The 57,239-nt window shown below is 71.8% G+C and carries 51 protein-coding genes, 4 tRNA genes and 1 other RNA gene (2 of these 56 cut by a window edge); 40 read left to right on the top strand and 16 right to left on the bottom strand.

The features are described from left to right. Positions 1-1,361, bottom strand: the 5' portion of a protein-coding gene (gene clpB, locus IPN03_22810) for an ATP-dependent chaperone ClpB (GenBank protein ID MBK9376471.1). Its footprint begins 1,252 nt before the window's first position; 1,361 of the gene's 2,613 nt are visible here — the first part of the coding sequence; the start codon lies at positions 1,359-1,361; its stop codon lies off the left edge, out of view. Positions 1,362-1,512: 151 nt separating this feature from the next. Between clpB and IPN03_22805 the strand changes: the two genes are divergently transcribed. Next, the gene (locus IPN03_22805) at positions 1,513-1,758 is read left to right on the top strand and encodes a hypothetical protein (GenBank protein MBK9376470.1); all 246 of its coding nucleotides are present in this window, start codon (positions 1,513-1,515) and stop codon (positions 1,756-1,758) included. Positions 1,759-1,768: 10 nt separating this feature from the next. Here IPN03_22805 and IPN03_22800 read toward each other — a convergent pair whose 3' ends face one another. Next, entirely contained in the window at positions 1,769-2,665 is an 897-nt protein-coding gene (locus IPN03_22800; protein MBK9376469.1) for a hypothetical protein, read from the bottom strand. A 51-nt stretch (positions 2,666-2,716) separates the two neighbouring features. On the opposite strand from IPN03_22800, the gene IPN03_22795 reads away from it, so the two are divergent. From IPN03_22795 to rseP, 5 genes are read left to right on the top strand one after another with little or no spacing between them, the layout of a single operon-like run. Next, complete coding sequence (locus IPN03_22795) at positions 2,717-3,508, top strand: tRNA pseudouridine synthase A (protein MBK9376468.1); 792 nt, start codon at positions 2,717-2,719, stop codon at positions 3,506-3,508. A gap of 48 nt (positions 3,509-3,556) precedes the next feature. Further along, complete coding sequence (locus tag IPN03_22790; GenBank protein ID MBK9376467.1) at positions 3,557-4,375, top strand: isoprenyl transferase; 819 nt, start codon at positions 3,557-3,559, stop codon at positions 4,373-4,375. Beyond that, a complete protein-coding gene (locus tag IPN03_22785; protein ID MBK9376466.1) occupies positions 4,372-5,193 on the top strand; it encodes a phosphatidate cytidylyltransferase in 822 nt (273 codons plus the stop codon). The genes IPN03_22790 and IPN03_22785 overlap by 4 nt, the downstream gene beginning before the upstream one ends. Then, positions 5,190-6,389: a 1-deoxy-D-xylulose-5-phosphate reductoisomerase gene (locus IPN03_22780; GenBank protein MBK9376465.1), complete on the top strand. Its 1,200-nt coding sequence runs from the start codon at positions 5,190-5,192 to the stop codon at positions 6,387-6,389. The genes IPN03_22785 and IPN03_22780 overlap by 4 nt, the downstream gene beginning before the upstream one ends. 12 nt (positions 6,390-6,401) lie before the next feature. Further along, complete coding sequence (gene rseP / locus IPN03_22775) at positions 6,402-7,736, top strand: RIP metalloprotease RseP (GenBank protein ID MBK9376464.1); 1,335 nt, start codon at positions 6,402-6,404, stop codon at positions 7,734-7,736. Positions 7,737-7,766: 30 nt separating this feature from the next. Here rseP and IPN03_22770 read toward each other — a convergent pair whose 3' ends face one another. Further along, positions 7,767-8,948, bottom strand: a complete 1,182-nt coding sequence (locus IPN03_22770) for a ribonuclease D (protein MBK9376463.1) — start codon at positions 8,946-8,948, stop codon at positions 7,767-7,769. A gap of 158 nt (positions 8,949-9,106) precedes the next feature. On the opposite strand from IPN03_22770, the gene IPN03_22765 reads away from it, so the two are divergent. From IPN03_22765 to IPN03_22710, 12 genes are all read left to right on the top strand, one after another. Beyond that, positions 9,107-9,550: a division/cell wall cluster transcriptional repressor MraZ gene (locus IPN03_22765; GenBank protein MBK9376462.1), complete on the top strand. Its 444-nt coding sequence runs from the start codon at positions 9,107-9,109 to the stop codon at positions 9,548-9,550. Between the two features lie 12 nt (positions 9,551-9,562). After that, positions 9,563-10,516, top strand: a complete 954-nt coding sequence (gene rsmH / locus IPN03_22760; protein ID MBK9376461.1) for a 16S rRNA (cytosine(1402)-N(4))-methyltransferase RsmH — start codon at positions 9,563-9,565, stop codon at positions 10,514-10,516. A 6-nt stretch (positions 10,517-10,522) separates the two neighbouring features. Beyond that, positions 10,523-10,951, top strand: a complete 429-nt coding sequence (locus IPN03_22755) for a cell division protein FtsL (GenBank protein ID MBK9376460.1) — start codon at positions 10,523-10,525, stop codon at positions 10,949-10,951. A gap of 104 nt (positions 10,952-11,055) precedes the next feature. Then, positions 11,056-13,053, top strand: a complete 1,998-nt coding sequence (locus IPN03_22750; GenBank protein ID MBK9376459.1) for a transpeptidase family protein — start codon at positions 11,056-11,058, stop codon at positions 13,051-13,053. Then, positions 13,050-14,561 (top strand): UDP-N-acetylmuramoyl-L-alanyl-D-glutamate--2,6-diaminopimelate ligase, encoded by a 1,512-nt coding sequence (locus tag IPN03_22745; protein ID MBK9376458.1) that lies wholly within the window; start codon positions 13,050-13,052, stop codon positions 14,559-14,561. Before IPN03_22750 ends, IPN03_22745 begins: the two co-directional genes overlap by 4 nt. Next, entirely contained in the window at positions 14,558-15,955 is a 1,398-nt protein-coding gene (murD, locus tag IPN03_22740) for a UDP-N-acetylmuramoyl-L-alanine--D-glutamate ligase (GenBank protein ID MBK9376457.1), read from the top strand. The genes IPN03_22745 and murD overlap by 4 nt, the downstream gene beginning before the upstream one ends. Before the next feature lies 1 nt (position 15,956). Continuing rightward, positions 15,957-17,060 (top strand): putative lipid II flippase FtsW, encoded by a 1,104-nt coding sequence (gene ftsW, locus IPN03_22735; GenBank protein MBK9376456.1) that lies wholly within the window; start codon positions 15,957-15,959, stop codon positions 17,058-17,060. A 50-nt stretch (positions 17,061-17,110) separates the two neighbouring features. Further along, a complete protein-coding gene (locus tag IPN03_22730; protein ID MBK9376455.1) occupies positions 17,111-18,445 on the top strand; it encodes a UDP-N-acetylmuramate--L-alanine ligase in 1,335 nt (444 codons plus the stop codon). Continuing rightward, a complete protein-coding gene (locus tag IPN03_22725; GenBank protein ID MBK9376454.1) occupies positions 18,442-19,254 on the top strand; it encodes an FtsQ-type POTRA domain-containing protein in 813 nt (270 codons plus the stop codon). Before IPN03_22730 ends, IPN03_22725 begins: the two co-directional genes overlap by 4 nt. 10 nt (positions 19,255-19,264) lie before the next feature. Next, positions 19,265-20,509 carry a cell division protein FtsA gene (gene ftsA / locus IPN03_22720; protein MBK9376453.1) on the top strand — a complete coding sequence of 415 codons (1,245 nt, stop codon included), beginning with the start codon at positions 19,265-19,267 and terminating at the stop codon, positions 20,507-20,509. A gap of 18 nt (positions 20,510-20,527) precedes the next feature. Further along, a complete protein-coding gene (gene ftsZ, locus IPN03_22715; GenBank protein MBK9376452.1) occupies positions 20,528-21,688 on the top strand; it encodes a cell division protein FtsZ in 1,161 nt (386 codons plus the stop codon). Between the two features lie 151 nt (positions 21,689-21,839). Further along, positions 21,840-24,554 (top strand): MASE1 domain-containing protein, encoded by a 2,715-nt coding sequence (locus IPN03_22710; protein ID MBK9376451.1) that lies wholly within the window; start codon positions 21,840-21,842, stop codon positions 24,552-24,554. A gap of 43 nt (positions 24,555-24,597) precedes the next feature. On the opposite strand, the gene IPN03_22705 is transcribed toward IPN03_22710, so the two are convergent. From IPN03_22705 to IPN03_22695, 3 genes are read right to left on the bottom strand one after another with little or no spacing between them, the layout of a single operon-like run. Continuing rightward, entirely contained in the window at positions 24,598-25,740 is a 1,143-nt protein-coding gene (locus IPN03_22705) for a 3'-5' exonuclease (protein ID MBK9376450.1), read from the bottom strand. Continuing rightward, entirely contained in the window at positions 25,737-26,483 is a 747-nt protein-coding gene (locus tag IPN03_22700; GenBank protein ID MBK9376449.1) for an RNA pseudouridine synthase, read from the bottom strand. The genes IPN03_22705 and IPN03_22700 overlap by 4 nt, the downstream gene beginning before the upstream one ends. Next, entirely contained in the window at positions 26,480-26,758 is a 279-nt protein-coding gene (locus IPN03_22695; protein MBK9376448.1) for a hypothetical protein, read from the bottom strand. The genes IPN03_22700 and IPN03_22695 overlap by 4 nt, the downstream gene beginning before the upstream one ends. Positions 26,759-26,804: 46 nt before the next feature. Between IPN03_22695 and IPN03_22690 the strand changes: the two genes are divergently transcribed. The 5 genes from IPN03_22690 (at position 26,805) to IPN03_22670 (ending at position 31,419) form a co-directional block, all read left to right on the top strand. After that, a complete protein-coding gene (locus IPN03_22690) occupies positions 26,805-27,164 on the top strand; it encodes a hypothetical protein (GenBank protein MBK9376447.1) in 360 nt (119 codons plus the stop codon). 63 nt (positions 27,165-27,227) lie between these two features. Further along, a complete protein-coding gene (locus tag IPN03_22685) occupies positions 27,228-28,724 on the top strand; it encodes an Hsp70 family protein (GenBank protein ID MBK9376446.1) in 1,497 nt (498 codons plus the stop codon). A gap of 172 nt (positions 28,725-28,896) precedes the next feature. Further along, positions 28,897-29,613 (top strand): hypothetical protein, encoded by a 717-nt coding sequence (locus IPN03_22680; protein MBK9376445.1) that lies wholly within the window; start codon positions 28,897-28,899, stop codon positions 29,611-29,613. Between the two features lies 1 nt (position 29,614). Beyond that, positions 29,615-30,682: a histidine kinase gene (locus tag IPN03_22675; protein MBK9376444.1), complete on the top strand. Its 1,068-nt coding sequence runs from the start codon at positions 29,615-29,617 to the stop codon at positions 30,680-30,682. Beyond that, positions 30,679-31,419: a response regulator gene (locus IPN03_22670; protein ID MBK9376443.1), complete on the top strand. Its 741-nt coding sequence runs from the start codon at positions 30,679-30,681 to the stop codon at positions 31,417-31,419. The genes IPN03_22675 and IPN03_22670 overlap by 4 nt, the downstream gene beginning before the upstream one ends. On the opposite strand, the gene IPN03_22665 is transcribed toward IPN03_22670, so the two are convergent. Further along, on the bottom strand, positions 31,370-33,394 hold the full coding sequence (locus IPN03_22665) for a SpoIIE family protein phosphatase (protein ID MBK9376442.1): 2,025 nt from the start codon (positions 33,392-33,394) through the stop codon (positions 31,370-31,372). The genes IPN03_22670 and IPN03_22665 overlap by 50 nt on opposite strands. A 104-nt stretch (positions 33,395-33,498) precedes the next feature. Between IPN03_22665 and cls the strand changes: the two genes are divergently transcribed. Together cls and IPN03_22655 are read left to right on the top strand one after the other, a co-directional pair. Next, entirely contained in the window at positions 33,499-34,950 is a 1,452-nt protein-coding gene (gene cls / locus IPN03_22660; protein ID MBK9376441.1) for a cardiolipin synthase, read from the top strand. 12 nt (positions 34,951-34,962) lie between these two features. Then, positions 34,963-36,669 (top strand): hypothetical protein, encoded by a 1,707-nt coding sequence (locus IPN03_22655; GenBank protein MBK9376440.1) that lies wholly within the window; start codon positions 34,963-34,965, stop codon positions 36,667-36,669. Between the two features lie 209 nt (positions 36,670-36,878). Here IPN03_22655 and IPN03_22650 read toward each other — a convergent pair. The 3 genes from IPN03_22650 to IPN03_22640 form a co-directional block, all read right to left on the bottom strand. Next, positions 36,879-36,954, bottom strand: a tRNA-Glu gene (locus tag IPN03_22650). Between the two features lie 161 nt (positions 36,955-37,115). After that, positions 37,116-38,435, bottom strand: a complete 1,320-nt coding sequence (locus IPN03_22645; protein ID MBK9376439.1) for an ABC transporter permease — start codon at positions 38,433-38,435, stop codon at positions 37,116-37,118. Positions 38,436-38,445: 10 nt separating this feature from the next. Beyond that, complete coding sequence (locus IPN03_22640) at positions 38,446-39,231, bottom strand: ATP-binding cassette domain-containing protein (GenBank protein ID MBK9376438.1); 786 nt, start codon at positions 39,229-39,231, stop codon at positions 38,446-38,448. Between the two features lie 111 nt (positions 39,232-39,342). Between IPN03_22640 and IPN03_22635 the strand changes: the two genes are divergently transcribed. From IPN03_22635 to IPN03_22610, 6 genes are all read left to right on the top strand, one after another. Next, positions 39,343-39,420 (top strand) — tRNA-Arg (locus tag IPN03_22635). Between the two features lie 66 nt (positions 39,421-39,486). Then, positions 39,487-39,969, top strand: coding sequence for a hypothetical protein (locus IPN03_22630; protein MBK9376437.1), 483 nt, complete (start codon positions 39,487-39,489; stop codon positions 39,967-39,969). A gap of 147 nt (positions 39,970-40,116) precedes the next feature. After that, on the top strand, positions 40,117-41,154 hold the full coding sequence (locus IPN03_22625; GenBank protein ID MBK9376436.1) for a PTS transporter subunit EIIC: 1,038 nt from the start codon (positions 40,117-40,119) through the stop codon (positions 41,152-41,154). After that, positions 41,151-41,450 (top strand): PTS fructose transporter subunit IIB, encoded by a 300-nt coding sequence (locus tag IPN03_22620; GenBank protein ID MBK9376435.1) that lies wholly within the window; start codon positions 41,151-41,153, stop codon positions 41,448-41,450. The genes IPN03_22625 and IPN03_22620 overlap by 4 nt, the downstream gene beginning before the upstream one ends. A 12-nt stretch (positions 41,451-41,462) precedes the next feature. Continuing rightward, on the top strand, positions 41,463-43,970 hold the full coding sequence (gene ptsP / locus IPN03_22615) for a phosphoenolpyruvate--protein phosphotransferase (protein MBK9376434.1): 2,508 nt from the start codon (positions 41,463-41,465) through the stop codon (positions 43,968-43,970). A gap of 3 nt (positions 43,971-43,973) precedes the next feature. Beyond that, positions 43,974-47,960 carry a chitobiase/beta-hexosaminidase C-terminal domain-containing protein gene (locus IPN03_22610; protein MBK9376433.1) on the top strand — a complete coding sequence of 1,329 codons (3,987 nt, stop codon included), beginning with the start codon at positions 43,974-43,976 and terminating at the stop codon, positions 47,958-47,960. Between the two features lie 21 nt (positions 47,961-47,981). Here IPN03_22610 and IPN03_22605 read toward each other — a convergent pair whose 3' ends face one another. Next, on the bottom strand, positions 47,982-48,638 hold the full coding sequence (locus IPN03_22605) for a 1-acyl-sn-glycerol-3-phosphate acyltransferase (GenBank protein ID MBK9376432.1): 657 nt from the start codon (positions 48,636-48,638) through the stop codon (positions 47,982-47,984). A gap of 116 nt (positions 48,639-48,754) precedes the next feature. On the opposite strand from IPN03_22605, the gene IPN03_22600 reads away from it, so the two are divergent. Both IPN03_22600 and IPN03_22595 read left to right on the top strand, forming a co-directional pair. Continuing rightward, a complete protein-coding gene (locus IPN03_22600; GenBank protein ID MBK9376431.1) occupies positions 48,755-49,198 on the top strand; it encodes a nucleoside deaminase in 444 nt (147 codons plus the stop codon). After that, positions 49,170-49,988 (top strand): zinc ribbon domain-containing protein, encoded by an 819-nt coding sequence (locus IPN03_22595; GenBank protein MBK9376430.1) that lies wholly within the window; start codon positions 49,170-49,172, stop codon positions 49,986-49,988. The genes IPN03_22600 and IPN03_22595 overlap by 29 nt, the downstream gene beginning before the upstream one ends. A 53-nt stretch (positions 49,989-50,041) precedes the next feature. On the opposite strand, the gene IPN03_22590 is transcribed toward IPN03_22595, so the two are convergent. Continuing rightward, positions 50,042-50,131, bottom strand: a tRNA-Ser gene (locus tag IPN03_22590). A gap of 60 nt (positions 50,132-50,191) precedes the next feature. Further along, on the bottom strand, positions 50,192-50,662 hold the full coding sequence (locus tag IPN03_22585; GenBank protein MBK9376429.1) for a hypothetical protein: 471 nt from the start codon (positions 50,660-50,662) through the stop codon (positions 50,192-50,194). 128 nt (positions 50,663-50,790) lie between these two features. On the opposite strand from IPN03_22585, the gene IPN03_22580 reads away from it, so the two are divergent. From IPN03_22580 to IPN03_22555, 6 genes are all read left to right on the top strand, one after another. Next, positions 50,791-50,880, top strand: a tRNA-Ser gene (locus IPN03_22580). 84 nt (positions 50,881-50,964) lie between these two features. Next, positions 50,965-51,063: signal recognition particle sRNA small type (ffs, locus tag IPN03_22575), an RNA gene on the top strand. Positions 51,064-51,084: 21 nt separating this feature from the next. After that, positions 51,085-52,857, top strand: a complete 1,773-nt coding sequence (gene dnaX, locus IPN03_22570) for a DNA polymerase III subunit gamma/tau (GenBank protein ID MBK9376428.1) — start codon at positions 51,085-51,087, stop codon at positions 52,855-52,857. Beyond that, on the top strand, positions 52,854-53,447 hold the full coding sequence (gene recR / locus IPN03_22565) for a recombination protein RecR (protein MBK9376427.1): 594 nt from the start codon (positions 52,854-52,856) through the stop codon (positions 53,445-53,447). The genes dnaX and recR overlap by 4 nt, the downstream gene beginning before the upstream one ends. A gap of 49 nt (positions 53,448-53,496) precedes the next feature. Then, positions 53,497-53,991 carry a roadblock/LC7 domain-containing protein gene (locus IPN03_22560; protein MBK9376426.1) on the top strand — a complete coding sequence of 165 codons (495 nt, stop codon included), beginning with the start codon at positions 53,497-53,499 and terminating at the stop codon, positions 53,989-53,991. Between the two features lie 76 nt (positions 53,992-54,067). Further along, positions 54,068-54,652 carry a GTPase domain-containing protein gene (locus tag IPN03_22555; protein MBK9376425.1) on the top strand — a complete coding sequence of 195 codons (585 nt, stop codon included), beginning with the start codon at positions 54,068-54,070 and terminating at the stop codon, positions 54,650-54,652. Positions 54,653-54,682: 30 nt separating this feature from the next. On the opposite strand, the gene IPN03_22550 is transcribed toward IPN03_22555, so the two are convergent. The 3 genes from IPN03_22550 to IPN03_22540 all read right to left on the bottom strand — a co-directional run bounded on the left by IPN03_22550 (position 54,683) and on the right by IPN03_22540 (position 56,738). Beyond that, positions 54,683-55,093 carry a hypothetical protein gene (locus tag IPN03_22550; GenBank protein ID MBK9376424.1) on the bottom strand — a complete coding sequence of 137 codons (411 nt, stop codon included), beginning with the start codon at positions 55,091-55,093 and terminating at the stop codon, positions 54,683-54,685. 107 nt (positions 55,094-55,200) lie between these two features. Next, positions 55,201-55,884: a ribonuclease H-like domain-containing protein gene (locus tag IPN03_22545; GenBank protein MBK9376423.1), complete on the bottom strand. Its 684-nt coding sequence runs from the start codon at positions 55,882-55,884 to the stop codon at positions 55,201-55,203. Beyond that, complete coding sequence (locus tag IPN03_22540; GenBank protein ID MBK9376422.1) at positions 55,881-56,738, bottom strand: alpha/beta fold hydrolase; 858 nt, start codon at positions 56,736-56,738, stop codon at positions 55,881-55,883. Before IPN03_22540 ends, IPN03_22545 begins: the two co-directional genes overlap by 4 nt. A 99-nt stretch (positions 56,739-56,837) precedes the next feature. On the opposite strand from IPN03_22540, the gene nadA reads away from it, so the two are divergent. Next, a protein-coding gene (nadA, locus tag IPN03_22535; GenBank protein ID MBK9376421.1) for a quinolinate synthase NadA crosses the window boundary here: on the top strand, positions 56,838-57,239 show its 5' end (the start). Its footprint extends 591 nt past the window's final position; only the first 402 of its 993 coding nucleotides appear in the window; the start codon lies at positions 56,838-56,840; its stop codon lies off the right edge, out of view.

The following is a 57,239-nucleotide window of genomic DNA, read 5'->3' as shown; positions in this document are numbered from 1 at the left end:
TTCTCGCGCAGCTCGGAGAGCGACCTCTCGATGACGGCGAGGCGCTCGCGGGCCCGGACGGAGTCGTCCTTCTCGAGCGCCTTCTTCTCGATCTCGGCCTGGAGCGTCCTGCGCTCCACCTCGTCGATCTCCGTCGGGAGCGAGTCGATCTCCATCTTCAGGCGCGAGGCCGCCTCGTCGACGAGGTCGATCGCCTTGTCGGGGAGGAAACGGTCGGCGATGTAGCGGTTCGAGAGGACGGCGGCGGCGACGAGCGCGGCGTCGGTGATCTTCACGCCGTGGTGGACCTCGTAGCGCTCCTGCAGGCCGCGCAGGATCGAGATCGTGTCCTCGACCGAAGGCTCGCCGACGAGGACCGGCTGGAAGCGGCGCTCGAGGGCGGGGTCCTTCTCGACGTGCTTGCGGTACTCGCCGAGCGTCGTGGCGCCGATGGCCCGCAGCTCGCCGCGCGCCAGGGCCGGCTTGAGCATGTTCCCGGCGTCCATCGCCCCTTCGGCGGCGCCGGCGCCGACGAGCGTGTGGAGCTCGTCGATGAAGAGGATGACCTTCCCCTCCGACTCCTCCACCTCCTTGATGACGGCCTTCAGCCGCTCCTCGAACTCCCCGCGGAACTTCGCCCCGGCCACCATCGCGCCGAGGTCGAGCGCGACGACCTGCTTGTCCCTGAGGCTCTCCGGCACGTCGCCCGAGGCGATGCGCCGCGCGAGCCCTTCGACGACGGCCGTCTTGCCGACGCCGGGGTCGCCGATGAGGACCGGGTTGTTCTTCGTCCGTCGCGTCAGGACCTGCATGACGCGGCGGATCTCGTCGTCGCGTCCGATGACCGGATCGAGCTTCCCGCGGCGGGCGAGCTCGGTCAGGTCCCGCGCGTAGCGCTTCAGCGCCTGGTACTTCTCTTCGGCGTTCGGGTCGTCGACGCGAGCGCTCCCGCGGACCTCCTTGAGGGCGGCCAGGAGGGACGCCTCGGACACGCCATTGCGCTTCAGGACCTCGGCCGCCCTCGACGTCCCGTCGCGCAGGAGGGCGAGGAGGAGGTGCTCCAGGGCGACGTACTCGTCGCGGAACTCCCGGGCCGTTTCGTCCGCCCGGTCGAGCACCTTGACGAGCGTCGCGGAATAGCGCGTCTCGGAACCGGCTCCCTGGGCCTTCGGGAGGCGCGAGAGGAGGGCGGCCAGCTCGGTCGAGACGAGGCCGATGGGAACGCCGACACGCGTCAGGAGCGGAACGCCGACCGAGGGCTCGGCGACGAGCGCGGCCGCCAGGTGCTCCGGCGTCACTTCCGGGTGCCCGGACGACCGTGCCCCGCGTGCCACCGCCTGGAGCAGCTCCTGGACCTTGAGAGTGAGCCGATCGGGGTTCATGACGACATCCTCCGACGCGGAATCGTGATATCTGCGTGTTGCGTTGTCAAGTCAAATCTTACATGGATGATGTAGGCAAAGCTGCTCATTAGTCGGCCTCACCCGTTCGGGGGATGCGGAGCAGCTGAGGGAACGGCTACCTTTCGTCCAGATGATTCTCGTCCGGAATCGAAACGGCACTCTCTACTTCCTCGCCCGGGAGGGAGTCGATGCGCTCGACGCCCTTCGGAAGGCATACCCGGGGCGGCCGCTGGCCGTTCTCAAGAACGGGGACGGCCTCTCGATCCTCCGCGTCGGCGACCCGAAGCCAACGGCCGCTGGCGAGGCTGGCGAGGCGCTCGCCATCGTGAACCTCGTGCTCCCCCCGGCCCCGGTGGCCTTCTCCTTTCGCGGCTAGCAGGAGGGCGTCACTCTCCTCCAGACAGAAGCCCGCGAAGCCGGGCGTGCTCGGCCTTGAGGCTTTCGTCGAGGATCGAGGGGAGCCGCCAGTCGCGGCGGGCCCGGACGATGCCTTTCCGGGCGGTTGCGACGTCCCGGCCGGAGAGGGTTGAGCGGACGGCGAGGGGTCGGACCGCCTCCTCGAGCCCTCCGAGGTACTCGGACATCCGGTCGATGAGCGCCGCCGTTCCGGGTTCTCCGTAGCCGGGATAGACGACGCGCGGACCGAGCCGTTTCAGGGAGGCGAGTGCCCTTCTCCAGGCGCCCAGATCCGAGCCACCGGTGACCGGGTGAACACGGTTCCAGACGAGCCCGCCGGCGAACAGCTCGCCCGTCTCGAGAACGAACACCACCGTGCCCGGAGGAGTCCCGGCCGCGCCCGCCTCGAAGAGACGGAGGGTGTACCCCTCGAACCCGAGGTTGAGGCTGCCGGTGAACGTGTTCGTGACGCGGGGGGGCGTCCGCGGCAGAGCGGCGAAAGGGATGCCGGCCCTGAGCAGCCGTTCCCGAACGCGGGGGAACGACGTCTCGAGCGTGGACGCCGTCGACCGCGCGCCCCAGACGCGGGTTCCGGGGGCGACGAGGGGAACGAGGCCCCAGCTCCGCTCTGCCTGCCCGCTGGTCAGGATGGCCGCGCCGAGGGGCAGCGCCCCCGCCGCACCCATCGCGGCCTTGAGCGCCTCGGCCTCTGACGCGAGGAAGGGGGCGTCGACGAGAACGCTTCCTCGGTCGGTCCGGAACCAGTAAGAGCTCGCAAACCGGGACGCCTCGCCGCTCGCGAAGGCTCGCACCGTCGGTCCGGCCCCGAACGCGAGGGGAGACGACGCGGCCGCCGCGAGGAAGAGAAGGATGCGAGCAAGGCGCATTCGGTTACCGTCGTCCAAGAATACCGCGAGGCGGCCTTCTATGATCGGGACGTGACGAGCGACACGAGCCCGCGGGGACGGCCGAATGCGACCGGCAGGAGGCTGCGGCTCGATCTCGCCTACCTCGGAACGTTCTACGAGGGCTGGCAGGCCCAGGACGTCGTCCGGGACGGAGGCTCGGCGCCCCGAACCCTGCAGGCGACGGTGGAGGAGGTCCTGACCCGTATGCACGGCCTGCCGATGCGGGTCCACGCCGCGAGCCGGACCGACTCCGGCGTTCACGCGGACGGGCAGGTGGCTCACGTCGACATCCCTCCAGGCGCGCCGGTCATCCCGGCCGAGGGCCTCCGGCGCGGCCTGAACGCGCTTCTTCCGTGGGACGTCCGCGTGGTCGCGACCGCGGAGATGGACGCCTGCTGGCACGCGCGGTTCGACGCCCTCGGCAAGCGCTACGTCTATCGCCTGCGGCGCGGGACCTACCTCCCCCCGTTCGAAGGCCTCCGCGAGACGCTCGCCTCGCCCCGGCTCGACGTGCGGGCCATGCGCACGGCGGCGGAGCGCCTCGTCGGCCGGAACGACTTCGCGCCTTTCGGTCTCGCGGGCTCGCCCCGAAAGACCACGGTCCGAACGCTCGTCCGGCTCGACGTCGAGGAAGAGGGGCCGCTCCTGGTCGTGACGGCCGTGGGCAACGGCTTCCTCCGCGGGATGGTGCGGCGTCTCGTGGGCACCCTTCTCGAAGCCGGGCTGGGCCGGATGGACCCGCGCGACGCGCGGGAGCAGCCGGGCCCGACGGCGCCGGCCCGTGGGCTCACCCTTGCCAACGTGTTCTATCCGGCAGGGTAAGATCGGAAATTCAGCCGGTCCGGGCGACGCCCGGCCGGACCTCTGCGCATGATCGACAAGAACCTCGTCGCCGCGCCCGGCTCTCCCGACCGCGCCCTCCTGGACGCGCTGGACCTGGCCCGGCTGCCCCGGCACGTCGCCGTCATCATGGACGGGAACGGACGGTGGGCGAAGCAGCGCCACCTCCCTCGCGTGGAAGGGCACCGCGCGGGAGCGGCAGCCGTGCGGGACACGGTCGAGACGGCCGCGCGCCTCGGACTCGACGCCCTCACCCTGTACGCCTTCTCGACCGAGAACTGGAAGAGGCCCAAGACCGAGGTTTCGACCCTCTTCACGCTCCTGAAGGAGTACCTGCGCAGGGAGCTGCGGACCCTGGCCGAGAACGACATCCGCTTCCGCGTCGTGGGGCGTGCCGAGGGCCTCGACGGCTCCGTCCGGTCGGCGCTCGACCTGGCGCTGGAGGCGACGGCCGGATGCCGGGGCATGGTCTTCAGCGTCGCCCTGAACTACTCGGGGCGCGCGGAGATCGCCGACGCCGCCAGAAGCCTGGCACGTGACGCCGTCGCGGGCCGCCTCGATCCCGAGTCGATCGACGAGGACGCCGTCTCCCGGCGGCTCTACACCTCCGACCTCCCCGACCCCGACCTCCTGATCCGGACCAGCGGCGAGATGCGGATCTCGAACTTCCTCCTCTGGCAGATCGCCTACGCCGAGATCCACGTCACCCCCGTCCTCTGGCCCGATTTCCGGTGCCGCCACTTCCTGGAGGCCCTCGTCGACTACCAGCGTCGCGAGCGGCGCTACGGCGGCGTGTCCGAGGCCGACGAGGCAGGAGCCCCGCCGGCTCCGGCGGCGCTCGAAGCGTGAAGCGGACCCGCGAGCTGACGGCGGCGGTTCTCATGCCGCTCGTCCTCTCCCTTCTCGTGTGGGGTCCGTTCTGGAGCTGGGCCCTCCTGGTCGGCCTCGCCTGTGGCGCGGCCCTCTGGGAGTTCCAAGGGCTGGTGGCCGCGTCGGGCTGGATGGCGCCGCGCGCCCTGAGCCTCGTCCTTTTCGCCGCGATCCTCGCCGGCGCCTTTCTCGGCTCGGCGCCTCTCCTCGTCGCGGCGGCGGGCGCGGTTCTCGTCGCCCTGCCCACGGCCGTCCTGTTCGCCGCGCCGAAGGAGCCCATCTGGCTCGGCTCGGCCGCAGCGACGTCGTTCGCGACGCTCTACGTCGGGGCCGGGGGTGCGGCGATCGTGGCGCTGAGGGGTATCGGCTGGGAGACGGTCGTCTTCCTCCTCGGCATCGTCTGGGCCGGTGACTCGGCGGCCTACTACGTCGGGACGAAGCTCGGACGCCGGAGGCTCGCCCCCGTCGTCAGCCCGAAGAAGAGCTGGGAAGGGTTCTGGGGGCAGGTCGTCGCCGGGGCCGTCTTCGGGGCGGTTCTCGCGCTCGCCCTGCCGCGGGTTCCGGGCACGCCGGCAGTCGCCGCGGCGGCAGGCGCCCTCCTCGGCGCCGTCATGTCCGTCGTCGCCGTGGTCGGCGACCTCGTGGAGTCGACCTTCAAGAGGAGCTGCGCCGTGAAGGACTCCGGAGGCCTGCTTCCGGGCCACGGCGGACTCCTCGACCGGCTCGATTCCCTCCTCTACGCCTCACCCGTTCTCTACGGGATCCTCCATCTCCTCCCGGAGCTTCGCCCCAGATGAACGCCCCGCGCAACGTCGCCCTTCTCGGCGCCACCGGTTCCATCGGCCGGTCGGCGCTCTCCGTGTTCGAGGCTTTCCCCGACCGCTTCCGCGTCGTCTCGATGTCGGCCGGCACGAATCTCGACGTGCTTCTGCCGGCCATCGCCCGCTTCCGCCCGGCGGTCGTCTCCGTGAAGGAACGCGTCGACGCGGACCGCGTCCGCAGGGAGTTCCCCGGCGTGCGCGTGGGCTGGGGCCAGCAGGGGATCGTCGACGTCGCGACCCTTCCGGAGGTGGACGTCGTCCTGGGCGGCGTCGTCGGCGCGGCGGGGCTGCCGCCGGCCTACGAGGCGGTGAAGCTCGGCAAGACGCTCGCGCTCGCGAACAAGGAGGTCCTCGTCGTCGCGGGCGAGGCGGTGATGGCCGCGGCGGCCGCCTCCGGCGCGGCGGTCCTCCCGGTCGACTCGGAGCACTGCGCTCTCCACCAGGCGCTGCGCTGCGGGCGCCCCTCCGAGGTCGAGCGGCTCGTCCTGACGGCCTCCGGCGGCCCGTTCCGTACGCGGGCGCTCGAGACCTTCGACGCGATCACGATCGAAGACGCCCTCGCGCACCCGACCTGGAAGATGGGGCCGAAGATCACGATCGACTCGGCCACCATGATGAACAAGGGCCTCGAGGTCATCGAAGCGCGCTGGCTCTTCGACGTGCCGCCCGAGCGCCTCGGCGTCGTCATCCACCCGCAGTCGATCATCCACTCGATGGTGGAGTGGGTGGACGGATCGGTCATCGCGCAGATCTCGCCGAACGACATGCGCTTCCCGATCCTCTACGCGCTCACGTATCCCGAGCGTGTCCCGACACCGCTCCCGAAGCTCGACCTCGCCGCACTCGGGAAGCTCGAGCTCGAGCCGCTCGACGAGAGGCGCTACCCGGCGGTGCCGCTCGCCTACGCCGCGCTGCGCGCCGGAGGGACGGCCCCGGCCGTCCTGAACGCCGCCAACGAGGTCGCGGTCGCCGCGTTCCTCGAGGGGCGCATTCCCTACCGCTCCCTCGTCGCCGTCGTGGAGAAGGTGCTCGCGGGGCACCGGCCTTCTCCGGCCACGTCCCTCGACGCCGTCCTCGACGCCGATCGCGAGGCGCGCCTCAGGGCCGCCGAGCTCGTCTCTCCTGGCGCGCCTCTTGCTCTTACGGGAACCGTCGCGCCGTCTCCGGCGTAGTTAAAGGGCCGCATGCAGATCTCTACGAACATCCTCGCCTTCATCTTCGTCCTCTCGTTCCTGATCTTCTTCCACGAGTTCGGGCACTTCCTGGTGGCGAAGTTCTTCAAGTTCCCGATCGAGGTCTTCTCGATCGGTTTCGGCAAGCGTCTCTTCGGCTTCAAGCGGAACGGAACGGACTACCGGATCTCGCTCGTCCCGCTCGGCGGCTACGTGAAGATCGTCGGCCTCGGGCCCGACGAGAGCGACGTCGTGGCGGGCGAAGACGCCCCTCCCGCGATGCGCGGAACGCGGTGGCAGCGGTTCCTCGTCATGCTCGCGGGACCGATGGTGAACCTGGTCCTCGCCCTCCTCCTGACCGCGGGGGCGTTCGCGATCGGCATCACGGTGCCGAGGTATGCCGACGAGAAGCCGGTCGTCAAGCACGTCGACACGGGCAGTCCGGCCGAGAAGGCGGGCGTGCGGGTCGACGACGTCGTCGTCGCGCTCTCCGGCAAGCCGGTGACGACCTGGCGCGAGGTGGAGACGCACCTGGGCATGGCACCGCGGGCCGAGATCCCGGTCGTCCTCGAGAGGGCGGGGGAGAAGGTCGACGTCGTCATCCGCCCGGAGCCGCAGACGAAATACGACATCGGCTACACCGGCCTCAATCCCTTCCTCGCCCCGGTGATCGGGAGCCTCGTCAAGGGTTATCCCGGCGAGAAGGCGGGCCTCCAGGTCGGCGACCGGATCGTCTCGATCGGCGGTGTCGCGATCGAGGGCTACTTCGAGGTCGTCCGCCGCGTCCGGGAAGCCTCGGCGGCGTTCGGCACGGACGGCGCGAAGCCGATTCCGTTCGTCATCGAAAGGGGCGGCCAGCGCCTCGCTTTCGAGGTGACGCCGCGGCTCGAGGGGGGCTCGTGGAGGATCGGCTTCACGCCGAAGTACGAGCTCGTGAAGCGGAAGCTGCCCTTCCTCGCGGCGATCGGCGCCTCGTGGACGGAGAACCTGCGGCAGACGGCCGCCGTCGGGCAGACGGTCAAGCGGATGGTCTCGGGCTCCGGCTCGATCCGCCAGCTTTCCGGCCCGGTCGACATCGCGAAGTTCTCCGGGGAGGCCGTTCGCACCGGCCTGGCGGCCCTGCTCGGGTTCATGGGCCTCCTCTCCCTCCAGCTCGGCCTCCTGAACCTCCTGCCGATCCCGCTCCTGGACGGAGGGCAGCTCTTCCTCCTGACGCTCGAGGGAATCGTCCGCCGGGACTTCTCCATCAAGCTGAAGGAGCGGCTCCTCCAGGCGGGCTTCGTCTTCCTCGTCCTCCTGATGGTCTCGGTCCTCGCCTTCGACATCGCGAAGAACCTGGGCTTCTAGAAGAACGAGGGGTCAGGTCTTGATTATCTATTATAGCGAATAGCTATAATAGAAAATCAAGACCTGACCCCGGCCAGGAGCTCGGCCTTCCAGCGCGAGAGGCGCGTGGTGGCGACGAGGTCGGCGGGGGCCGAGGGACGCCCGCGCGGCGAGCTCGGCGCGGGCGATGTCGACGAGCGTGGCCCGCGAGGCGAGGACGCCGGGATCGAGGCCGAGTCGCGCGGCGACGGCGTCCCGGCGGCCCTTCAGGGCGTAGACGGCCTTCTCGAGCTCCGGTTCCGGACGGACGACCTCGCCGCGCCGCGCGGGAGGCCAGGCCGTCGGCGGAAGAGCGCTGGCCGTCTCGAGCGCCTCCCGAAGCCGGCCCGCGAAGCCCGCGGGCACCGGGCGGGGGAAGAGCGTCGCGACGTCCTGCTCTCCCGCTGCGGCCTTGCGCGCGAGGGAGAGCAGCGTCTCGTTGTGGAGAACACGGAACGGAGGAAGGTCGAGAGCGCGGGCGCGTTCCTCGCGGGCACTCCAGAGCTCCCTGAGGAAGGCGCGCTCCTTCGCGGAGAGCGCGTTCGATCCCTTGATGCGCCAGTCGGTCTCGGGGTCCTCCGGGGCGGGCGAGAGGTCCTGCGAGAGGAGTCGTGCGCACTCTTCGGCGTGCCATTCGAGGCGGCCCCGCGCCGAGAGGTCGGCCTCGAGGAGCGCCACGAGCGCGTGGAGGTGGAGGACGTCGGCCGCGGCGTAGGTCAGGAGCGTCGGCGTGAGGGGCCGGCGGCTCCAGTCGGCGCGCTGGCTCGTCTTGTCGAGCGTCACGCCGAGGCGCCCGGAGAGGAGCGCGGCCAGGCCGATCTCCTTCTGCCCGAGGAGCTGCGCGGCGAGCATCGTGTCGAAGATCTCCCGCGGGGAGAAGCCGTACCCGCGCGAGAGGAGCCTCAGGTCGTAGTCGGCCCCGTGCAGCAGGAGGCGTCGGGCGGACAGGAGGCCGAGGAGCGGCCCGAGGTCGAGGCCGGCGAGCGGATCGACGAGCCACGCCCTCCCGGAGCGCGCGAGCTGCAGCAGGCAGACTTTCTCGAAGTAGTGGTGGAAGGAGTCGGCTTCGGTGTCGAGCGCGACGTCGTCGTCGGGGTGCGCGGAGAGATCCTCGACGAGCCGCGCGAGGGAGTCGGCGTCTGCGACGAGGACGGGCGTTTGTTCAGCGTAAGTCTTGTCGTTGCTGGAGGACACAGGTCGACGCAAGGGTAGCACCGAGCGGACCTTTCTCCTTGACGCGCAAAGAAACGGAGGCAGATACTCCGCGTGGGAAAAAGTGGATAAGAGTGGTTGATCGTGGGCGTAAACGATGCCGCGGTCGCCGCCCCCTCCCCTGATTCCCGGAACGAGCGATGGAACGTCTCCGCGGCAGTGCCGAGTCGACAGTCGACGAGAAGGGCCGGTTCAAGGTCCCTGCGAAGTTCCGCGAGACGATCGAGTCTGCGGGCGGCGGAGAGTTCTTCGTCACGTCGGTCACCGGCATCGAGATTCTCGTCTATCCGCTGCCGGTCTGGGCGGCCATCGAAGAGAAGCTCGCGGCCCTTCCGTTCGTCCACCGGGGACGGACGAAGTTCCTCGAGCGTTACAACACGTTCGGCCAGACGGTCCAGATGGACGGACAGGGGCGCCTCCTGATCCCCGCCCTGCTGCGCGAGACGTCGGGTATCGGCAGCGAGGTCCTCGTCCTCGCGCAGCCCGACTCGCTCAAGGTCGTCGACAAGGCGCGGCACTTCGCCGCCCTCGCAGCCGCGCCGATCACCGATGAGGACTACGACGATCTGGCCCGCAATCTCTGACGTCGAGGCGCCGTGGAGCTGCCCGTGCACGTCCCCGTCCTCCTCCGAGAGGTCCTCGAGGCGCTCCGGCCGGAACGCGGGGGCGTCTACGTCGACGCGACCCTCGGGCTCGGCGGCCACGCGGAGGCGATCCTCGCCGCGGGCGACGGGGTCCGTCTCGTCGGGATCGATCGGGATCCGGACGCCCTCGCTTTCTCGCGCGAACGCCTCGGGCGGTTCGGCGACCGTTTCGTCGCGGTGGAGGGGCGCCACGAGGAGCTCGCTCTCCACCTCGACCGGCTGGGCCTCCACGAAGTGGACGGCGTCCTGGCCGACCTCGGCGTCTCCTCGATGCAGCTCGACAGGGCCGAGCGGGGGTTCTCTTTCATGAAGGACGGACCTCTCGACATGCGAATGGGCGCATCGGGCCCGACGGCAGCCGACCTCGTGGCCGAGCTTCCCGCCGAGGAGCTCGCGAAGATCTTCTTCGAGTACGGGGAGGAGCCCCGGTCCCGGGCCGTCGCCCGGGCCATCGTGCAGGCCCGCGAGACGGCGCCGATCCGCACGACGGGCGAGCTTCGGACCCTCGTCGCGAAGGCGATCGGCGGCCGGCGGGAAGAGGGCCGCGACCCGGCCACGCGCGTCTTCCAGGCGCTGCGCATCGCCACGAACCGCGAGCTCGTCGAGCTGGGTCGGTTCCTCGACGACGCGATCGCGCGCCTTTCCCTCGGCGCGCGCCTCGCCGTCCTCTCCTACCACTCGCTCGAGGACCGAATCGTCAAGGACAGCTTCCGCGACCGCTCCGCCGGCTGCAGCTGCCCGCCGTCCTTCCCGGTCTGCGTCTGCTCGCGTCGCCGGGTCCTCGCCCTCGTCACGAGGAAGCCGGTCCGGCCGTCGCCCGAAGAGGTGTTCGACAACAGGCGCGCGAGGTCAGCGCGGATGCGCGTGGCGGAGCGGGTCGTACCGGGGCCACCGAGGTCCGGCTGAGGGGCCGTGTACACCGTCCGCCGCCCCGTCGATAACGTCTACCTCGTCCGCGAGCCCGACCGACGGCGGACCCGGGAGCTCCTCGCCCTCCTCCTCTCCCCGCTGCCGCCGATGGCGGTCCTGTTCGCCGCCATCTGGACGAACCTCGAGACCTTCCGGCTCGGCTACCAGATCGAGCGCCTGCAGAAGCAGAAGGAGACCCTCGAGGAGCGCCAGCGCCAGCTCGAGATGGAGAAGGCGCGGGTCTCGGCCCTCTCCCGGGTGGAGGACGTGGCTCGGGAGCGCCTCGGCCTCGTGACGCCCGGCCAGGACCAGGTCGTGTTCGTGAAGGACGGCGCGTTCGGGGTCGCGGCGCGCCGGCCCGTGTCCGGGAGCGTCGCGGTTCCCGAGACGCAGGGCCCGCCCGCCCCGGTGCGGACGGAGGAAGGCTTCTGAACGCCTCGCCCGGGCGGTCGGCCGCCCGCCGCGCCTACGTCCTCGTCGGATGCGCCGGCCTCTGGATCCTCGTCCTCCTCGCCCGGCTCGGCGAGCTGCAGGTCGTGAGGCACGACGAGTTCGTGAAGAGGGCGAAGAGGCAGCAGGTACGGACGGTGGAGCTGGCGCCGAGGCGCGGGGCGATCGTCGACCGCGAAGGACGGCCCCTCGCCGTCACGACGGCAGTGGAGTCGGTCTTCGCCATTCCGTCCGACATCGACGACCCCGGCGCGGTCGCCCGGGTCCTCGCGCCGATCGTCGGGCAGTCCGTCGGCGAGCTGCGGCACAAGCTCTCCGACCGCGAGCGGGACTTCGTCTGGGTCGCGCGGCGCGTGAGCGCTCAGACCGCCCTCGGCGTCAGGCGGCGGTCCCTGCCGGGCGTGAGGCTCCTGAAGGAGTCGGCGCGCCGCTACCCCGAGGGGTCGCTCGCGGCCTCCGTCGTCGGTTACGTCGGGACCGACAGCCAGGGGCTCGGCGGGCTGGAGCACCGTTGGGACGGCGAGGTGAGAGGCCGGCCGGCGCGCGTCACGGTCCTGCGCGACGGGGGTCAGCGGTCGTACGCGGTCCAGCGCGGCACGCCGGGAGGCGCGGGCCGAAGGTCGACGGACGAGGTCGAGGGCGCCTCTCTCCGGCTGACGCTCCACGCGGGCCTGCAGCACGTCGCCGAGCGCGAGCTGGCGAAGGCGCGGCAGGAGACGAACGCCCGGGCGGCCTCCGCCGTCGTCCTCGATCCGCAGACGGGGGAGATCCTCGCGATGGCCTCGGTCCCCACGTTCGACCCGAACGCCTGGTCGGACGCGAGCGCCGAGGCGCGCCGGTGCCGCCCGATCGCCGACGCCTACGAGCCGGGCTCCACGTTCAAGGTGATCACCGCCGCGGCCGCGATCGAAGCCGGGACGATCGGTCCCGACGACATCATCGACTGCGGCGGCGGCTCGCTGACGATCGGGCGCAAGACGATCCGCGAGCACGGACGGGCCGCCTGGGGAGCCCTTCCCCTCGTCGACGTCCTGGCCCACTCCTCCAACGTCGGCGCGGCTCACATCGGCCTCGGCCTCGGCAAGGCGGGGTTCCACCGCGCGGTGCGCGCCTTCGGATTCGGGAGCAGGACGGGCGTCGATCTCGAAGGGGAGAACGGCGGCCTGCTGCGCGACCCGGCGTCCTGGAGCGCGCTCTCGCTTCCGACGATCTCCTTCGGCCAGGAGATCGGCGTCAACGCCCTGCAGCTCGCGCGGGCCTTCGCCGCCCTCGCGAACGGCGGCGTCCTCCCGACGCCCTACCTCGTCGCCGAGATCACACGGCCCGGCGCGGCGCCCGAGCTCCGAAGGCCTCCCGCCGGGACGCGGGTGGTCTCCGAGAAGACGGCCGCGGCGATGCGCCGCCTCCTCGTGAAGGTCGTCGAGGAAGGGACCGGGCGCAAGGCGGCCGTGCCCGGCTTCACCGTTGCGGGGAAGACGGGGACGGCCCAGAAGGCCATCCCGGGGGCCGGCTACTCGCACGACCGCTACGTCGCGTCGTTCTACGGCTTCCTTCCGGCCGACCGCCCCCGCGTCGTCATCGGCGTGCTCGTCGACGAGCCCCGGGGGCGGACGTACGGGGGAGACGTCGCGGCGCCGGTCTTCGCGGTGATCGCGGCCGAGGCGATGCGCGTCCTTGGAGAGCCGGGCCTTCCGGCGGAAGACCGCGTGACGCCGTCGATCCTGACGGCCGACCTCACGCGGGGGGCTGCGCCGTCCACCGGGGCGCTTCCTCCCGGGCTCGTCCCTGCGGCGCTGCGGCCGCCGGTCGCGCCCGAGGACCTCGACCGCCTCGCCGCGGGAGAGCGGTACGTCCCTGACCTCGCCGGCCGGGCCGCGCGCGAGGCCGTGCAGGAGCTTTCGCAGCGAGGTTTCACCGTCAAGCTCGCGGGACACGGATTCGTCGTCGCCCAGGAGCCGCCGGCCGGGACACCGCTTCCGCGGGGCAGCGCAGTCCGCCTCACCCTCTCGTTCGAACCGCCGGTGACCGACGTCTCCCTCGGCCCGCTCCCGCTCGCCCTCCCGGCGGAGGCGCCCGAGCCGTGAAGCTGTCCTCGCTCGCCGAGGGGCTTGCCTGCCGGCAGGTGGGGCCGCCGGGCAATCCGGAAGTGCGCGGCATCACGCACGATTCGCGCCGCGCCGGGGCCGGGATCCTCTTCGCGGCCCTTCCGGGCAAGCAGCTCGACGGGCGGACCTTCGTGGCGGAGGCCGTTCTGTCCGGTGCCCCGGCGGCGCTCGGCCCCGCTCCCGCCCCGCACGAAATCGAGGTGCCGTACCTCGAGGTCGAGAACCCCCGGCTCGCCGCGGGACTCCTCGCCGCGCGCCTCGCGGGGGAGCCGAGCAAGAGGCTCGTGATGGCGGGGGTGACGGGGACGAGCGGCAAGACGACCACGACGCTCCTCGTCGACGAGGTCCTCGGAGCCGCGCACCCGAAGCGCGGCCTCTTCGGGACCCTCGTCTACCGCTGGGGAGAGGGGACGGCCGGAACGCTCGACGCGTCGCGGACGACGCCCGAGGCGACGGAGCTCCAGCCGATGCTCGCGGCCCTCGCGGAGGGCGGCGGGACGGCGGCGACGCTCGAGTGCTCCTCGCACGCGCTCTGGCTCGAGAGGCTCGCCGGCTGCGCCTTCGACGTGGCGGTCTTCCTGAACCTGACGCGCGACCACCTCGACGATCACGGGACGATGGAGGCCTACTTCGAGGAGAAGGCGAAGCTGTTCGGGCTCCTCAAGCCCGGCGGGTGGGCGGTCGTGAACGCCGACGACGCCTGGGGCCGCAAGCTCCTCGACCGGCTCCCGAAAGAGCGGACGCTCGCGTTCTCGCTCTCGCCCGCCACCGGCGCGGACGTCACCGGCGAGGTGCGGCCCTCCGCCGAGGGAATCTCGCTCAGGGTCGTCCGTCGCGCCACGGGAGACGTCGTCGAGATCGCCTCGCCCCTCCTCGGCGCCCCGAACGCGGAGAACCTGCTCGCGGCCGCCTCGGCGGCGCTCGCTCTCGGGCTCCCCGCCGCCCAGATCGGCGCGCGGCTCGGCGCCGTCTCGGTGGTCCCCGGCCGGCTGGAACGGGTTCCGAACGGCGTCGGTCTTCTCGTCCTCGTGGACTACGCCCACAAGCCGGCCGCGCTCGAAGGCGTCCTGAGAACGACCCGCGCGCTCGCCACCGCGCGCGGCGGGGCGCTCCACGTCGTCTTCGGCTGCGGCGGCGACCGCGATCGCGGCAAGCGCCCCGAGATGGGGCGGATCGCCGCGGAGCTGGCCGACCGCGTCGTCGTCACGTCCGACAACCCCCGATCGGAAGAGCCGTCGGCGATCGCCGACGAGGTCGCCGCGGGGGCCCGGGCGGCCGGCCGCGAACCGGTCGTCGTCCTCGACCGGCGCGAGGCGATCGTCCGGGCGCTCGAGACGGCCAGGCCGGGCGACGTCGTCGTCCTGGCCGGGAAAGGACACGAGACGTACCAGGTCACGGCCGGGCGGAAGGAGCCCTTCGACGACCGGCTCGTCGCCCGCGAAGCGCTCGCCGGGCTGGAACGTGCGCGGGGAGAGGCGAAGGAATGAGCCTCTCTCTCGGACCGGACCTCCCCGAGGTCTCCCGCGCGGCCGTCTTCGGTCTCGCGAAGTCGGGCCTCGCCACGGTCCGGGCGCTCCTGTCGCGCGGCGTATCGGTCGTCGCGACCGACGCGGCGCCGGCGGAAAAGCTGGGCGCGCTTCCCGCGGACGAACGCCTCGAGCTCGTCCTCGGAGGGCACCCGCCGTCGCTCCTTTCGGGCGTCGACCTCTGCGTCGTCTCGCCCGGGGTTCCGACGTCGCTTCCGGCCCTCGACGTGGCGAGGGCCTCGGGCATCCCCGTGATCGCGGAAGTCGAGCTCGCCTCGCGCCTCGTCCCGGGGCTCGTCGTCGGTATCACCGGGACGAACGGGAAGTCGACGACGACGGCCCTGGCGGCGGCTCTCCTGCGCGACGCCGGCCGCGAAGCGGTCGCCTGCGGGAACTTCGGGACGCCGTGGATCCACTTCGCGGCGGACGGCGCCGCGCCCGCGGGCGAGCTGCCCCCTCCGAGCCGGGTCTGGGTCGTCGAGCTGTCGTCCTTCCAGCTCGAGGGGCTCCGGCGGTTCGCGCCCGACGTCGCGGTCCACCTGAACCTGACGCCCGACCACCTCGACCGTTACCGCTCCGTCGACGACTACGGCGCCGCCAAGGCCCGGATCTTCGAGAACCAGGGCGAGGCGCAGGTCGCCGTCCTCAACGCCGACGACCCGCTCGTGCAGCGGATCCGGACGCGGGCCCGAAGGCTCGCCTTCAGCCGGACGCGCGACCTCCCGCTCGGCGCGTGGCTGAAGGACGGCGTCTTCCTCGCCGACGCCACGGGAAAGGGCCCGCGCGTCTACGCCCGGCGCGAGGACCTGCAGCTCCCCGGCTCGCACAACGCCGAGAACGCCCTCGCCGCGCTCGCCGCGACGATTCCCCTCGGGGTCACGCCCGAGACGGCCGTCCGGACGTTCCGCACGTTCCGGGGCCTTCCGCACCGGACGGTCCTCGTGAGGGCGCGTGGCGGCGTCTCCTTCTACAACGACTCGAAGGGGACGAACATCGACGCGACGCTGAAAAGCCTCGAGGGGTTCCCCGACGGGAGCGTCTTCCTGATCCTCGGCGGGAAAGACAAGGGGGACGACTTCCGCCGTCTCCTCCCGCTCGTCGCCAGGAAAGCGCGCAAGGTCCTCGCCGTCGGTGCCGCAGGGCCCGCGGTGATGCGCGCCCTCGAGGACGGGGCGCCGTGCGAGGAGAGCGGGACGATCGCGCGCGCGGTCGAGACGGCCGCCGCCGAGGGCCGGGCGGGAGACGTCGTCCTCCTCTCTCCCGCCTGCGCCTCCTACGACCAGTTCCGCAACTACGAGCACCGCGGCGAGGCCTTCGAGGCCCTCGTCCGCGCCCTTCCCGAGGCGGGAGGCTGACGTGGCGCGCAAGCTCGCCATCGACCGTCTCCTCTTCGCCCCGGTCGTCGCCCTCGTCGCGATGGGCCTCCTGATGATCTACAGCGCCTCGGCGATGCAGATCTACTCCCCGTCGGCCGGAGGCCCGTCGCAGCCGCTCTACTTCGTCTTCAAGCAGGGCATCGCCGTCCTCCTCGGCGGGCTGCTCACGATCGGCCTGATGAAGCTCGACTACCGCAGGCTGAACGACCCCCGTCTCGTCGCGATGGGGCTCTCCCTCCTCGCGGCGGCTCTCGTGGCCGCGCTCCTGAGCGCGCCGATCAACGGCACGCGGCGCTGGATCAGCCTCGGCGTGATGACCGTCCAGCCCTCCGAGTTCGCCAAGATCGGTCTCGTCGTCGCCCTCGCGGCGCTGCTCTCGCGCCGGGAAGGCGAGCTCGACGACGTGAAGCGGACGCTCCTGCCGGTGGCGGGCCTGCTGGCCGTCCTCGGCGGGCTCGTCCTCCTCCAGCCCGATTTCGGGACGGCGCTCTCCTACTTCGCCATCGCCGCCGCGATGCTCTTCTACGCGGGCCTGCGGCTCGGGTGGTTCGCGGCCGGGGCCCTCCTCGCGCTTCCCGCCCTCGTCGCCTACGCCTGGTCGGCGCCCTACCGCCGGGCCCGGATCCTCTCCTTCCTCCACCCCGAATCGGACCCGCAGGGGAGCGGCTACCAGGCGCTGCAGTCGCTGATCGCCGTGGGCACCGGGGGCGTCACGGGCCTCGGCCTCGGTGACGGCAAGCAGAAGCTCTTCTTCCTCCCCTACCCCTACACCGACTTCATCTACGCGATCGTGGGCGAGGAGCTCGGCCTCATCGGCTGCGTCATCGTCCTGGGGCTCTTCGGGCTCCTCTTCGCCCGCGGCATGCGCGCCGCGGTGAACGCTCCCGACGCGTTCGGCCGGCTCCTCGGCGTCGGCCTCGCGGTGATGATCGTCGTGCAGGCCCTCGTCAACATCTCCGTCGTCCTCGCCCTCCTGCCCACCAAGGGAATCCCGCTGCCGTTCCTCTCCTACGGCGGCTCCGCCCTCTGGGCGGACCTCATCGCGGTCGGGATCCTCCTCAACGTCTCGCAGCACGCGCCGTGAACTTCCTCCGCGTCCGCCGTGTCCACTTCGTCGGGATCGGGGGGGTCGGGATGTCCGGCCTCGCCGAGATCCTCTCGAGCGTCGGCCTGACCGTCACCGGGTCGGACCTGCGCGAGGGGGAGGAGACCCTCAGGCTCAGGGCTCTCGGCATCCCGGTCTTCGCGGCGGGGCACCGCGCCGAGCACGTGGCCGGGGCCGACGTCGTCGTCTACTCCTCCGCCGTCGCCGAGGACAACCCCGAGCTCGTCGCGGCACGGATCGCCGGAGTCCCCGTCATCAAGCGGGCCGAGATGCTCGCCGAGGTGATGAGGGTGAAGACCGGCATCGCCATCGCCGGCTCGCACGGAAAGACGACGACGACCTCGATGACGGGTTCGATCCTCCAGGCGGCCGGCCTCGACCCGACGATCGTCGTCGGCGGGCGGGTCCGCGCGATGGGAACGAACGCCTGCCTCGGCAAGGGTGAGTACCTCGTGGCCGAGGCCGACGAGTTCGACCGCTCGTTCCTCAGGCTCCGGCCGATCGTGGCGGTCGTCAACAACATCGACCTCGAGCACCTCGACACCTACCGCGACCTGGCCGACCTGAAGGCCTCCTTCACCGAGTTCGCCTCGACCGTTCCCTTCTTCGGCGCGGCGCTCCTCGGCCTCGACGACCCGAACGTCCAGGAGATACGGCCGCTGCTGGCGAGCCGCGTGCGCGTCGGGACGTTCGGCCTGACGCCCCAGGCCGACGTGACGGCCCGCGACCTGGCCCTCGAGAGGACTGGCTCGCGCTTCACGGCCGTCGCGGAGGGCGAGGTGATCGGTCCCGTCGAGGTCTCTCTCCCGGGCCTGCACAACGTGAAGAACGCGCTGGCGGCGATCGCCATCGCGCGCGAGCTCGACGTGCCGTTCGAGGCGTGCGTCAAGGCGCTCTCGACCTTCGCGGGCGTGGCCCGCCGCTTCGAGCGGAAGGGCGAGCGGGACGGCGTCCTCGTCGTCGACGACTACGCCCACCACCCGACGGAGGTCTCGGCGACGCTCGGCGCCGCGCGGCAGGCGTACCCGGAGCGGCGCCTCGTCGTCCTCTTCCAGCCGCACCTCTTCACGCGGACGCGCGACCAGGCGGCCGGCTTCGGCGCGGCCCTCCTGGCGGCCGACGCCGTCTACGTCCTCCCCGTCTACCCGTCGCGCGAGGCGCCGATCCCCGGTGTCACGGCCCGCCTCGTCTCGGACGCGGCGCGCACGCGCGGCCACCGCAGCGTCGTCGATCTGGACGTCCGCTCCGAGGTCGTCGCCCGCCTCCGGGACGACCTGAAGGAGGGCGACCTCCTCGTGACGATGGGCGCGGGCGACGTCAACCGCCTCGGCGAAGAGTTCCTCGGGACGGGGGGGCCGGCGTGAACGGCGCGTTCTACCGTCCCGGAACGATCCGGCCCCCGCGCCCCTCGCGCCGCCGCGAGACGGCGCGCCGGGCCGTCCTCGGCCTCCTCCTCGTCGTCGTGCTCGGCGGGAGCGCGGCGGCGGCCTGGGCGGCCGTCCACCGGCACCCGCGCTTCCTCGTGAGGCGCGTCGTCCTGACCGGCGTGCCCGAGCCGCACCGCAACGAGGTCGAGGCTGTTTCGGACCCCTGGATCGGCCGCCCGCTCCTCTCCGTCGACCTGGACGCGGCGATCGCCAGCCTCTCGTCGCGCCCGTGGGTCGCCCGCGTCTCCGCCCGGCGCGTCGTCCCGGACACGATCTCGGTGCAGATCGAGCCGCGGGCGCCCGTGGCGCTCGCCCGGCGGGGGGACGAGCTCTGGACCGTCGACCAGGACGGGCTCTGGCTCACGGCGTACACCGGAGGGGCTGGCTCGCCCCGCTTCGTCGTCCTCGACCCCTCGGGCGCTCCGTCGCCCGAGGAGGCCGTGATCCGCGGGGCCCGCCTCCTCGACCGCCTGCGGACCGAGGACCCCGACCTCCTGTCGCGCATCTCCGAGGTGGAAGTCCTCGCCGAGGGCTTCGCGGTCGTCGACGCGCCCGCCCGCCTGAAGCTGCGCCTCGGCGACGACGCCCTCGCGCCCGGCCGCGCCTTCGCCCGCTGGCGCGCGTTCCTCGCCCTCGCACCCGAGCTGTCGCGTCTCGGCCTCCTCCCGCGGGAGGTCGACCTGCGATTCGAGAACCGCATCGTCCTGAAGGCTCCGGGGACCGAAGCCCCCCGCAGCGAGACCTGAGGAAGGACCCGTGCCGAAGACCACCCCGTACCTCGTCAGCCTCGACATCGGCTCCTCGAAGGTCTGCGCCCTCATCGCGGAGACCGGAAGCGAGGGGCGCATCGACGTCGTCGGCAAGGGAGTCGCCACCCACAAGGGGACCCGCAAGGGGGCGATCATCGACGTCCCCGCCACCGTGGAGGCGATCAAGCGCGCCACCGAGGAGGCCGAGATCATGGCGGGGGTCCAGATCGAACGGGCCGTCGTCGGCGTCTCGGGCCCCGTCGTCAGGTCTTTCAACAGCCGGCAGGTCGTCGCCGTCGCGGCGAGGAGCCGCGAGATCTCGCGCGAGGACATCGGCCGCGCGCTCGACGCCGCCCGCTCCTGCCCGATTCCCTCCGACTACGAGATCCTCACCGTCCTGCAGCGGCAGTTCGTCGTCGACGGGCAGGACGGCGTCGCCGACCCGCTCGGGATGGTCGGCAGCCGCCTCGAGGCCGACGTCCACGTCGTCACCGTCCCGGTCGCCACGACCCAGAACCTCCTGAAGTGCGTGAATGGTGCCGGCGTCTCGGTGACCGAGATGATCCTCGAGCCGCTCGCGGCGAGCGAGGCGATCCTGACGCCCGACGAGAAGGACCACGGGGTCGTCCTCGCCGACATCGGCGGCGGGACGACGGAGATCGCCGTCTGGCGGCAGGGCGCGCTCGCCCACACCGCCGTCATCCCGATCGGCGGCGACCTCTTCACGAGCGACCTCGCCGTCCTCCTGAAGACCCCCGTTCCCGACGCCGAGAGGCTGAAGAAGAAGTTCGGAGCGGCGATCACCGGGCTCGTGAGCAGCGAGGAGACGATCGACGTACCGCGCACGGGCGGGCAGGGAGTCCACCCGGTGAGCCGCGCCTACATGGCGGAGATCCTCGAGGCGCGCGCCCGGGAGCTCTTCGAGGTCCTCTGGCGCGAGGCGACGGCGGACGTCCCGGCGCGCGAGCTGCGCGCCGGCCTCGTCCTCACCGGCGGGGGCGCCTCGCTCGACGGGATGGCCGACGAGGCCGAGCAGGTCCTCGGCATCCCGGTGCGGATCGGGTCGCCCCGGGGCCTCTCGGGGCTCACCGACATCGTCAACGGGCCGGAGTGGGCCTGCGCGGCGGGGCTGCTCCTCATCGGTCGCGGCGGCGCGGCCTCTCCCAAGAACCAGCCGAAGGCGTCGGGCGGCCTTCTCACGAAACTGAAGAACTCGCTGGGGCGGATGTTCACCCCGGCGTCGGCCATCTGAAGGGACCTGGAGGAAGAGATGATTCTGTTCGAGGACGAGTCGAGCGCGATTCCGGCGATCACCATCGGAGAAGACGTCGTTTCCCCGGCGCGGATCAAGGTCGTCGGCGTCGGCGGCGGCGGCGGAAACGCGGTGAACCGGATGATCCAGTCGGGCATACGCGGCGTGGAGTTCATCGCCGCGAATACCGACCTGCAGGTCCTGAAGGTCAACCGGGCCGCGCAGAAGATCCAGCTCGGCCTCGCGACCTCCAAGGGGATGGGGGCCGGCTCGAACCCCGAGATCGGCCGCACCGCCGCGCTCGAGGACGCCGAGCGGATCGCCGAGGCGCTCTCCGGGTCCGACATGGTCTTCGTCACCGCCGGCATGGGAGGCGGGACGGGGACCGGCGCGGCGCCCGTCGTCGCCAAGATCGCCTCCGAGGCGGGGGCGCTCGTCGTGGCGATCGTCTCCAAGCCGTTCGCGTTCGAGGGGCGGCGCAAGCTCCGCTTCGCCGAGGACGGGATCGCCGAGCTGCGCGAGTACGTCGACACGCTCATCACGATCCCGAACGAGCGGCTCTACGCCTTCGTCGACCGGAACATCACGGCGTGGGAGGCGTTCAAGATCGCCGACGACGTCCTCCGGCAGGCGGTGCAGGGGATCAGCGACCTGATCACCGTCCCCGGCTACGTGAACGTCGACTTCGCCGACGTGAAGACCGTCATGGAGAACATGGGGATGGCGCTGATGGGGACCGGCACGGCGACGGGCGAGCACCGCGCCGTCGAGGCGGCCCAGAAGGCGATCTCGAACCCGCTCCTGGAGGAGCAGTCGATCCAGGGCGCGCGGGCGATCCTGATCAACGTCTCGGGCGGCGAGGACCTGACGCTGGCCGAGTTCAACGAGGCGTGCCAGATCGTCCAGGCGGCCGCCGACGACGACGCGAACATCATCTTCGGCCTCGTCCAGGACGCCGCGATGAAGGACCAGGTGAAGGTCAGCGTCATCGCCACGGGCTTCGACGCCCCCGTCGCCGCGCGCCGCGTCGCCGCGCAGCCGAGCGAGCGGGTGCGGCTGCCGCTCACCGAGGAGATCCTCCCGGAGGACTCGGGCTACGGCGTCAACCTCGTCAACGCCCGGAGCGCGAAGGACGACATGTTCGACATCCCGACGTTCCTCCGGCGGCAGATGGACTGAGCCCGTCTCGTCCCGCCCTGTCCGTCCGGATCGAGCGCCGCCGGGGCTAAGATCCGCGGTTGGTTCCGGTGCGACAGCGGACGCTGGCGAAGGGGGACGGGTGGTCTTCTCGGGCCGTGGGTCTCTGCTGGCGAAGAGAGCCCTCTTCGCCGTGGCGCTTCTCTCCTCGGCCTATGTTCGGGAGGGGACGGGGCTCTCGGTCGACCAGGCCGTCATCTGGTTCCCGTCCGGAGTGGCCGTGGCCGGGCTGTGGCTGCTCGGGGCCGGGGAATGGTGGGTGGTGGCGGCCTGCGTGGCGGGGCAGCGCCTTCTGGCCGGGAACGGCATCGGGTACACGATGACCGCGTCGGCGGGGAGCGCGGCAGAGGCGCTCCTCGGCGCGTATCTCCTCGGGAGGCTCGGGTTCGATGCCCGCCTGTCGCGGCCGAAGGACATCCTCGCCCTCGTGGCGGCGGCGGGCGCGGCCCCCGTGGCGAGCATCGCCGCCTCCTGGTGCGGACGGGTTCTTCTCTCGGCTGATCCGGGCGTGTCCCTCTACTATTTCGGCTGGTGGCGGATGAACGCCCTCGGCATCTTCGCCATCGTCCCGCCGGCAGCGATCTGGTTCGCCTCATCCGCGGAGCGTCCCGGCGGACGCAGGGCGGTCCGCGCGGTGCTGATGGCCGCCGGAACGGCCGCCGGGATTCTCCTGCTGATGCGACTGCTTCCCGTCAGCGTGACGGGCGTCCTGCTCCTCGTCGCCGTCCTTCCGATCTCGCTCTTCGCGGGGGTTCGGTTCGGGCCCATCGGGGCCGCGAGCGCGGGAGCGCTGGCGGCGATCGTCGTCGCGCTGGGGACCGGCTACGGATGGGGGCCCTTCCTTTCGATCGCGCGAAGCGACCGTCACTCCGCCGTCCAGGTCTTCGAGCTGCTGCTCATCACGATGCCCCTGGCCCTCGGAGTCCTGGTGGCCGAGCGAATGGCGGCGGAGAGGACGACGGCGTTCGAGGCCCGGGTCCTGGGGCTCGTCGCCGCCGGGCGTCCGGTGGCGGAGGTCTTCGAGGGAATCGTCGCGGGGATGGAGGAGCTCACCAAGGGGCTCTGCTCGATCCTGACGCTCGAGGACGGCCGGATGAATGCCGTCTTGCCGCCGGCGCTGCACCATGGCCTCACGCTCTGCTGGTCGACGCCGATCCGGGATTCCGGCGGTGACGTGCTCGGCGTCTTCGCCATCTACACGCGCGAACGGCGGGGGCCGGACGGCGGCGAGCTGGCTCTCGCCGAACGGGCGGCCGCGCTCGCCGGCATCGCCGTGGAGAGGGCGCGTCGCGTCGAGGCCCTTCGCCGGAGCGAGGACCTTCTCGCGTCGATCAACCGCAACGTGAGTGAAGGGCTCTACCGCAGGGCCTCCGGAGGGGGACTGGTCTACGTCAACCCCGCCTTCGCCCGGATGTTCGGGTACGACGCGCCGGAGGCCGTTCTCGCGGACCCCGACGGGATGCGATACGTCGACCCCGAGCGGCGCGACGACGTGAGAAGAGCGCTCGCCGAGCACGGTCGCGTCCAGAACGAGGAGGTCCAGTTCCGGCGCCGGGATGGCTCGGACTTCTGGGGGCTCGTCTCGATCACGGGAGTCCACGGCGACGGGGAGGCCGTCGTCCACGAGGACGGCGTGATCGCCGACGTCACGGCGCGGAAGGCGCTCGAGGAGCAGCTCCGGCAGTCGCAGAAGCTGGAGGCCGTGGGAAAGCTCGCCGGGGGGGTCGCGCACGACTTCAACAATCTCCTGACGGTGGTCCTCGGCCACGCCGAGGAGATCGGCGCCGCGTCCCCGCCCGGCGAATCCGCGGCCGGCCACGCCCGCGAGATCGAGAGCGCCGCCCGGCGAGGGGCCGGGCTCACGCGGCAGCTCCTCGCGTACAGCCGTCAGCAGGTGCTCCGTCCCCAGGTCCTCGACCTGACCGAGGTCGTGGACGAGCTCGGAGGGATGCTGCGGCGGCTCATCGGAGAGGATGTCCTGCTCGTCACGCAGCACACCTCGGGCCCCCTGTGGGTCCGGGTCGACAGGAGCCAGCTCGAGCAGGTGATCGTCAACCTCGCCGTCAACGCGCGAGAGGCGATGCCTTCGGGCGGAAAGCTCTGCGTGGAGACGTCGGCCATCGAGGTCGGGGCGGCGGAGGCGGGCGCGCACGCCGACCTGCAGCCCGGGTCCTACGCGGCCGTATCGGTACGCGACACCGGGGTCGGCATGTCGGCCCAGACGCGGGGGCGGGCGTTCGACCCGTTCTTCACGACGAAGGGGCCGGGGCAGGGCTCGGGCCTCGGGCTCTCGACGGTCCTCGGCATCGTGAAGCAGAGCGGCGGCACCGTGTTCCTCGAGAGCACCCAGGGACGCGGAACCGTCGCGTGGGTCCATCTCCCGCGGGTCGGGGAGCCCGTCGCCGCGGTGAAAGAGGTGGCCGGAGAGATGTCGACCGCGCCGGTCGGGGGGACCATCCTCCTGGCCGAAGACGAGCCCGCGCTCCGCATGCTGGTGCAGGAAGTGCTGGGGCGGGCGGGCTACCGCGTGCTCGCGGCCGAGGACGGAGAGGAAGCCCTCGCCGTGAGCAGGGGCCATGGAGGGACCGTCGATCTCCTCGTCACCGACATCGTGATGCCCAACCTCGGCGGGCGCGAGCTCGCGGCGCGCCTCCTGGCGGAGCGACCCGGAGTGCGCGTCCTCTTCATGTCGGGCTACCCGAACGACGCGCGGGGCTTCGGAGAGTTCGCCGGCGCGACCGGGGACCTCCTCCGGAAGCCGTTCTCCCTGCGGGAGCTCGTCGAGCGTGTCCGGGAGGCTTTGCCGCAGCAGACTGCGGAGACGCGCGCCGATTCCTCGGCTGGCTGAGGAGGTGCCGTACCCGCCCGGCGAGGGCGAGGAGGGCGCCCCGTCAGGCGGCGTCGTCGGGCGGCGAGGCGGGAGCGGCGCCCGGGCGCGGCTTCTTGCGCCGGTTCCGCCAGCCCTTCAGCTTCAGCCAGGCGCGCTCCACGCGCGGGTGGCGCTGCCGCCAGCGGCGGACCTTCCGCTGGAACCAGCGGCTCTCGATGTAGAGGATCACCGCCCCGGCGACGCCGAACGGCCAGCCCTGGACGAACGGGATGAGGCCGCCCAGGAGACCCGCCACGAGGAGGGTCCAGCCGAGCGTGAGGAGGGCGAGCCTCACGAGGTGGTGGCGGGTCCGGGCGAGCCCTCGGCCGCTCGGAGGGGGCGGGTCCGTCACCTGCGGACCGGGAAGCGTCCTTCCCGGGCCTCCCGGACGATCCTCTTGGCCTCGTCCGGGAAGTCGGCGTCGAGCATCCAGTCGAGGTACTCGGGGGTTCTTCGCCGCGACGTCGGCGAGCGACTGGCCCCGCTTGCCGCCGAAGTTGAAGACCGCGGCGCCGTCCCGCCACACGAAGCGCTTGTCGGCGTCGACCCAGCGCCCCTCCAGGGGGGCGGTGAACGCCGCGAGGGCCTCGATCCCGCGCGGAAGGTCCTCGTAGCGTTTCAGCTGCCCCGCCAGGACCTCGGCGGCGGCGATCGAGTCGGCGAGGGCCGAGTGGGCCCCGGCGTGCTCGCGTCCGACGAAGGTGCGGACGGCGGCCGAGAGGTCGCGCGGCTCCTTGCGGAAGTAGATGACCTGGGCGTCGACGACACGCCGTCCGTCGAAGGAGAAGGGGATCTTCACCCGGTCGAGCTCGCGGCCGAGGAGCGGGATGTCGAAGCCGCGCAGGTTGTACCCCGCGAGGTCGCACCCCTCGAGGAAGGCGGCGAGACCGGGGGCGACGGCGGCGAAGGAGGGGGCGTCCGCCACGTCGGCGTCGGAGATCCCGTGGACGGCCGTGGCCTCGGACGGGATCTTCACGCCGGGGTTCACGCGCTGCTCGAAGACCGCGACGCTGCCGTCCGGGGAGACCTTCAGGGCCGCCACCTCGACGATCCGGTCGGTGAGGCGGTCGGGGCCCGTCGTCTCGAGGTCGAAGATGACGAGCGGGGCGCCGTCGCAGAGGTTCCTGAGGAGCTCGAGGGTCTCGGGGGGGAGGGATACGGTCACGCGGGGATCATCTCAGACGCCGGCGCCTCGAACGCCCAGGCCGTCCCGGCCGGGGCGCCAGGCGGATCCTCCCAGACGATGCGGACGGCGCGGAGGAAGGGTGTGGGCCCGGTACCCGGGTCTGACGAAGCCGCCTGCGGGTCGTAGAGCGGGTCGCCGAGGAGCGGGTGTCCGACCGCTGCGAGGTGGACGCGCAGCTGGTGCATCCGTCCCGTCTCCGGGGAAAGCTCCAGCAGCGCGTCGTCGCCGCGGGTCTCGAGCAGCCTCCAGCGGGTGACCGCGGGCCGGCCCGCGGGGTGGACGGCGGAGCGTGCGGGGGGCGGGAGCGGCGGAATGAAGGAGAGGCCCTCGCCGCGCAGGAGGCGCGCGGCGCGGTCGGGACCGTACGCCGCCCGGACGGCGCGTGCCATGAGCCACGGCCTCCCCGAGCGGTGCTCGAGGACGGGGTCTTCGATGGTCCCCTCGGGCTGGGCGGGTATGCCCCGGACGAGCGCAACGTAGGTCTTGGAGACGCGCGTCGCCCAGGCGTCGTGGGCGACCCGCAGGGCCTTCTCGCCCCGGGCCAGGAGCAGGAGGCCGGACGTGATCCGGTCGAGGCGGTGGACGAGCTGGAGGTCGTCTCCCAGGGCGCGCCGGGCCTCCTCGAGGAGGCCGCCGAAGCCGTGCGCGTTCTGCCCCGCCTCCTTGTCGAAGGCGAGGTACTCCTCGGCGCCCGGCGGGACGGGGAGCGGCCGGAGCGTCACGCGGCGCGGCTGCGGAAGCGGAACGCCGCGAGGATGACGGCGAGGTTTCCGGCGAGGTTCGCCGACATCCCGAGGACGATCTCGAGGAGGCCGAAGCGGATGCCGTAGGTCAGCCAGATGACCTGGCCGAGGAGGAAGAGCAGGTAGGTGACGACGGAAACGTCGTCGCTCGAACGCCTCTTCCAGATCCTCACCGCCTGGGGGATGTAGGCCGCGCCGCTGGCGACGCCGACGGCGCCGACGAGAGCTTTGAGGACGGAGTCGAAGGTCTCCATGCGGCGGGGAGCCTACCCCGCGGGCGCAGGGGCCTACAATGGACGCGTGAGGCTTCGCCTGATCGCCGCCGCGTTCGTCCTGGCCGGGCTGGCCCTGTCGGCCCCGGGGGCGGAGCTCTACGGAAAGCCGCTGCGGGGGCTGACGCCCGTCTCCATCGCCGACCTGCACCGGCAGTCCGCCACCTACGAAGGAAAGACCGTCCGGGTGCGCGGCGAGGTCCTGAACGAAGCGGGGTCCTTCCGCATCATGGAGGGGGCCGCTTCGCTCCTCGTGACGATGCGGGGAGGGTCGGCGCTCCCTGCCGACGCCACGGGCGCCGCCGCGACGGCCGAGGGGACCTTCCGCTCGAAGGGCCCGGACGGCACCCCGTCTCTCGAAGCGACGGGTCTCGAGCTGACGCGCTGAGCCCGGGGGCCGCGACCCGGCCTGTCTTCGAATTCCCCGAAAGTCCGTAAACTCCACGTCAGCATGCGCCTCGGCGTCGACTTCGGGACGACCCACACGGTGGTGACGATGGTCGACCGCGGGAACTACCCCGTGGTCGCCTTCGAGGGGGGAGACCCCTACCCGTCGCTCGCCGCCCTCCTCCCGTCGGGCGAGCTGCGGTACGGCTTCGACGCGGCCACGGTGAGGCACGAGCCGGGCGTCCGTCTCGTGCGGTCGTTCAAGAGGCTCCTCGCCGACGCCGGCCCCCGGGCGGCGATCGAGGCCGGCGGGCGCACCATCCTTCTGCTCGACCTCCTCACCGGCTTCCTTTCCAAGGTGAGAGAGGACCTCCTCACCCGCTCGAACGCCGGTGTCGAGGACGGGGAGCCGCTCGAGGCGGCGATCTCGGTCCCGGCCAATTCCTCGAGCGCCCAGCGCTTCCTCACGCTGGAAGCGTTCCGGTCGGCGGGCTTCACTCCCGTGGCGCTCCTGAACGAGCCGTCGGCCGCCGGCTTCGAGTACGCACACCGCTTCCGGTCCACGATCACGTCCCGGCGCGAGCACGTCCTGGTCTACGACCTCGGCGGCGGCACGTTCGACGCGTCGCTCCTCCGGATGACGGGGAAGACGAACGAGGTCGTCACGAGCGAAGGGGTCCGGCGCCTCGGCGGGGACGACTTCGACGAGGCGATCCTGGCGGCCGTCCTGGCGCAGACGGGAGCGCCCGAGCCCGACTCCGACGCGCGCGAGCTCCTCCTGGAAGAGTGCGCGCGGCAGAAAGAGGCGGTGGGGCCGAACACCCGGAGGCTCGTCCTCGACCTCTCGCCGCTCGACCTCCCGCCGATCGCCCTTCCGATCGAAGACGTGTGGGAGGCCTGCGCGCTCCTCGTCGAGCGGACGATCGCGGCGACCGAGCCGGTCCTTCGGGCGGGCGAGGTCGAAGAGGGGGAGCTGGCGGGCGTCTACGTCGTCGGCGGGGCGGGGGCCTTCCCGCTCGTCGGCCGGCGGCTGCGCGAGAGGTTCGGGGAGAAGAGGGTGAAGCGCTCGCCCCACCCCTTCGCCGCCACCGCGGTCGGCCTCGCCCTTTTCCTCGACGGCGACGCGGGCTTCGCCCTCGCCGACCGGCTCACGCGGCACTTCGGCGTCTTCCGCGAGGCGGAGGCGGGGGAGGAGGTCGTCTTCGACCCGATCTTCCCCAAGGACGTCCCGCTCCCGGCGGCGGGCCAGGCGCCGCTGACGGCCGTACGGCGCTACCGCGCCGCGCACGACCTGGGGCACTTCCGGTTCGTCGAGTGCAGCCGCCTCGTGGAGGGGCGTCCCGACGGCGACGTCACGCCGTGGCAGGACGTGAGGTTCCCCTTCCAGGCGTCGCTGCGGGGGATGCCGCTCGACGGGGCCACCGTCCGGAGGCTCTCCGCGCCGGGACCGGAAGTGGAGGAGGTCTATGCCTGCACCGACGCCGGGGCGGTGGAGGTGACGATCCGCGTCCCTTCCGACGGCTTTTCGACGACGTTCCGTCTCGGCCGGTCCGGCCTCTGACGTGGCCAGGCGCCTGGAGAACGGCGAGCGGACGGAGCCCCGGGCCACAGCCCGCTCCAGGACGGCCGCTCGCCGACGCCCGTCGTCGATTCGCCGAATCGGGGAAGCGGCAGTCACCCCGGGTGCGTAACTTCAGGCAGAGGCTCCCACCCGGGGAGCGCGGAGGCAGGCCATGAAGAACAACCCGAAATTCCCGGCGGCGGCGGGCGCGGTCCGGCTCGTGTTCGGCATCCTCGTCATCCTCGTGGGCCTCCTCTTCACGCTCGACAACTTCGGTCTCGTCTCGGCGCGGTTCCTCCTGCGCCTCTGGCCGGTCGGTCTCGTGGCGATCGGGCTGACGAAGGCGCTCCAGCGGCGCGGCTTCTGGAACGGCTTCTGGGGCTGGGTCGTCGCCCTCGCCGGGACGCTCCTGCTCCTCGACAACCTCGACGTCCTCCGCTTCCCGGTCTGGAAGCTCATGCCGCTCGTCCTCGTGGCGCTCGGCATTCGCCTCGTGCAGAAGGCAGGGGGGCGGACCTTCCCCGACCGGACGATCGAGAGCCGGACGGCGGCGACGCTCGACGAGACGGCGATCTTCGGCGGGTGGGACCGCTCGATCACGACGACCGAGTTCCTCGGCGGCGAGATCAACGCGCTCTTCGGGGGCTTCGAGCTCGACCTGACGAACTGCCGGATCCCCGACGACCAGGCGTCGATCACCGTCTTCATCGCGTTCGGCGGCGGCGACATCCGCGTCCCGCGCGACTGGGCCGTCGACGTGAAGGCCTTCGCGATCTTCGGCGGCACCGACGACAAGAGCGCCCACCCTCCCCTCGACGGAGACGTCCCGCCGAAGAGGCTCGTCATCGACGGCTTCGTCGTCTTCGGCGGCCTCGACATCAAGAACTGACGTGCATCCCATCCTGGCTCGCCGGGAGAGGCTGCTGGCCTACCTCCTCGCCTGGGTTCCCCTGGCGGCGATACAGGCCTACCTGCTCGCGCTCCCGGGGAGCCTTTCGATCGGCGAGGCGGCGGCGCTCGCCGCGCCGCTGTCGCTCGTCTACGCCTTCCTCTGCCTCTCCTCCTTCTATGCCTGCCGCAGCGCGCCGCTGACCCGGGCCCGGACCGGCTCGGTCCTCGGGGTCCACGTCGTCGGGGCGCTCATCGCCGCATCGCTGCTGACGCTCGCCGGCTCGACTCTGGCGAGCATGCTCGGGACCCTTCCCGAGTTCGCAACGCTCCCCGAGCGGTTCGGCCTGGCCGTTCCCCCGCTCTTCGTCCTCGGGGTCCTCCTCTACCTCCTCTCCGTCACTTTCCACTACATCCTCCTCTCCCTCGAGTCTTCGCAGGCGGCCGAGAGGCGGGCGATGGAGGCCCGCGTCCTGGCGCGCGAAGCCGAGCTCGAGGCCCTGAAGGCGCAGCTGAACCCGCACTTCCTCTTCAACGCGCTCAACTCGGTGAGCGCCCTGACGACGACCGCCCCGGCACGCGCCCGCGAGATGTGCATCCTCCTGTCGGACTTCCTCCGGCGGAGCCTCTCGTCGGGCGAGAGGTCGCTCATTCCTCTGCGCGAGGAGCTGGCGCTGGCGCAGCAGTTCCTCGCCATCGAGAGGGTCCGCTACGGTCGCCGTCTCGAGGTCGAGGAGCTGGTCGACGAGACGCTCCTGGCCACGGCCATCCCGCCGCTCCTCCTGCAGCCCCTCGTCGAGAACGCCGTCCGCCACGGCATCGCGACCCTCATCGAAGGGGGGACGGTGACGCTCCGCGTGGAACGGGCGGGAGACGGGGTGCGCGTCGCCATCGAGAACCCCTACGACCCCGAGACGCCGGCCACCCCCGGGAGCGGCCTCGGTCTCTCCATCGTGAGGCGCCGGCTCGCCGCGGCGTGGGGACGCGCCGCCGAGATCGAGGAGCGGGGGGAAGGAAAGCGCTTCTCGGTCGTCCTCGTCGTTCCGGGGGCGCCGCCGGAGGAGGGGTGAAACCGCTCCGCGTCGTCGTCGTCGACGACGAGGAGCTTGCCCGGGCCGTCGTCCGCGAGCACCTCGCCGCGCACCCCGGTATCGAGATCGTGGCGGAGTGCGCGAACGGGATCGAGGCGATCGAGGCGGTCGCCGCCCTCGCCCCCGACCTCCTCTTTCTCGACGTCCAGATGCCGCGCCTCACCGGGTTCGAGACGCTCGAGCTGCTCGACCCGCGCCCCGCCGTCGTCTTCGTCACCGCCTACGACCGGCACGCCGTGAAGGCGTTCGAGGTGAGCGCCGTCGACTATCTCCTGAAGCCGTTCTCGAAGGAGCGCTTCGACGCCGCGCTCGCGAAGGCGCGGGCCCTCCTCGGCTCCGGGGCGAAAGGACCCGATCCGGCCACCCTCGCCGCCGCCGCGCGGCCGGAGGGTGTGCCCCTCGAGCGGATCGCGGTGCGCGAGGGGACGCGCGTGACGCTCCTCGCCGTCGAGACGGTCGCGTGGGTGAAGGCCGAGGACGACTACGTCCTGATCCGCTCGGGAGGAAAGAACCACCTGAAGCACCAGACGCTCTCCGACCTCGCCACACGGCTTCCCGCCGCGCGCTTCGTCCGCGTCCACCGCTCGTGGGTCGTCAACGTCGGAAAGCTCGCCTCCCTCGAGGAAGGGAAGACGGCGGTGATGGCGGACGGCGAACGGGTCCCGGTCAGCCGGGCGGGTGCGGCCCGGCTGAGGGAGCGGATGCCGAGGGGCTGAGGACCTTCACGACGACGACCGTCCGGTCGTCCTCCGGGTCGTCGCCCCCGGTGTGCGCCCTCCAGGCGTCGAGGACCGACTCGAGGACGTCGCGCGGGCCCTTTCCCCCGCAGCGGGCGAGAGCGCTCTCCAGGCGCTCGAAGCCGAACGCCTCGCTCCCGTCGGGCGCCATCGCCTCGACGACGCCGTCGGAGAGCAGGACCCAGGTCTCGCCGTCGACGAGCGGGACGGTCACCGTCACCCGCTCGACCGGCCGGCCCGCGCCGAGGGGCTTCGACGGGTTCTCGACGGAGGAGACGGTGCCGTCCGGAGCGACGCGGTAGGGATAGATGTGCCCCGCGTTCGTGAACTCGGCGGCCCGGCCCGCGAGGTCGAAACGCACGTGGGCGAGCGTGACGAACGCGCGGCGCTCCGTCGTCCGGCGGACCTCGTCGTCGAGGTGGGCGAGGAGGGTGGGCGTGTCGGTGCCACCGCGCGAGAGGGCCGCGAGGCTCGCGAGGGCGGACGCCATGACGATCCCGGCCGGCAGGCCGTGGCCCGCCACGTCGGCGATGACGACCGTCAGGCGCGTCTCGCCCTCGCCGAGGAAATGGTAGAAGTCGCCACCGATCGCGGCGGCAGGGCGGAAGTCGGCGGCGAGCTCGACGCCGGGAAAGGCGAAGTCGGGCGAGGGGAGGAGGCGCCGCTGGAGGTCGCGAGCGATCGCCAGCTCGCGCCCGAGCGCCTCGGCCTCGGCCCGGGCCGCCATGCTCGCCTCGAGGTGCCCGGCCATCTCGTTGAAGCTGTCGATCAGCCCCGCGAGCTGGTCGCGGCCGCGGAGCTTCTCCCGGACGCCGAAGTTCCCCTTTTCGATCTGGGCGAAGCCGTTCGAGAGGCGCCGGGCGGCGCGGGCGATCCGGATGACGAGGAGCGCGGCCACGAGGAGGGCGAGGAAGTAGACGACCCCGGTCGAGATGCCGAGGGCCTTGAGGACCGCGAGCGCGATGGCGCCTGCCCCGGCCCCGGAGCTCGAGAGCTCCGCGCCCCCGAAGAGGCTCCGGAACTCCGCCGTCATCGACGTCCTCACGAGGAGGGCAGCCCCTTCGTCCCTGATCGGCGCCCCGGTCGTCGCGTCGAGGACCGGGAGGTCGAGCGGCAGGAACCAGTGGACCAGGCCCTCGTCCCCCGGGCCGGGCGCCTTCACGGCGCGCGCCTTGCGCTCTTCCCTGTTGAGCGACGAGACCCGCGTCGTCTTCCCGGAAGCGCTGATCGTCACGCCTCCCCTCGTTCCCTCCGCCTGCGAGGTCGCGGCATCGGCCGTCGCCTCGGTCCTGCCGAGCCCGAACCGGACGTTCAACCCCGCTTCCGCCGAGAGCTCGTCCTCGAGGACGGCGTCGGCGCCGCGGTAGAGGAAGAGGGTGCCAGCCTTCGTTCGCCGCGCCGCGACGAGGAACGACTTCCCCCCGTCCTGGACGAAGGCGCGAAGCCCCTCCTCGGGGACGGCGATCTTTCCGAGATGCGTGCCGAGCGGGCCGTCGCCTTCCGCGGCGCCGGTCGTGGGGAGGAGGGCCCAGCCGTCGAACGAGCCGCTCCCGGTGGCGGCCTCGGGACGGCGCGCCCGCTCGCGCCCCGCGAACTCGGACGCCTTGGCCTCCAGGGAGTCGAGGCGCGCGAGGAGGCGGGTCTCGGCCCGCCGGGCCCCGGACTGTCCCGAGAGGATGAAGAGCGCGGCCGACACGAGCCCCGCGACGAGCAGGAGAGGCAGGACGCCGATGAGGAGATAGGAGACGAAGAGCCGGCTGCCGACCCTCCAGAGGAGACCGCGCATGAGGTGGCGGAGGGCGCTGACGGCGAAGACCGGCGCGGCGACGACGATGGTCAGGACCCCGACGACCTTCACGAGCTCGGCGAATCCGTCTTCGCCGCCGAGGTTGGCGAGGAGGATCCCGGCGAGGAGCGCGAGGCCCGAGACCTTGAACGTTCGTGTGACGGTCAACGAACAACTCCCGCGGCCGAGGGCCGCCCGACACGAGATCCCTCAAGATTACCTCGCCTCGCCCGTCGCGTGCCGCGGCCTAAGATGCCGGGGGACGCCGCGGCATGAACCTCATCGAGATCCTCGCACTCGTCGCTCTCGCGCTCGACGTCGTGGCGCTCGTCCACGCGGTGACGCGGCACCTCGGCGTCACCTCGACCCTCGCGTGGATCTTCTTCATCCTCTTCCTCCCGGGCGTCGGCCCGCTCGCCTACTTCCTTCTCGCGAGTCCCCGCATCCGGACGACGCGACGGCGCAGGCGGCTCGCGGGGCAGGCGGTGCGCGACGCCATCCGCAGGAGCCTCGGGAGCGAGCCTCTTCCGGCGGAGGTGGACCACGCGTCGCCGCTGGCGCGTTCGGTTCTCTTCCTCGGGATGCGCCTGACGGGCCTCCCGCCCCGGGCGGGGAACCGCGTCGAGCTCCTCCTCGACAACGAGCTCGCCTTCCGCTCGAAGTCCGAGGCCATCCGGGGGGCCGAGCGTTCGGTGTGGGCCGAGTACTACATCGTCGAGGACGACGCGACGGGAACGGGCTTCCTCGCCGATCTCGCCGAGCGGGCGCGCGCGGGGTGCGACGTGCGGCTCCTCTACGACGCCGTCGGCTCTTCCGACATCCCCGAGGAGAGCCTCGGGAAGCTGCGCGAGGCGGGCGGGAAGACCGAGGCCTTCCTTCCGATCAACCCTCTTCGTCGGCGCTGGTCGATGCACCTGCGGAACCACCGCAAGCTCCTCGTCGTCGACGAGCGGATCGGCTTCACCGGCGGCATGAACGTCGGAGACGACTATTCGGCCGGGAGCTTCATCGTGTCCGGGTCCGGGCGCGGCCGCCGGAACCACCCCTGGCACGATGCGCACCTCCGGGTCGAAGGGCCCGCCGTCTTCGACCTGGCCACCGTCTTCGCCGAGGACTGGACCTTCGCCGCCGGCGAGCGGCTCGTCCCGTCGAGCATCCCGCTTCCAACGGACGGCGGGTCCGTCGTCGCCGTCCTGCCGAGCGGCCCGGACCAGGCCGCCAACGCGAATGCGCACGTGTACTTCTCGGCCCTTTCCGGCGCTCTCGAACGATGCTGGCTGACGACACCCTACTTCGTACCGGACGAGCCGACGGTCCGCGCCCTCTGCAACGCGGCCTACCGTGGAATCGACGTGAGGGTCCTCGTGCCGGCCGAGAGCGACGTTCCCGTGGCCCAGGCCGCCGGCCGCTTCTTCTACGGCCCGCTCCTGCGCTCCGGGGTGCGGATCTACGAGTACCTGCCCCGTGTCCTCCACGCCAAGACCGTCGTCGTCGACGGCTCCTGGGCGCTCGTCGGGTCTGCGAACCTGGACTTCCGGAGCTTCTCCCTGAACTTCGAGCTCGGCGCCCTCGTCTTCGACCGCGCCTTCGCCACGCTCCTCGAGGAGCGCTTCACGAGCGACCTCGCCCAGAGCCGCGAGGTGACACTCGCGTCGGTCGAGCGGCGCGGCTTCGCCGATCGCGCCCGGCTCGGCCTCGCCCGTCTCCTCGCGCCGCTGCTCTGAAGAGGAATCGCCATGAGACGTCGACCCGAAGGCCCCTCCGACCTCCCGTCCCGCCTCGAATCGCTCCGGAAGGCCAGGCCGGCCGCCGCCGAGGCCGAGGCTGCGCTCGAAGCGGCCGCCTCGCATGCGCCGGGCGATGCCGGAACCCTGGCCCGCCTCCACGAGGCGCTCCTCTTCCTCCGCGCCTACCCGCACTCGCCGCGCGTCCTCTCCCTCGCGGACGAGGCGCTCGGAAGCATCGGCGGGCACGTCGCTCGCCTCGCGGACGGGGGCGAAGACCTCTCGCCGCTCGACGACCCTGCCGTCTCCGGCCTCGTCGGCGTCCCCATCGCGATGCCCTTCTCGTGGGCGGCGGCCTCGTGGCTCGCGCGCCGCGACCCGGACCGTCTCCGCGTCGACTGGGACGCCGAGGACCTCCCCGACCGCCTCGCCGCGTTCCTGCCGCGCCTCGTCCCCGGCCTCGAGGAGCAGGCGCGGGTCGACGCGAACGTCCCGTTCCGCGACTACGTCGACGCGGCCCGCGGCACCGAGCCCGACGCCGCCTGGCTCGTCGGGAGCCTCGACGCGCTCTCGTACCCCTTCTCCGTCAAGGCGGAGCTTTGGGAAGCGACCGGTCTCCAGCTCTCCTGGCGACCTCGCCCCACCGACTCGCGCGGCCTCGCGCGATTCCCCTCTCCCGCCCCCTTCTGTTCCGACGCGCCCCTTCTCTCGCGACGCGACGTCTCCGTCGCCGCCGAGCTGGCCGCAGCCCCTCCGCCCCTCGTCCGCCTCTCCCCCCGGCAAGGTGCGGCCGTCCTCGATTCCGCCCGTGCAGCGATGGCCGTCCGCTACCGCGAGCTGCCAGCCTTTTCTTCCGGCGATCCGTCGGCCGTCTTCCGCGCCGACGTCGGCCGGGGCGTCTCGATCTTCGTCACCGGTCTCTGGTGCTCCGAACGTCTTCCGCTGCGCGCCGGCTTCGGGACCCTCTTCGCCCGCAACGGAGTGCCCGTCGGCTACGGCGACCTCCACGCCGCCTTCTCGCGCGCCGACGTCAGCTTCAACGTCTTCTACGCCTTCCGCGACGGCGAGTCGGCCTGGCTCTACGCCCGCCTCCTCGCCGTCTGCCGCGCCGTCACCGGCGCCGCCCAGCTCTCCGTCGACCCCTACCAGGTCGGCCTCGGCAACGAAGAGGCGATCTCTTCCGGCGCGTTCTGGTTCTACAGAAAGCTCGGCTTCCGCTCTTCCGACCCTTCCCTCGAACGCCTCGCGGCCCGCGAAGAAGCCCATCTCGCCGCCTCTCCCGGCCGTCGGACGTCCTCCGCCACGCTCCGCCGTCTCACTACCGCCCCCCTCCTCTACGACGTCCCCGGCGAGACCTGCGCCCTCCCCGATACCTTCCACCTCCGCGACCTCGTCCTGACCGCCGCCCGCCGCATGGCCGCCTCGGGCCTCTCCCCCGACGCCTTCCGCGAGCGCGCCACCCGCCGCGTCGCGAGAGCGCTCGGCCTTCACCCGCTCTCTCCCGGCGAGAGCGAAGCGCTTCGCCGCCTCGCCCCCCTCCTCGCCCTCCTGGACGACCTCACCACCTGGTCCCCAACCGACAAGAAGTCCCTGGCGGCCCTCCTCCACGCGAAATCAGGCCGCGACGAGCGCGCCTACCTCCGCCGCCTCCGCGCCCACAAGCGCCTCGAAGCCGCCCTCCTCCACGCCGCGACCGCACCTTCACCCGCGATCGCCTGACGGACTGCCCCATCTCCCGTTCCGAGCCCCAGGCGAGCGCAATGCCGTGCGGACATCCGAGGTAGCGCATACGGGATTTGAACCCGTGTTACCGCCGTGCGGGGGGGTGCGGGGGGTCTCCCCCCGCCGTCAAAGACAGCCCGGCCCGCCGCCCTCTCACGGCGGTAACGGCAACGATCTCTGAAGCCGGTGGAACCTCGGATCAGGGTTGGTAGCGCATACGGGATTTGAACCCGTGTTACCGCCGTGAGAGGGCGGCGTCCTGGACCCCTAGACGAATGCGCCGTTCCGGTCCCGATCGGCGGAAGGCTCTCCGCGCGAGGGCGGAGTTTGTACCACGGGTCCGCCGGGCTCCGCAAGCGCACCCCCGGCAGCGCACCCCCGGCCTCCGGCTCACCGGGGGGCCGCCGGCCCCGGGGAGCCCCCGGGGCCGGCGCAGAGCCAGGTCAGTCGGCGGCCCGCGCCCAGCGGAGGATCTCGGGCAGCGTCGGCTTCTTGCCGTACATCAGGATCCCGACGCGGTAGACCCGCCCGGCGAACCAGGCGACGCCCCAGATCGACAGGAGGAGGATTCCGATCGACAGGGCGATCTCCCAGGCCGGCGGCGGCTGCACCGAGATCCGCATGAACATCAGGAGCGGGGCCGTGAAGGGGAAGAGCGAGAGGACCCGCGCCAGCGTCCCGTCGGGCGAGTTGAAGGCGAAGAACCACATCGTCGACGCCAGGATGAGCATCATCCCGGGGATCATCACGAGCTGCTGCGCCTCCTGCTCCGTGTTGAACGGCGCGGCGAGGGCGGCGTAGAGCCCGGCGTAGAGGAAGTACCCGAGGAGGAAGAAGACGACGAACGCGAGGATCGTCGCCCCGGGGATGCTCGGGATCGTCCCGCCCGCGACGCCCATGAGGCCGACGATGCCGGGAAGGGTCAGGGTGAAGGCGAAGAGCCCCCACACCGCGTACTGCGTCAGGCCGACGAAGCCGATGCCGATGATCTTCCCGAGCATCAGGGTCGTCGGCTTCACCGACGAGATGATGACCTCGACGATCCGGTTGTTCTTCTCCTCGAGGACGCCGCGCATGATGAAGGCGCCGTAGATGAAGATGGAGATGTAGATCAGGAAGAAGAGGACGCCGGAGACCGCGAGGTTCACGCCGACGTTCTTGGCGTCTTCCGAGGTCTCCTTCTCCGTCGCCTCGTGCGGGTCGAGCTTCACCGTGAGGCGGGCCCTCTCGTAGACGGCCGGGTCCACCCCCTGGTCCTTCATGCGCTCCTTGGTCCCGGCGCGCGCGAGAGCGCGCTCGACCGACTCGCGGAGGATCATGTCGGCCTTCACCGACCGCGCCCGCCACTCCACCTTCCCCGTCTCGAGGCCGTCGGCGGGAATCACGATGTAGGCCTTGATCTCCTTCTTCTGGACCCGTTCGTTCAGCGCCGTACGGACGGCGGGGAGCGTCTCGGCCGTTCCCGCCACGTCGAAGAACGTGATCCTCGCCGGCATCCTGCGGGACTTCTCCTCGACCTTGCCGTCCTTCTCGTCGACGTCCGAGACCGCCTTCTGCTCGAGGACCAGCGGCTCGTAGAGGCGGCCCGTCAGGTCGACGACGCCGATCTTCCCTTCCGGGATGAGGGTCGAGGCGAGGATCACCTGGAGGTAGACGAAGACGAGGCCGAGCAGCGGGATGAGGATCGTCCCGATCCAGAACCCCTTCGTCTTGATCTGCTGGAGGTACTCGCGGCGGATGACGTGAAGGAGCTTCCTGTTCATCGCCGTCTCCCTACCGCAGCTCTTCCGTCGTTGGGGCCGCCAGGCCCGACTCCTCGACGGCCTTGATGAAGATCTTCTCCAGCTCCGGCTCCGGCTCCACGGGCGGCGGGAGCGGCACCCGGTCGCGGTAGGCGTGCTTGATCTCCTTCACCGTCCCGTCGAGGAGCTTCCTCCCGCGGTAGATGAGGGCGATGCGGTCGCAGAGCTTCTCGGCCTGCTCCATGACGTGGGTGGAGAAGACGATCGTCTTGCCCTGCTTCTTGAAGTCGGCGAGGAAGTCCTTCACGAGGACGACGTTGATCGGGTCGAGGCCGGAGAACGGCTCGTCCAGGATGAGGACCTCCGGGTCGTGGATGATCGTCCCGAGGAACTGCACCTTCTGCTGCATCCCCTTCGAGAGCTCCTCGGTCTTCTTGCCGAGCCAGGGGCGCAGGTCCATCACGTCGATCCACTTCTCGAGGCGCGCGAGGGCGGTTTTCTTCTCGACGCTCTTGATCGCGGCGAAGAAGAGGAGCTGGTCGATGACGGTCATCTTCCGGTAGAGCCCGCGTTCCTCGGGGAGGTAGCCGATCCGCTCCTGCATCTCGTCGGCGAGGGGCTCGCCGAGGACCCGGATCGTCCCCTCGTCGGCCTTCGTGATGTTCATCGTCATCCGGATCGTGGTCGTCTTCCCGGCCCCGTTCGGCCCGAGGAGACCGAACGTGAGCCCGACCGGGATCTCGAGGTCGAGCCGGTCGACGGCGGTGTACTTCCCGAAGCGCTTGGTCACACCCGAGATCGAGATCGCAGAGGCCATCCTGGGTTCCCCTCCCCGCCCTTTGTTACGTTGCGGCAGCCGGGGAGTTTACGTGCGGTCCCCGGGGGCTTGCATTTCTCCACGCGCCGGGTTACCTTTCTTGGCCCGCGTGCGCCCATAGCTCAACTGGATTAGAGCGTTTGACTACGGATCAAGAGGTTGGGGGTTCAAGTCCTCCTGGGCGCACCACCTCTTCCCCCTCCTCCGGCGAAGCCCGGCCGTAGACTCGGCCCGCCGGCCCGCCCTGGAGGCTCCATGAACATCGACGCGGCGCTCAGGAAGCTCGGCGACCTCGAAAGGTCGCTGGCGGACCTCTATCTCTGGTATTCGGAGGTCTTTTCCTCCGATCCCGAGGCCGCCTTCGCCTTCTTCAAGATGGCCTCGGAAGAGAAGGGGCACGCCAGCCTCGTGGAGTACCAGCGGCGGATGGTCCAGAAGACCTCGGCCCACTCGTTCGACCTGGACATCGACCTGGGGAGCATCGAGGCGGCGCTGGAAAAGGTGAAGGTGCTGCGCGCGAGCCCCGGAATCCCGACGGTGGACGACGCGCTCCGGGAGACGCTCCTGATGGAGCGGTCCGCGGCCGAAAGCCACTACCGCAACGCGCTGAAGTCGGCCAACCCGGAGATCGGCCGCCTCCTCGACGCCCTCGGCGGGGAAGACAGGCTGCACGTGACGCGCGTCAGCGAGCTGGCGCGGCGGCGGGGCATCACGCTCCCGGAGCCGGCTGCGGCCTGAGGAAGGGGAGTCCCGGCCGCGCCAGGCCGGGACCCGGCGCCGAGGTCCGTCACGAGGGCCTGGGATTTCAGCAGGGCGAGGACCGCTTGCTAGACTGCCGGGTCGTCTTCCGACACGGCGGCGCCCGCAGGGCGGCAGGGGGTGTGGATGAGCGGACACCTCTCCCGGGCACGGCAGTTCCTGCTGTCGGGAGTCTCGTACGCGATTCCGTTCGTGGCGGCCGGGGGGATCCTGATCGCCGCGGCGATCGCCTTCGTCCCGATGACGCCGACCGGGCCGGACTTCTCGAACGCTCCGCTCCTGAAGACGCTCCTCGACATCGGCTCCGCAGCGTTCGGGCTGCTCGTGCCGGTCCTGGCGGGGTACATCGCGTTCGGCATGGCCGACCGGCCCGGCCTCGCCCCGGGCTTCGTCGGAGGGGCGATCGCGGCACAGGTCGGCGCGGGGTTCCTCGGCGGCATCGTCGCAGGGCTCCTCGCGGGGTTCGTCGTCCTGGGGGTGAAGAAACTGCGCGTGCCGGCGTTCGTACGGCCCGTGATGCCGATCCTCGTCATCCCGGTCGCCGGTTCGGTCGTCGTCGGCTTCCTCATGTACCGCGTCGTCGGCGTGCCGATCCAGCAGCTCATGGCGTCGCTCACGGCGTGGCTCCGGGCGATGAGCACCGGCTCGGGCGTCGTCCTCGCGCTCGTCCTCGGGGCGATGATCGCGTTCGACATGGGCGGCCCCGTCAACAAGGTCGCGTTCTTCTTCGGCGCGGCGATGATCAAGGAAGGGAACGTCGCCGTGATGGGCGCCTGCGCCGCGGCGATCTGCGTCCCGCCGCTCGGCCTCGGGCTCGCGACGCTCCTCGGGCGGAAGCTCTGGACCGACGAGGAGCGCGACGCCGGGTGGGCGGGCCTCGCCATGGGGATGATCGGGATCACCGAGGGAGCGATCCCCTTCGCGGCATCCGACCCGGTGAGGGTCATCCCGACGATCATGGCCGGGTCGGCGGTGGCGGCCGTCGTCGCGACGCTCGGCGGCGTGGGCGATCACGCGCCCCACGGCGGACCGATCGTCCTGCCGGTCGTCGACAACCGGCTCGCGTACGTCGTGGCCATCGTGGCCGGCTCGCTGACGGTCGCCCTCGTCATCAACGCGCTGAAGAAGCTCGCGGCGGCCCGGAAGGGCCGGGAGGCGGAATGAAGATCGTCGCGGTGACGGCCTGCCCCACCGGGATCGCCCACACCTACATGGCCGCCGAGCGGCTCGAGAAAGCCGCGAAGAAGCTCGGGCACGCGATCAAGGTCGAGACGCAGGGGGCCATGGGAATCGAGAATGCGCTGACGGGAGCGGACGTGAAGGGAGCCGACGTCGTGATCCTCGCCGCGGGGATCGCGATTCGCGACGCCGGCCGCTTCGAAGGGAAGCGCGTCGTGGAAGTCGCGGTCCAGGAGGCGATCCGGAACCCGGAGGGGATACTGGCCTCTCTCGGAAGCTGAGGACGCGCGGACGTGGCCGTCGAGATCGCCTTCTCGTTCCCGCTCGCGGGCGGCCTCCACGCGCGGCCCGCGAGCCGGCTGCAGGAAGAGGTGGTCCGATTCCGGGCCGCGGTGACCTTCCTGAACCGCGCGAGCGGCGCCTCGGCGAGCGCGCGCAGCGTCCTCGCGCTCGTGGCGACGCGGACGGGGCACGCAGAGCCGTGCGTGCTCCACGTCCAGGGCGACGACGAGGCCGCCGCGGCGGAGGCCCTCCGGCGCTTCGTGAAGAAGGTGCTCCCGGGGCTCGACGAGGCGCCGGCGGCGAGGGTGCCGACCGGCGGCCCGCTCCCCCGGGCGCTCGCGGTGTCGGGGGCTCGCGTCCACCGTGGCACGCCGGCAAGCGGAGGCGTCTTCCGGGGCCACGCCGTCGTCGTCGCGGCCCGGGCGAGAGGTGCCGCTGACGAGCGGACGGGAACGGCAGAGGACGAGCTCGGGCGGCTCGAGACGGCGTTCGACCGGGCGGCGTCCGGGCTCCGCGCGCGGCGCGACGCCGCCGAGTACGACACGGAGAGGGAGGTCCTCGGGGCCCATCTCTCGATCGCGGAGGACCCGGGCCTCCGGACCAGGGCCGCGGCCGCGGTCTCGGCCGGGGCGGGGGCCGCCGCGGCCGTCTTCTCCGCGGCGGAGCACTTCGCCGAAGTCTTCCGGGCGAGCGGGAGCGCGCTCCTCGCCGAGCGGGCGCTCGACATCCACGACGTCGCCGAGGCGGTGGTCCACGCCCTCGCGGGCGACGCGCCACCCGAGCCGCCGGTCGTCCTCGGCGACGACGCGATCGTCGTCGCCGCACGGCTCGGGCCGGCCCAGCTCCTCGCCCTTCCGCGTGCCCGCGTGCGCGGCCTCGTCCTCGCGGAGGGCGGGACGCTCTCGCACACGGTCGTCCTGGCGCGGGCGTTCGGGGTGCCGTGCGTGACCGGGGTGGACGGAGTCGACCGGGTCCTCGCGACGGGGGACGAGCTCGTCGTCGACGGCGAGCGGGGGCTCGTCGTCGCCGCGCCGAAGGAGGCCGTCGCCCGCTTCTACGAGGGGCAGACGGAAGCCCTCGCGGCGGCCGCGCGGCGGCTCGAGAGGTTCCGGACGGCCCGGGGCGTCGCGGCCGACGGCCGGCGGATCGAGGTCGGGGCGAACGTCGGCACCGTGGAGGAGGCGCAGTCGGCCTTCGAGAACGGCGCCGAGGGAATCGGCCTCTTCCGCACCGAGCTGATGTTCCTCGACCGGGACGAGCCGCCCACCGAGGAGGAGCAGTACGCCATCCTCGCCGGGACCGCGCGTCTCGCCGCCGGGCGGCCGGTCATCGTCCGGACGCTCGACGTCGGGGCCGACAAGCCGCTCTCCTGGCTGCGCCTTCCGCCCGAGCGCAACCCGGCGCTCGGCTACCGCGCGATCCGGATGTACGCCGAGCACGCCGAGCTCGTGGAGCGCCAGCTCAGGGCGATCCTGCGCGCGGCGGCCATCGGGCCGGTGAAGGTGATGTTCCCGATGGTCGGCACGCCCGAGGAGGCGCGGGAGCTGCGCGCCCTCGTCGAGAAGGTGAAGGGGCGCCTCGCCGCGGAGAGGGTCGCGCACGACGCCGCGATCCAGGTCGGGGTGATGCTGGAGATCCCCTCGGCCGTTCTCTCCCTGCGGGCGATCGCGCGCGAGGTCGACTTCTTCAGCGTCGGCTCGAACGACCTCGCGCAGTACCTCTTCGCGGTCGACCGTGAGGACACGCGGCTCGCCCACCTCGGGAGCCCGTTCCACCCCGCGTTCCTCCGGATCCTGTCCGAGGCCGTCGAAGGGGCCCACGCCGCGAGCCGCTGGATCGGCCTCTGTGGCGAGCTCGGGGCGCGCCCGCTCGCGGCGCCGCTCCTCCTCGGGCTCGGCTTCGACGAGGTGAGCGTCTCGCCGCCGCGCGTCCTCATGGCGAAGGCCGCGTTCCGGCGGACGACGACCCGCGGCGGACGGGCGCTCCTCGCCGAGGCGCTCACGAAGGCGACCGCGGGCGAGGTGGAGGCGCTCCTCGTCGAGCGCGTCCCCGCCGCACGCGCCCTCGTCGATGCCATGACGGTGCGGGTCGTGTCGCGGAGCCGGAGCCGCGACGAGGCGATCCGCGAGCTGGCGGACGTCCTCCAGCTCACGGCGCGCGTCGACGACGCGGACCGTGTCGAGGACGCGATCTGGGCCCGCGAGGAGACGGCCTCGACGGCGGTCGGCTTCGGCATCGCGATTCCGCACTGCGTCTCTCCGCACGTGAGGGCCGACTCGATCGCCGCCGTCCGCCTCTCGCCCCCGGTGAAGTGGGGTTCCGCCGAGGACCGGGTCGAGCTGGCGATCCTGATCGCGGTGCGGCCGGGGGCGGCGGGAGCCCGGCACCTGAGAACGATCGCGGCCCTTTCCCGCCGCCTCTGCGACGACACGTTCCGGGAAAAGCTCCTCGCCGCGCCGGACGACGCGGCGGCCGCCGACCTCCTCTCGGGAGCGACGGGAACCGGAAAAGGAGACTAGGCCATGCGGCTTCACGCGGCCCTTCTCGCGACCTTCCTCGTCACGGCGGGCGGAGCCTGGAGAGCCTCGGGAGCCGCGGGAGCCGCGGGAGCCGAGGTCCCGCCGGCTCCGGAGCTGCACGTCGTCGCGACCGCGCACCTCGACACGCAGTGGCGCTGGACGGTGAGGGACACGATCGACGACTTCCTCCCCGAGACGATGCGCGGGAACTTCGCCCTCTTCGAGAAGTACCCCGACTACGTCTTCACCTTCGAGGGGGCGTTCCACTACGCGCTCATGAAGGAGTACTACCCGGCGGAGTGGGAGCGGCTGAAGGCGTACGTGAAGGCGGGGCGGTGGAAGGTGGCCGGGAGCTGGGTCGACGCGGCCGACACGCACGTTCCGTCGCCGGAGTCGCTCGTGCGGCAGACCCTCTACGGCAACGGGTTCTTCCGGCGGGAGCTGGGCGTCACCTCGCGCGACGTCTTCCTCCCCGACTGCTTCGGCTTCTCCTTCGCGCTCCCGTCCGTCGCGGCCCACTGCGGCCTCACGGCCTTCTCGACGCAGAAGCTGACGTGGGGCGCGGCGATGAAGATCCCGTTCGACGTCGGGCTCTGGGAAGGGGTCGACGGCTCCTCGCTCCTCGCCTCGATCAACCCGGGCGACTACGCGGCGGAGCTGAAGGGGAACCTGACGCTCGACCCGGACTTCTACGCGGCGATCGACCGGCAGGCGGCGCTCTCGGGGCAGCCGGTGGCGATGAAGTACTTCGGGACGGGAGACGTCGGCGTGCCGCCGCTCGAGCCCTCCGTCGACTGGCTCCAGAAGAGCGTCCACGGCCCGGGGCCCCTGAAGGTGCGCAGCGTCGCCCCCGACCAGCTCGCGAAGGACCTCGCCGCGCGGCTCTCTCCCGCCGAACGCGCGCGCCTCCCGCACTACCGCGGCGAGCTCCTCCTCACGTCGCACGGGGCCGGCTGCTACACGTCGCAGGCGGCGATGAAGTCGTTCAACCGGACGAACCAGAGCCTCGCCTTCGCGGCCGAGGCGGCGGCCGTCGCCGCGGACGGGCTCGGCGGCGCGGCGTACCCGCGGGAGGCGCTGGGCGAGGCGTGGGTGCGCTTCCTCTGGCACCAGTTCCACGACGACCTGACGGGGACGAGCATCCCCGAGGCCTACACGTTCTCCTGGAACGACGAGACGATCTCCGCCGGCGCGTTCGCCGACGTCCTCGGCTCCTCCGTGGGCGCCGTGTCGCGCGCGCTCGACACGCGGGGCGCAGGGGTTCCCCTCGTCGTCTTCAACCCGCTCGCGCTCGAGCGGGAGGACGCCGTGGAGGCTCTCGTCCGCTTCCCCGGCGAGGCGCCGCGGGCCGTCCGCGTGACGGGCCCGGACGGCCGCGACGTGCCGGCTCAGGTCGTCTCGAGGGACGGCCCGTCCGCCACCGTCGTCTTCGTCGCGCGCGTGGCCCCAACATCATTCTCTGCATTCACGGTCGCCCCGTCGTCGGCGCGCCCGACCACGGGCGAAACGAAGGTGACGGCGTCCTCGCTCGAGAACACGCGCCTCAGCGTGCGGCTCGACGCGGTTGGGAACGTCGCCTCGGTCTTCGACAAGCTCCTCGGCAGGGAGCTCCTCTCGGGCCCGCTCGCCCTCCAGCTCTTCGAGGACGAGCCCCGCAAGTGGTCGGCGTGGGAGGTGGAGTACGCGGCGCTCTCGGCCCCGCCGCGCGAGGTCGTCGCCGGGCCGGCGAAGGTCCGGGTCGTCGAAGAGGGGCCGGCGCGGGTCGCGCTCGAGGTCGTCCGGACGGCCGCGGGCTCGACGTTCACGCAGACCCTCCGCCTCGCCGCAGGGGCGGCGGGTGACCGCCTCGAGATCGTGACCGACGTCGACTGGAGGACGAAGGCGACGCTCCTGAAGGCCGCCTTCCCGCTCGCCGCGGCGAGCCGGACGGCGACGTACGACCTCGGGCTCGGCGTCGTCGAACGCGGGACGAACCGCCCGAACGCCTACGAGGTCCCGGCCCAGCAGTGGGCCGGCGTCGCGGACGCGTCGGGCGTCTTCGGCGTCGCGGTCCTCAACGACAGCCGGCACGGCTGGGACCGGCCCGACGAGAAGACGCTCCGCCTCTCGCTCGTCCACACGCCGCGCGTCGTCAAGAGCTGGGACTGGCTCGCCGACCAGGCCTCGAACGACCTCGGCCGCCACCGGGTCGTCACCGCGGTCACGGGACACGCGGGGGATTTCCGCGCGGGGCGGGTCGCGCACTCGGCCGAGAGGCTGAACCAGCCGCTCCTCGCGTGGCAGGCCCAGGCGCACGAAGGGGCGCTCGGAAAGGAGTACGCGTTCCTGCGCCTCGAGGGGATGCACGGCAAGCCGCCGGTCTCGGTCCGCGCGCTGAAGGTGGCCGAGGAGTCGGACGAAGTGGTCGTGAGGCTCCAGGAGCTCTCGGGGCTGCCTCTCGACGGGGTGCGCCTCCGGTTCGCGCGGCCCGTCGTCGCCGTGAGAGAGGTGAACGGCGCCGAGGAGCCGGCCGACGTCGCGGGGACGGGCGGCTTCCTGCCGGGCGCACCGGCCGCGCCGCCGGCGCTGAAGGGCGGAGCGGTCGAGCTCGCCTTCGCGCCGTTCCGCCCGCGGACGCTCGCCGTGAGGCTCGCCCCCGAGGCCGCGCGCCTCGAGCCTCCCGTCGCCGTCCCGCTCGTCCTCCCGTGGGACCTCGACGGCATCAGCCGGGACGAGGCGCGCAAGGACGGCGACTTCGACGGACAGGGACGGAGCCTCGCGGGCGAGCTCCTCCCGGCCACCGTCGTCTCCGGCGGGATCCCGTTCCGGACGGGACCACAGGGGCCGGGTGAGAAGAACGTCCTCGTCGCGCGCGGGCAGAAGCTGGCGCTCCCGGCCGGCGACTTCGACAGGGTCTACCTCGTCGCGGCCGCGATCGGAGGCGACCGGAGAGCTCCGTTCGGCGTCGACGGGAAGGCGGCGGCGCTGACGGTCCCCGACTGGGCCGAGCCCGTCGGGCAGTGGAACAACCGGATGGTCGGCGGCGCGCGGGTCGACGAGGCCGATGGGATCGCGCCCGCCTACGCGAAGGAGACACCTCTCGCGTGGGTCGCGACGCACCGCCACGGCGCGCGCGGCGAGAACGAGGCGTACGCCCTCGCGCACCTCTTCCGCCTTCGGCTCGACGTCCCGAAGGGGGCCCGCGAGCTGACGCTGCCCTCGGACGAGAGGCTCCGGATCCTCGCCGTCACGGCGGCGCGGAACCCGAACGACGCCGTCCTCTCCGCGCAGCGCTTCCTCGATCCTGGCGCGGCAACCGTCGTCCACTTCGAAACGCCTGGCGCGACGTTCGTCGAGAGGACGTCCGTCGTCCTCACCTCGCCGACGCCGGGCGCGACGATCCGCTTCACGCTCGACGGGAGCGTGCCGTCGCCGGACGCGCCGGTCTACACGGGGCCGATCCCGCTCGAGAGGACGGCGACCGTGAGGGCCCGCGCCTTCGCGCCCGGGCGCGACGACCGGTTCGTCGCGTCCTCGACCTTCACCAGGGTCGTGCCGAGGGACGCGGCGAAGGTGGACGCCTCCTCGCTCGCGCCGGGCCTCTCGTGCCGGCTCTACGAGGGCGAGTGGAGGAAGCTGCCGGACTTCGCCGCCCTGACGCCGGCGCGGGCACTCGTGATCCCGACGGTGGCGCTCACCCCCGAGATGCCGAAGGAACGGTTCGGCCTCGTCTGCGCGGGCTACCTCGCGGTGCCCGCCGACGGCCTCACCACCTTCTCGCTCCGGGCCGAGGACGGGGCCCAGCTCCTCGTCGACGGCGAGAGCGTGATCGGGAACGAGCCGACCGACTACCTGAGCCGGCGCGGCGCAGCGGCCCTGCAGGCGGGCCTCCACGCGGTCGAGGTCCGTTACTTCCAGCGCAACTTCGTGGCAGGCCTCGGCTTGCGGATGGACGCGCCGGGCGAGTCGCTGACGCCGGTCCCGCCGAGCCGCCTCTTCCACGCCCGGTAGCGACCGTGGCGTGAGGTCGACTTACGTGGCAGGCCCGTCCTCGCCCTCGAGGCGAATCGGACTCTGCATGCCGGGGAAGCGCCCCTTCCGTCCGGCGTAGAACGCCCGGACGAAGTCCATGTCGGCGCCGAGGTCGCCGGTCGGGACCAGGAGCGGGCCGAGGCCGGCCCTGCGGGTGCCCCAGTCGAGGAAGGAGAGGCAGACCGGGACGTTTGCGGTGCGGGCGACCCAGTAGAAGCCGCTCTTCCAGTGCGTCTGGCTCGACCGCGATCCCTCGGGCGGTATCGCCAGGATCAGGCGGTCGCGCGCAGCGAAGAGCGCCGCGAGCTGCTCGACGCGGTTTCCACGGGACCGCCGGTCGACCGGGATTCCGCCGAGCAGCCGCAGCAGGCCGCCGAACGGCGGGAGGAAGAGCGTGTGCTTGCCGACCCACGACGGCCACATCCCGAAGGAGAGGCCGCAGAGGAGCATCAGGACGAGGTCCCAGTTGCTCGTGTGGGGCGCCGCGATCAGGACGAACTTCGGCTCCGCGGGGAGCGATCCTTCGAGCCGCCAGCCGAACGCGCGGAGGAGAAGCCGCGCCGGCGGGCCGAAGAGACGGGCCCAGAGCGGCCGGTGCGGGGCGGCCGGGGTGGCGGCGTCGGAGGCGGAGTCCCGGGTCGGGGTATCGTTCGGCATCGGCGGGGACGCGGAGAATACCCGAGGGGGTGATTCGGGCCCCCGCGTCCCGTAACCTACGCCCCGTGACCGTGCGTGGCCTGCTCGTGGCGATCCTCGATCAGGACGCGGGCTTCATGCGCGAGGCTCTCCGCGCGGCGCGGCGGGCCCCGGCGCACCGCGACGTGCCGATCGGGGCCGTCGTCGTGAAGGACGGCCGCGTCGTGGCCCGCGCCCGCAATCGCCGCGAGGTCGACCACGATCCGACGGCGCACGCCGAGGTCCTCGTCCTGCGTCGCGCGGCCCGGCGGCTCGGGACGTGGCGGCTCGACGGCTGCACGCTCTACGTCACTCTCGAGCCGTGTGCGATGTGCGCCGGGGCGATCGTCCTCTCGCGCCTTCCCCGTCTCGTCTACGGGGCGTCCGACCCGAAGGCGGGTTTCGCCGGTTCGCTCGGGGACCTCTGCCGCGACGAGCGCCTCAACCACAGGGTCGAGGTCGAGGCGGGCCTCCTGGAAAAGGAGTGCGGGACAATCCTCAGGGAGTTCTTCCGTGAGCGCAGAAGACAGTCGACCCGCTGACCGGGGGGCGTTCTCGCCCCCGGAGGCCCCCACCTTTCGATGCCCCTCCTGCGGCGCTCCCGCGGCGCGGGACGCGCGCGGCTGCGTCCACTGCGGGTCGCTTCTCGCGACGAAGCGCTGCGTCACGTGCTTCGCCCTCTCCCCGCGGGAGGCCGAACGCTGCGTGAAGTGCGGCGCGCTCCTCCCGGCCGCGGCCTTCGTGGCGGAGGGGTCGGGCCGCTGCCCCGACTGCCGTCTCGACCTCGTCGCCCACGCCTTCGGTGCCGTCGGCTACTCGGAGTGCCCCCGCTGTGCCGGCCTGTTCCTGAAGCGGGAGGCGTTCGAGGCGGTGACGAAGGACGCCGACACGCGGGCGAAAGTGCGCCTCGCCGAACCTCCGGCGGAGGCCGTTCCGACGGCGCCGGCGGCGCCCGGGAAGAAGGCGAGCGGCGCGCTCCCGGCCGTGAAGTACCGCGCCTGCCCCTCCTGCGCCAAGCTCATGAACCGGTCGAACTACGGCGGCGGGTCCGGAATCGTCCTCGACGCCTGCCGCGACCACGGGCTCTGGTTCGACCGGGGCGAGCTCGCCGCGATCGTCGCCTTCCTCGAGAAAGGGGGCTGGGACCGGATCCGCGCCAGGGAGAGGGAGAAGCTCTCCGAAGAGGTCCGCAACCTTCAGACCAGGCGCGACTTTTCGCGATCGGTCGGGATGCCGACCTCCGACTGGGACAGGAACCAGCAGGGGCTGGACGCCCTCGGAGGGATCGCCGGGCTCCTCACGGCGCTCGCCGGGTGGTTCCTGAAGCGCTGAAAACGAAAGGGCCGCCCTGGTGGGCGGCTCCGAAGTCCCCGGGACAGATCAAATGGCGGTGAGGGTGGGATTTGAACCCACGGTAGCCTTTCGACTACACCAGTTTTCGAGACTGGCCTGATAAACCACTCCAGCACCTCACCGCGATCGGCCTCGGAGCGGGCGGGAGAGGATATCGCAAGGTCCCCCCAGGGGGAAGCCCGTCAGTCGAGAAACGTGACCAGGAGCTTCATCTTTGCCGCGCGGCCCCAGTCGAGGGTCTTGACCTTCATGGGGATGTTGAAGGTGTCCTCTTTCTCCTGCTTGCCGAGCTTCGTCGACCGGCCCACGTCCGCCAGGACCCCGCCGGCGTCGTCGAGGAGCAGGGCGCGGACCTTCACCTTCTGCCTGGTCCACCCGTCGTTGCGGTAATAGAAACGGAGGAGGACCCAGGTCTTGTCGTCCGGGTCCTTCGTCCGGGCGTCCTCGACGTCCTCGGGCTTCGGGTCGTTCTGGGACTCCAAAGCGAAGACCGCCGACTTCTCGAATGAGATCGTCAGCGGGACGCGGGTCGCTCGGGGGACGTCGACCGTCTCCTCGACGAGCTTTCCCGCGGCCGCGGCGGGCATAGCGGTCAGGAGCGCGAGGGCTGCCGCGAGGGCGGTCGGGGCGAGGCGGAAGAAACTACGGGCCATCACGTTACCTGATACGGCGCCGGAGGCGTTCGCGTTTGCCCCCGACGGCCTCTTCTGCGAGATCCTGCTGCGAGATCCTGCTTGACGGAACGGCGCAGGCGGGGCAGAGTCTCCGTCCCCGCGGACGTGGACAGGTGTCCGAGCGGTTTAAGGAGCACGGTTGGAAGCCGTGTGTAGTCGAAAGGCTACCGTGGGTTCGAATCCCACCCTGTCCGCCACGTTCGTTCTGCCCGGAGCGACCCGTTTTTCGCCCGCGGCCGGGGTCCGCTGTTCTAAGATCCCCCGCCCGGGCCCCTGGGTGAGTTCGGGTCCCGCGCGACGATCCCCCTCGAAACGTGTCAGGTCCGGAAGGAAGCAGCACTAAGAGGAACGGATCGAGCGCCGCGGATCACCCGGACTCATCGAGGGGCTCGGCTTCTTTCATGACGACGAACACCTTCGTTCCCCTCGCGAGAAAGTGGCGACCCCGGACGTTCACGGACGTCGTGGGACAGCCCGAGATCGTCCGTGCCCTGACGAACGCCCTGACCCAGGACCGGATGGCCCACGCCTACCTCTTTTCGGGGCCGCGCGGCGTCGGGAAGACGACCTCGGCGCGCCTCCTGGCCGCCGGCATCAACTGCCGGTCTGCCGCCGGTCCGACCCCGAGCCCGTGCGGGACGTGCGAGTCGTGCCAGGAGGTCCTCGAGGGGCGGTCCATCGACGCCCTCGAGATCGACGGCGCCACGCACGGCAAGGTCGACCAGGCGCGGGACCTGATCGAGATCGTCGGCTACGCGCCGGTGAGGGATCGGCGCAAGGTCTTCATCATCGACGAGGTCCACGCCATCTCGGCCGCGGCGTTCCAGGCTCTCCTGAAGACGCTCGAGGAGCCGCCGTCACACGCCGTCTTCATCCTCGCGACGACGGAACGGCACAAGATCCCCGCGACGATCCTCTCCCGGTGCCAGCGCTTCGACTTCCGCCGGCTGACAGACGCCGAGGTCGCCGATCGGCTCGCCGAGATCGCCCACCGCGAGGGGTACGCCGTCGACGCGGCGGAGAAGCCGGCGCCCTGGGTCGAGCCCGCAGCGCTCGCGGCCCTCGCCGCCGCGGCGACGGGGAGCCTGCGCGACGGGCTCTCGCTCCTCGACCAGGCGGTCGCCCAGACGAGCGGCCGCGTCACCGCGGCGGACGTCGCCCTCCTCCTCGGCTCCCCCGACCGGACCGCCCTGGTTTCCCTCCTGGCGGCCGTCCTCGCCGGCGACCGGGCGGCGGTCCTCAGGGGCGCCGCCGAGCTGGAGGCCGCTGGCTCGGATCCGCGCGCGACGACCCACGACCTGACGGCCCTCGTCCGCGGGGCCGTCCGGTTCGCCGCGGACCCGTCGGCGCCCGGCGTGGCGGGGATCTCCGAGGACGGCTCCGCCACCCTCAGGGACATGGCGCGGACGACGCCCTACTCCACGCTCCTGCGGATACTGACGCTCCTCTCGGAGGCCGAGGGAATGCTCCGCCGCAGCGACGTCCCCGCGCTCGCCCTCGAGGTCCTCCTCCTCCGGCTCGCCGAGCTGCCCGGCCTCATCCCGATCGAGGAGATCCTCGCCTCGGGAGCGTCTCTTCCCCTTCCAGCCGCGCGGGCCGCCGCTCCGGGGCCCCTCGCTTCGTCCGTGCCCGCGCCGCGGCCCGCGTCCCCGCCGGTCGAGCCGCTCCGCCGGACCCTCGCACCCGAGCCCCGCCCCGCCCCGGCCTCCAGCGAAACCCCGCGCTTCGTCGGCCTGACCCCGCTCGAAGTGGCAGAGCCGGAGCCCGAGACCGTGGCCGACAGCGTGAACGCCTTCCGCGAAGCGGTGGACAAGCGGCACTCGAACCTCGGCGCGGCGCTCGAGGACGTCTCCGTTTCCATCGACGGCAAGACGGTCCGCCTCGTCCTCGACCCCCCCAGCCCGCCCCTGGCCCGCAGGCTCGGAGAGCCGGCGATGAAGAAGGCCCTCGACGAGGCGGCCATCGCCATCCTGGGGCCGAAGGCCCGCGTGGTGATCGAGAGCGCCGAGCCTGCCGGGGGCGACCTGACGGCCGCCGCCGCCTCCGCCGACCCCGGGACGATCGAGCGCGAGAACCTGAAGAACCGGGCTGCGGCCGACGACAGGGTCCGGAAGATCCTCGACCTGTTCGACGGCGAGATTGCCGACGTGAAGCCCGACGAGCGCAAGCCGTGACGGCCCTCCCGGCGCTCGCGCGCCTCGTCGCGGCGCTGGAGCGCCTTCCCGGAATCGGCCCCAAGAGCGCACGCCGGATCGCCCACTTCCTCCTGGTGGCGCCCCAGGCCGAGGCCGCGGGGCTCTCCGGGGCCGTGCTCGAGGCGCGTGAGAAGACCCGTTCGTGCTCCGTCTGCCACGCGCTGACCGAGGAGGACCCGTGCGGCCTCTGCACCGACCCCTCGCGCGACGCAGCGCTCCTGGCGGTCGTGGAGGAGCCGTTCGACGTGGAGGTCCTCGAGCGGACGCGGGAGTTCCGGGGGCGCTATCACGTCCTCGGGGGCGCCCTCGCCCCGCTCCGGGGAATCGGCCCCGACGACCTTCACGTGACCGGCCTCCTCGAGAGGGCGGCCGCGGGCGTGACGGAGGTCGTCCTGGCGACGAACCCGAACGTCGAAGGGGAGGCGACCGCCCTCTACCTGGCCCGGCGGCTCAAGCCGCTCGGGATCCGCGTCACGCGCCTCGCGTTCGGCCTTCCCGTCGGCGCGGCGATCGAGTTCGCCGACGAGGTGACCCTCGGGCGATCCCTGTCGGGCCGGCGGGAGGTCTAGCGGCAAGTGGCACGGGACCATCGGTTACACTAGCGAGGATCGGCGCCATATGACGGATTTCGTCCTCTTCGACGAAGAGTTTCAGCAGATAAAGGAAGTCATCGGGCGGCTCAAAGCAGACGCCCAGGCGAAGGTCGTTTTCATCGTCGACAAGAACGGCCAGCAGATCGCCGCCCAGGGCGACCTCGAGAGCCTCGACACGACCTCCCTCGCCTCGCTCACCGCCGGCAACGTGGCGGCGACGGACGGCCTCGCGAAGCTCATCGGGGAGAAGGAGTTCCCCGTCCTCTTCCACGAAGGCGAGAAGGACAACGTCTACATCGCCATCGTCGACCAGCGGGTGATCCTCGTCATCATCTTCGACGAGCACTCCTCGCTCGGCCTCGTGAGGCTCCGGGTCCGGAAGGCGACGCAGGATCTCGAGAGGATCTTCGTCGCCATCCAGCGGAAGGTCGAGGAAGAGAAGGAACGGCGGCACGAGGGGATCGACTCCCCGTTCGCCGAGATCACCGACGAAGACATCGACAGCCTCTTTCGGGAGTGAGCATGAGAGCCGCGCCTCGTCGACACCCTGAGGGAACCCTCCGCCGCGCGGGGGATTGTCTGAGAGTGCCGAAGCGATGACGTTCATCAACTACGCCGCCCGCGAGATCAACTGCAAGATCGTCTACTACGGTCCCGGCCTCTGCGGGAAGACGACGAACCTGCAGTACATCTACGACCGGACCAATCCCGCGGCGAAGGGGAAGCTGATCTCCCTGGCGACCGAGACCGACCGGACGCTCTTCTTCGACTTCCTCCCGCTCGACCTCGGCACGGTGCGCGGCTTCAAGACGCGTTTCCACCTCTACACCGTTCCCGGGCAGGTCTTCTACGACGCGAGCCGCAAGCTCATCCTCAAGGGTGTCGACGGGGTCGTCTTCGTCGCCGACTCGCAGGAAGCCCGGATGGACGCCAACGCCGAGTCGCTGCAGAACCTCGAGAAGAACCTCCGCGATCACGGCTTCGACCTGGCGACGATCCCCTACGTCCTCCAGCTCAACAAGCGGGACCTCCCGACGGCCATCCCGGCCGACGAGATGTACCGCCAGCTGAACACCAAGGGCGAGCCGACCTTCGAGGCCACCGCTCCGACCGGCGTCGGCGTCTTCGACACGCTGAAAGCCGTCGCGAAGCAGGTGCTGATGGAGCTTCGGAAGAAGTAGTCCCGGAAGAAGCGGCCCCGGGTATTCCCTCTACTCCTCGGGCAGCTCGTTCTCCGACTCCTCCATCCGGACGCCGCCCGGCAGGAGGTACTTCAGGACGAGGTCCGCGAAGCGCTCCGCGAAGGAAGACCGGGAAAGGACGTCGTCGAATCCGGCGGCGAGGGCCTTTTCCTTCAGGTCCTTTCGGGCCATGTCGAAGTAACCCACCACCGGCACCCCGGCCGTCGCCTTGGTCTTCTTCAGGCGGGCCATCGCCTCGAACGGGGGCATCTTCAGCGCCAGGTCGACGACGATGATGACCGGCGCGCCCGGCTCGAGGGCGCCCGCGGCTTCCGCGGGGTCCGAGAGGAAAACGGTCGTTGCACCGACGGACCTCACCGCGTTGTCGATCTTCGACCTCCAGAAGGGGTCTTCGACCAGGGCGATGACCTTGCGATTCATCGGGGCCTCCTAGGGCAGACGTCAGATTGGCCGCGGATGCTGCTCCTCCGCACGGCAGGGACGCCCCGAGTATAGGCCCGCCGGGCACGGCGGGCCGCCGGGTGCGCTCAGCGGCGGAAAAGGGGCAGCAGCGTCGGCTCGAGCCGGCGCAGGAGCTCCGCCGTGGCGTCGACGTCGCGGCGGCAGTAGTCGAGGATCTCGGGAAGCCGCCCCTCGGCGTAGGCGTCGCCGACGGCATAGCCGTGCATCTCGGCCGACTTGGGCGACGGGATGCCGAAGGCGACGCAGGCGGCGTGGAGCGAGGGGCGGGTCCCCGCGGCCCCCTGGAAGGTGAGGATCTCCATCAGGTCGACGTGGGACTCGACCGAGTAGCGGTAGCCGGCGAGGCTGCGCGACGGCGCCACGCCGTGGATCGCGCTCCTCACGGAGAGGAACGGCCCGTCGAAGGAGCGGCCGTTGAACGAGACGAGGCGGTCGAACTTCGTCGCCGTCTCCCAGAAGCCCGCCAGGAGCGTCTTCTCGTCGCCGCCGATCTCCTCGAAAAGGCCGTCGCGGGAAGGGCGCGACGAGACCTCGGGGGCCTCGTACCAGACCTTTCCGTGCCCCGTATCGGGGTTGAGGGCGGCGATGACGATGACCTTTGCGGCATAGGGGGAGAGCGACCGCCAGTCCTTCTTCGACCTGTAGCTCTCGCCGTCCTCGGCGCCCCGCGTCAGCCACTCGCGCACGAGCGGATCGAGGTCGAGCCACGGCAGCCCGACGGTCTCGATGTCAAATACCAGCGTTTTCACCGGAACTCGCCTCCCGGCGCCGGAGCTTCGCTCGGGGTGAGGGAGGGCTGGGGCACCGGGATCGTCGCGACCGGGGCGGGCGGAGGCGCGACCGGCCCGAGGCGCGCCTCGAGCCATTCGATGGTGGCGGCCCTGGCCGCGGGCTCTTCCCGCAGGAGCTCGAGCGCGTGCGCGGTGCCCGAATAGAGCGCCGTGGCCTTCGGCTCCCGTCCCACGGCATCCAGCGCCTGCGCGGACTCGGCACGGCCGGGGTCCTTCTCGGAGGCGACCACGAGGAGACCCCGCGGCGTCTTCGGACGCGTGCCGGCGAGCTGCTCGAAGCGTTCGGCGTTCGGGGAGACGGCGACCGCGGACTCGGCCCAGCCGGTCGCCGTGGCGAGCGCCGCGAGGTTGCCGGAGAGCGAGAACCCGACGACGGCGAGGCGCGAAGACCGGCCGCGCAGCCAGGCGCAGGCGGCTTCGACGTCGCGCGGGAAGCCGCTCGGCGACGACTGGAGCGACGGCGAGGTGCCCATGCGCGCGCCGCCCTTCCAAACCGACTCGCCGTGGCCGCGCAGGTCGAGGGCGAGCGTCGAGAAGCCCCGGGCGGTGAGCTCGTCGGCAAGGTCTGCCAGCTCGCGGCGCTCGCGGGAGAACGCGTGGAGGAGGAGGACGGCGGGGGCGGACGCCCCGGCGGGCGAGGGCTTCCACGTCGCGACCAGCTTCACCCCGTCGCTCGACGGGAACGTCACCTGGAACGGGTCGTGGGGCCGCGGCACCTCCGGGATCGGGGCCGCCTTCTTCTTCGTCCGCCTCTTCTTCGTGGCGGCATCTGCGGGCGAGGAAACGGCCGCCAGCAGAACGACGAGGGCCACGAGGGGAGCCACGAAGGGCGAACGACACTTCACGCTGGCGCCCATGGTAAGGCCGGCGAAGGCGAACCCGGCGCCGGAAGGAGCCGTAATATCTCCCACGTGAGCGTTCCACTTCCCGCCGCCCCGCCGGCGCCGCCGCCTCCCGACGACCTTCCCGGGGCGATCCTGGGCCTGAAGGAGGAACGGGACGCCCTCGTCCTGGCCCATTACTACCAGGAGTCCGAGGTCCAGGACGTGGCCGACTTCGTCGGCGACTCGCTCGAGCTGGCCCGCAAGGGCAAGGAATCGTCCCGGCCGGTCATCGCGTTCTGCGGCGTGCACTTCATGGCCGAGACCGCGAAGATCCTGACGCCGGAGAAGACGGTCGTCGTGCCGGACCTCGAAGCGGGGTGCTCGCTCGCAGACGGCTGCCCGGCGCCGTTCTTTTCCGAGTGGCTCCGGAAGTACCCGGGGCACACGGTCGTCTCCTACATCAACTGTTCGGCGGCGGTGAAGGCGCTC

It is taken from the genome of Holophagales bacterium, assembly GCA_016719485.1.
GTDB lineage: Bacteria > Acidobacteriota > Thermoanaerobaculia > UBA5066 > UBA5066 > UBA5066.
This window is presented reverse-complemented; position numbering and strand designations above follow the sequence as displayed.

Bases quoted from the DNA above. Each gene is read 5' to 3' on its own strand.
- IPN03_22805 (MBK9376470.1), top strand. From the start codon at position 1,513: ATGATTCTCGTCCGGAATCGAAACGGCACTCTCTACTTCCTCGCCCGG.
- IPN03_22800 (MBK9376469.1), bottom strand. From the start codon at position 2,665: ATGCGCCTTGCTCGCATCCTTCTCTTCCTCGCGGCGGCCGCGTCGTCT.
- IPN03_22790 (MBK9376467.1), top strand. From the start codon at position 3,557: ATGATCGACAAGAACCTCGTCGCCGCGCCCGGCTCTCCCGACCGCGCC.
- IPN03_22780 (MBK9376465.1), top strand. From the start codon at position 5,190: ATGAACGCCCCGCGCAACGTCGCCCTTCTCGGCGCCACCGGTTCCATC.
- rseP (MBK9376464.1), top strand. From the start codon at position 6,402: ATGCAGATCTCTACGAACATCCTCGCCTTCATCTTCGTCCTCTCGTTC.
- IPN03_22765 (MBK9376462.1), top strand. From the start codon at position 9,107: ATGGAACGTCTCCGCGGCAGTGCCGAGTCGACAGTCGACGAGAAGGGC.
- murD (MBK9376457.1), top strand. From the start codon at position 14,558: ATGAGCCTCTCTCTCGGACCGGACCTCCCCGAGGTCTCCCGCGCGGCC.
- IPN03_22730 (MBK9376455.1), top strand. From the start codon at position 17,111: ATGTCCGGCCTCGCCGAGATCCTCTCGAGCGTCGGCCTGACCGTCACC.
- ftsZ (MBK9376452.1), top strand. From the start codon at position 20,528: ATGATTCTGTTCGAGGACGAGTCGAGCGCGATTCCGGCGATCACCATC.
- IPN03_22695 (MBK9376448.1), bottom strand. From the start codon at position 26,758: ATGGAGACCTTCGACTCCGTCCTCAAAGCTCTCGTCGGCGCCGTCGGC.
- IPN03_22685 (MBK9376446.1), top strand. From the start codon at position 27,228: ATGCGCCTCGGCGTCGACTTCGGGACGACCCACACGGTGGTGACGATG.
- IPN03_22680 (MBK9376445.1), top strand. From the start codon at position 28,897: ATGAAGAACAACCCGAAATTCCCGGCGGCGGCGGGCGCGGTCCGGCTC.
- cls (MBK9376441.1), top strand. From the start codon at position 33,499: ATGAACCTCATCGAGATCCTCGCACTCGTCGCTCTCGCGCTCGACGTC.
- IPN03_22655 (MBK9376440.1), top strand. From the start codon at position 34,963: ATGAGACGTCGACCCGAAGGCCCCTCCGACCTCCCGTCCCGCCTCGAA.
- IPN03_22645 (MBK9376439.1), bottom strand. From the start codon at position 38,435: ATGAACAGGAAGCTCCTTCACGTCATCCGCCGCGAGTACCTCCAGCAG.
- IPN03_22640 (MBK9376438.1), bottom strand. From the start codon at position 39,231: ATGGCCTCTGCGATCTCGATCTCGGGTGTGACCAAGCGCTTCGGGAAG.
- IPN03_22630 (MBK9376437.1), top strand. From the start codon at position 39,487: ATGAACATCGACGCGGCGCTCAGGAAGCTCGGCGACCTCGAAAGGTCG.
- IPN03_22625 (MBK9376436.1), top strand. From the start codon at position 40,117: ATGAGCGGACACCTCTCCCGGGCACGGCAGTTCCTGCTGTCGGGAGTC.
- IPN03_22620 (MBK9376435.1), top strand. From the start codon at position 41,151: ATGAAGATCGTCGCGGTGACGGCCTGCCCCACCGGGATCGCCCACACC.
- IPN03_22610 (MBK9376433.1), top strand. From the start codon at position 43,974: ATGCGGCTTCACGCGGCCCTTCTCGCGACCTTCCTCGTCACGGCGGGC.
- IPN03_22605 (MBK9376432.1), bottom strand. From the start codon at position 48,638: ATGCCGAACGATACCCCGACCCGGGACTCCGCCTCCGACGCCGCCACC.
- IPN03_22600 (MBK9376431.1), top strand. From the start codon at position 48,755: ATGCGCGAGGCTCTCCGCGCGGCGCGGCGGGCCCCGGCGCACCGCGAC.
- IPN03_22585 (MBK9376429.1), bottom strand. From the start codon at position 50,662: ATGGCCCGTAGTTTCTTCCGCCTCGCCCCGACCGCCCTCGCGGCAGCC.
- dnaX (MBK9376428.1), top strand. From the start codon at position 51,085: ATGACGACGAACACCTTCGTTCCCCTCGCGAGAAAGTGGCGACCCCGG.
- IPN03_22560 (MBK9376426.1), top strand. From the start codon at position 53,497: ATGACGGATTTCGTCCTCTTCGACGAAGAGTTTCAGCAGATAAAGGAA.
- IPN03_22555 (MBK9376425.1), top strand. From the start codon at position 54,068: ATGACGTTCATCAACTACGCCGCCCGCGAGATCAACTGCAAGATCGTC.
- IPN03_22550 (MBK9376424.1), bottom strand. From the start codon at position 55,093: ATGAATCGCAAGGTCATCGCCCTGGTCGAAGACCCCTTCTGGAGGTCG.